We start from the raw sequence: 57,433 nt of genomic DNA on the forward strand, positions 1-57,433 counted from the left end.
GCGTCGCCATACGGCAATAAGATTTACAGACCGTTCATCCTCGGCGGGCAACGCTCCAGCAGTTCCACACTGCCGTCTTCATTCTGCTGCTCCAGCATCACGTCAAAACCCCAGAGCCGGTGCACATGTTTGAGCACCTCTTTGCGTCCTTTATCCAGCGGAGCGCGGTTATGCGGAATATAGCGCAAGGTGAGCGAGCGGTCGCCGCGCAGATCGACATTCCAGATTTGAATATTCGGCTCAAGGTTGCTCAGGTTATATTGCGACGACAGCCTGTTGCGGATCTCACGATATCCTTCCTCGTTGTGAATCGCGGAAATCTCCAGATAATTATGACGATCGTCATCCAGCACGGTGAACAGGCGAAAATCACGCATAACCTTCGGTGACAGAAACTGGCTGATGAAGCTCTCATCTTTGAAATCGCGCATCGCGAAATGCAGGGTTTCCAGCCAGTCAGAACCCGCTATATCCGGGAACCAGTATTTGTCCTCTTCGGTAGGCGACTGACAAATTCGTTTAATATCCTGGAACATGGCAAAACCCAGAGCATAGGGATTTATCCCGCTATACCACGGGCTGTTGTACGGCGGCTGGAATACCACGTTGGTATGGCTATGTAAAAACTCCAGCATAAACCGTTCGGTGACTTTACCTTCGTCATAAAGGTGATTAAGGATGGTGTAATGCCAGAAAGTGGCCCACCCTTCGTTCATCACCTGGGTCTGTTTCTGCGGATAAAAATACTGGCTGACCTTGCGCACAATGCGCAGCACTTCGCGTTGCCAGGATTCCAGCAGCGGGGCGTTCTTCTCCATGAAGTACAGCAGGTTCTCCTGCGGTTCAGAAGGATAACGTCGGGCTTCTGCAACGGTTTTCTCTTCCTCTTTCTTCGGCAGCGTACGCCACAACATATTTACCTGGCTTTGCAGATACTCTTCACGGCTTTTCTGTCGGGCTTTCTCTTCCTGTAGGGAGATTTTTTGCGGGCGTTTGTAACGATCCACGCCGTAGTTCATCAGCGCGTGACAGGAGTCGAGGAGCTTTTCGACTTCATCCACGCCGTAACGCTCTTCACACTGGGTAATATAGTTTCGCGCGAAGATCAGGTAATCGACGATGGAGCTGGCATCCGTCCAGCTACGGAACAAATAGTTGTTTTTAAAGAAGGAGTTATGTCCGTAGCAGGCATGCGCCATCACCAACGCCTGCATGGTGATGGTGTTTTCCTCCATCAGATACGCGATACACGGATTGGAGTTGATAACAATCTCATAGGCCAGCCCCTGCTGACCATGCTTATACAAACGCTCGGTTTCAATAAATTTTTTACCAAACGACCAGTGCGGATAGTTGATTGGCATCCCGACGCTGGAGTAAGCGTCCATCATTTGTTCGGAGGTGATCACCTCGATTTGGTGCGGGTAGGTATCCAGTCTGTAGAGTTTCGCCACGCGGTCTATTTCCGCCAGATAGACATCCAGCAGATCAAACGTCCAGTCGGGTCCATCGCTTAACCGTGTGCTGTCCTTGTTCATGGAATCAATCGTAGCCATTCGCGCACCCTCATTGTTGGCGGCACTCTCTGTCTGGAGTACCTCATTTCAAGCATAGATCATGGTGTTAAAAAACGTGCTGCGGCTGAATTTTTTTCTTTGCGATTTCTTGTTAGCGAGGCGTCGAAAAACGGTATGGCCGCAAAATTTTATGCTGGATAAAAATAACGCACAGCAGGAGATACCAAAGCAGGGAGTTCCCCGCCATCACCGCCATATGTGAGATAAGTCACCATAAAAAAGCCATATGTTGAATAATATTTTCAACTGAGTTATCAAGATGTAATTAGATGATTGTTCTTTTACTGTTAACGGAGTGGCTATGCGAGTTGTCATACTGGGAAGTGGTGTCGTTGGCGTGACCAGCGCCTGGTACTTAAGTCAGGCTGGACACGATGTCACCGTCATTGATCGTGAGCCCGGTCCGGCACTGGAAACCAGTGCGGCGAACGCGGGGCAAATCTCTCCAGGTTATGCAGCACCCTGGGCGGCGCCAGGCGTACCGCTTAAAGCAATTAAATGGATGTTTCAGCGCCATGCGCCGCTGGCCGTTCGCCTCGACGGGACGCAGTTCCAGTTGAAATGGATGTGGCAGATGCTACGCAACTGCGACACCAGCCATTACATGGAAAACAAGGGCCGGATGGTGCGACTGGCGGAATACAGCCGTGATTGCCTGAAAGCGCTACGCGCCTCTACCGGTATCGAGTACGAAGGACGCCAGGGCGGAACGTTGCAACTGTTCCGTACCGCTCAACAGTATGAGAACGCGACCCGCGACATTGCCGTCCTCGAAGACGCCGGCGTGCCGTATCAGCTCCTGGAAGCAAGCCGTCTGGCGGAAGTTGAACCGGCGCTGGCGGAAGTGGCACACAAGCTGACCGGCGGTCTGCGTTTACCGAATGACGAAACGGGTGACTGCCAGCTGTTTACCCAGCGTCTGGCGCTGATGGCGGAGCAGGCGGGTGTGAAATTTCGCTTTAATACTCCGGTCGATAAGCTGCTGAGCGATGGTGAGCAGATTTATGGCGTTCAGTGTGGCGAGGAGATAGTCAAAGCCGATGCCTATGTGATGGCGTTCGGCTCGTACTCTACGGCGATGCTAAAAGGGATCGTTGATATTCCGGTCTATCCGCTCAAAGGCTATTCATTGACCATTCCGGTGGCGCAAGATGACGGCGCGCCGGTTTCAACGATCCTTGATGAAACCTACAAAATCGCCATTACCCGCTTTGATAACCGTATTCGCGTTGGCGGCATGGCGGAGATTGTCGGCTTCAATACGGAATTGTTGCAACCCCGCCGTGAAACGCTGGAGATGGTCGTTCGCGATCTCTTCCCGCGCGGTGGGCATGTGGAGCAGGCAACCTTCTGGACCGGGCTGCGTCCGATGACGCCGGACGGTACGCCAGTGATCGGGCGAACGCGCTTTAAGAATCTACTGCTTAATACCGGCCACGGCACGCTGGGCTGGACCATGGCCTGCGGTTCGGGTCAGTTGCTGAGCGACATTCTGTCTGGCCGCACACCAGCCATTCCTTACGACGATCTGAGCGTGGCGCGTTACAGCCCGGGGTTTACCCCATCTCGTCCACGGCATTTACATGGCGCACATAACTGATAAGGACGTGAGATGACTCGCCCGATACTGGCCAGCATTGACCTGCAGGCGTTGAAACAAAACCTGACCATTACCCGCCAGGCCGCGCCGGACGCCCGCGTCTGGTCGGTGGTGAAAGCCAATGCATACGGACACGGCATTGAACGTGTCTGGAATGCGCTGGGTACAACCGACGGTTTTGCCATGCTCAATCTTGAAGAAGCGATAACCCTGCGTGAGCGCGGGTGGAAAGGCCCGATACTCATGCTGGAGGGATTTTTCCACGCTGAAGACCTGATGGTGTATGACAAATATCGTCTGACCACCTGTGTACACAGTAACTGGCAATTAAAAGCGCTGCAGAATGCGCGCCTCAACGCGCCGCTGGATGTTTACCTGAAGGTGAACAGCGGCATGAACCGACTGGGTTTCTTACCGGAAAGAGTATCAACGGTCTGGCAACAGCTGCGGGCAATGCCCAACGTCGGTGAAATGACGCTGATGTCCCACTTTGCAGATGCGGAGCACCCGGAAGGTATTCAGGACGCCATGGCGCGGATTGCACAGGCGACAGAAGGGCTGGAGTGCAGACGGTCGCTGTCCAATTCGGCCGCCACACTGTGGCACCCTGAAGCACATTATGACTGGGTGCGCCCGGGCATTATTTTGTATGGCGCATCACCTTCGGGACAGTGGCGGGACATCGCCAATACCGGCCTGAAACCGGTCATGACCCTGAGCAGCGAGATAATCGGCATACAGACGCTGAAAGCTGGAGATCGGGTGGGCTACGGGGGACGCTATACCGCCAGCGGCGAGCAGCGCATTGGCATTGTGGCGACCGGGTATGCAGACGGTTACCCGCGCCATGCGCCAAGCGGAACGCCGGTGCTGGTGGACGGCGTACGCACTACAACGGTAGGGACGGTCTCAATGGATATGCTGGCGGTAGATCTGACACCGTGTCCGCAGGCGGGGATCGGGACGCCGGTAGAGCTGTGGGGCAAAGAGATTAAAATTGACGATGTGGCCAGCGCAGCGGGTACGGTGGGCTACGAGTTGATGTGTTCTCTGGCGCTGCGCGTGCCGGTTGTGACGGTGTAACGTATCTGAAGCCGGATGTCGACGCTGATGTGTTTCATCCGGCTACACCGTTTATGCGACGCAGAGCGCAAACCGGGCAAAGCGCTGCCGCCGCCCGGCAAAAAGCATCAACGCGCCTCATCTTCATCTTCAGCAACGCGAACACCGACCTTCAGCACCGCATTATCTTCTTTCTCAGCAACCGTCCAGATCATGCCAGCAAATTCAACCTGGTCACCGACGACCGGCGCGGCGCCAAGCAGATGCTGGACAATTTCACCCAGCGTTTGCTGTTTATCACGATACTCTGTGCCATCTTCCAGGCCATAAATCAGTGCCACATCGGCGTATTTTGCGCTGGCCTCGAGAATAAAATCACCGAAGAAGCGCTGGTCTAAAGACACCGGCGGCGACTGGCTGAACAGCTTGCCGAGAGCAGGGAGATCGCGCTCGCGGCCAATGACGCACAAAACGTCGCCTTCACGCAGCCGCGTGCTACCGGATGGGTGAAACAGCACGTTGTCACGAAACAGGGCGGCAATTCGCGTCTCTTCCGGCATATGCAGGTCGCGCAGTGCGGCTCCTACACACCACTTATCCGCGCTGAGCTGATAAACAAACTGCTCCCAGGGGTTTTCCGGATGAATATCCAGACCAATGCGCGAAACGGGCCAGCCGACGGGAGGAACCACCACTTTGGCTTTTTTGGCGGCCCAGGAAAGCGACGTTCCCTGAAACAGCAGCGAGATCAGAACCACGAAGAACGCGACGTTAAAGAACAGGCGCGCATTCTCCAGACCCGCCATCATTGGGAACACGGCGAGGATGATGGGGACTGCACCGCGCAGGCCCACCCAACTGATGAAAATGCGCTCGCGCAGATTGAAGCCACGAAACGGCAACAGTCCGGCGAAGACCGAAAGCGGACGGGCAATGAATATCATCCATGCAGACAAAATCAGCGCAGGGATCGCGATAGGCAGCAGGTCGGACGGCGTAACCAGCAGTCCCAGCACCAGGAACATGGCGATTTGCGCCAGCCATGCCAGACCGTCGAAGTTTTGCAGAATGCCAAATCGGTTGCGGATGGGGCGATTACCCAGCAGGAAACCACACAGATAGACCGCCAGAATACCGCTGCCTTCCAGTGCAGTGGTCAGGGCAAAAATCAGGATCCCACCGCTTAAGGCCAGTAGCGGATAAAGCCCGGCAGGCAGTGAAATGCGGTTAATCATTTGCTGAAGCAGGTAGCCCCCACCGAGCCCCAGTATGATCCCTAAGCCGAACTGCTGGATAATATGCACCGCAAACATCCAGCTTAAACCGGTCTCGTGATTTTGAATCATGGCGATAAGCGTGATGGTTAAAAACACCGCCATCGGGTCATTACTCCCGGATTCAATTTCCAGCGTAGAGCCAACACGTTCGTTAAGCCCCTTGCCGCCGAGCAGGGAAAAAACCGCCGCGGCATCGGTTGAACCGACAATCGCGCCAATCAGGAGTCCTTCGATAAGATCCAGATGAAACAGCCACGCGGCCATCATGCCGGTGAGTCCGGAGGTAATCAGCACCCCGACGGTCGCCAGCGACAGCGCCGGGCCTAACGCGACACGAAATGAGCTGGCCTGGGTGCGCATCCCGCCGTCGAGCAGGATAACCGCCAGCGCCAGGTTACTCACCATATAGGCGAAAGGGTAGTTATCGAAAGGAATACCGCCCACGCCGTCGACTCCCGCTAACATACCGATAGCGAGAAATATCACCAGAATAGGGATACCAAGACGTGATGAGAATGAACTGAGTAAGATACTGCAGGTGACGAGTACGGAACCCAAAATAAAAAGGCTAATTATTGCTGCGGCATCCAACGTTCGGTTACTCCTGAATTACGCTGTTTCGTATTTATAAACCCTAACATAATAACGACAGAAACAGCGTTTTACTTAGCCCTGTTAACCGCTTTTTTTACGATTTAAGTACCGGATGCCCACTTAAGGTGAGCTGAGCGCCGTTTTTATCATTTTTCAGTACCGCTCTGGCCCCCAACGGCAAGGTGACGGTGCGTTGTTCATGACCAAAATCGAGGCCGTCGATCACCGGAACCGATAACCTGGCGCGTAGAAAATCATAAACTGAGTCAAGACTGTAACCCGCGTCGTAATCATTAGGTGCGCTGCCGCTAAAACTGCCGAGGATAATGGCGTTTTGTCGGGCCAGTATTCCTGCGTGATACAGTTGCAGCAGCATGCGTTCAATGCGAAAAGGATGCTCGTTAATGTCTTCCAGCACCAAAATGCCGTTTTCGATAGCGGGCATCCACGGCGTGCCCATCAGAGAAATGAGCATCGCCAGATTTCCGCCCCATAGCGTACCTTCGGTCGCACATGCCGGACCGTTACCTTGCCACTCGAGGGTAAATTGGGCATTGCGAACAGCCTGCCAGAAATGGTGCTCGGTAAATGCGTTCATCTCCTCGGCGCCAAAGTTAGCCGCCAGCATCGGGCCGCTGAAGCTAATCACATTCCCCTGCGCCAGCAGACCACACTGGATCGCGGTAAAATCGCTGTGTCCGCACAGCAGCAGTGGGTTGTGTTGCTGACGGTTCGCCAGCGCCTGCCAGTCAATATCTGCCAGTAAACGGCTCGCGCCATAGCCGCCGCGTACTGCCATCACAATGGTATCGGGCGTGTTCAGATTTACGAGCGCGTTCACATCAGCAAGCCGTTCTGCTTCTGTACCCGCAAAACGCTGGCAGCGGCGCGCAATGACCGCTGAATTGTCGACCTGATGACCGGCCTCAGTAAGACGCGCCAGCCCGCGTAAGGCAGCCTGCTGGTTGATACAGTAGCCCGACGGGGCAATTAAGTGAAACCGGGACATGGCATTTCCTTGCTACAACTAAAACCAAATGTATATCATGCCGCGTAGGTATGTCGTTGTCACCTCAGCGACAGGTTCCGGCTATAAGGATAGATGACGTGAAATTGAGATGGTTTGCTTTTTTGGTTGTATTACTTGCGGGCTGTAGTTCAAAACAGGATTACAAAAATCCGCCGTGGAATGCTGAAGTTCCGGTTAAACGCGCAATGCAATGGATGCCGATCAGCGAAAAAGCCGGTGCGGCCTGGGGTGTCAGTCCACAATTGATTACCGCGATCATCGCCATTGAATCAGGTGGAAACCCGAATGCGGTCAGTAAGTCTAATGCGATTGGCCTGATGCAGTTAAAAGCCTCTACGTCAGGGCGTGATGTTTATCGTCGCATGGGGTGGAGTGGCGAGCCGTCGACCAGCGAGCTGAAAAATCCTGAGCGCAATATCTCGATGGGGGCCGCATACCTGAGCATTCTTGAGACCGGGCCGCTGGCCGGGATCGAAGATCCGCAGGTGATGCAATATGCGCTGGTGGTATCGTACGCCAACGGTGCGGGCGCGCTGCTGCGAACGTTCTCCTCCGACAGGAAAAAAGCCATTAATAAGATAAACGATCTCAGCCCGGATGAATTTATTGAACATGTTGCGGATAATCATCCGGCGCCGCAGGCTCCGCGCTATATCTGGAAGCTTCAACAAGCGCTGGATGTGATGTAATTCAGGTGATGCTAATCGCGCACCTTATTCGACTTTTCCCGGGCCTCGCGCTCGAGGGAAAAAATAATCCGCTGTAGGTTACGCTCCACCGCCGGGCCGACGTTGAGAAAACGAAAGCTCAGGCGGGGAGTGGTAATTGTTTCGTTTTTCCCGTCGATAACTTTGCGTTCGCTAATGGAAATTAGCTGGGCGTCCACCTGATACACTCCCCATTGCTCCATGTTCAGTTCAACCTGTGAAAAGCGCATGCCTTCTACCAGTCCCTCTGGTTTTGCCGTTTCTAACAGCCCGCCCATACCGCCAAGAGACAAATCGAATAAGCGAAAACATAGCATGCTGTTATCCGGCATTTTTACCGTGCAGCGATAGGGGGGATGCAGTGGAGCACCGATACGGAAATATTCCCGACGCTGGACGAACCACAGAGATGGCGGCAATGATGAGATAAATGCGGGTAGCCGCTGGTATTCGCCTTTTTTCAGCTGTGGCAGGGTGAACTCCACTTTGGCTCCCTGCGTTTCGGCGATAATCGTTATTTGATTGGCTCGCTGCACGGCCTGGTTTTCATATTCCTGACTACCAAAATCCATGATCAGTTCGTCCGGGCTGACCGCCAGTATTTTGCTGATGAACTGGCCACCAGACCAGGAGATACGCAGCGGAACCTGCTGCGAATTTAAGTCCCGGAGTACGCCTAACACCGCTAACGGATTTTGCTTCAGGAACTGCTCATTGTAGTTACTCACACCTAATGACTCCTGGATGCCTGGTTTATCGTTGGATTATCGGCATCAATCAACGGAACTTAATACAAATGGATGAAATTTTTTACCAAACCCAATGAATTAAGTCTGAGGGAAAAAGCACGTAGCGATGGCTTGCCTATACTTAACGTGCTGGCGCAAGAATGTCTTGCGCGTGCGTTCACTGGAAAGAGGGCCTGGAAATGGGAATTATTACCTGGATTATTTTTGGTCTGATTGCGGGGGTTATCGCCAAACTGATTATGCCGGGGCGCGATGGCGGTGGATTTATCCTGACCTGCATTCTCGGTATTATCGGTGCTGTGGTCGGTGGATGGCTGGCTACGATGTTCGGTATCGGCGGCGATATCAGCGGGTTTAATCTCCACAGCTTCCTGGTGGCCGTGGTCGGCGCGATTGTTGTGCTGGGTGTCTTTCGGCTTGTACGACGAGATTAATCGAACGGCCCCTGACGGGGTAATGCTTGTCAGTTAATGATGAGTGGCCGTAGCGACAACGGAGAGTGGCACATTCGGAGGTAACGAATCTGTTGCCTCCGGCATATTGCTACGTTCACCTTATGTTTGTCACTTCTCTGAGGCAATACGACCTGTGAACGTGTTAAGGGTACTATCACCGTACCCTTGCGAATCAATTTCTCACGGATGAAAACCCGGAATACCCCATAAGGGCTAGATGGCGTAGAGACAACAGGAATGGCGAAATATAAGCCAGAAAAAATCCGCGACGCAGCGCGGATTCGGGGAGTAAAACGCTTCAGGTAACGGCGTTAAGACGTCGGCTGAGCCTGTTTTTTAGGCTCGACTGGCGTGGTACTTGCCGGGGCCGGGCGCGAAGCGGGCACGCTGTCACAGGGCTTTTCTTTGGCGCAGATCAGGTCGAGCATTTTTAGCGTTACGCCGTTGGTCCAGCCAAAACCATCCTGCAACGGATATTCGCCGCCGCCTCCGCCAGTGCCTGTGCTGCTCACGTCATACTTTTCAACCAGCTTTTTCTCACGATCGTAGGTGTGCTGCACGTTGGTGAGGAATCGCCAGGTCACGTCCATGGCGACGTTATCCTGACCGTAATTCTGTAATCCCGATGCGGCGACCCACTGGAGCGGGGCCCAGCCGTTGGGAGCATCCCACTGCTGGCCGCTTTTCACCGACGTGGTGGCTAGGCCGCCGGGTTGCAGCAAATGCGCCTGGGTTGCCGCGGCCACTTTACTGGCGCGATCTTTTGCCGCTGCATTGACATACAACGGGAACAAGGCGGCGGCCGTGAGTTGGTTACGTACTTTGTGGCTCTTCAGATCGTAATCGGCATACCAGCCTTCTTTGTCGTTCCACAGGTGCTTTTCGATCCCTTTTTGTCGGGCATTAGCGAAGCCTTCATATTGTGCAGCTTTGGCATTATCCCCGGCGGCCTTGCTGGCGAGGGCGATCATCTTTTCCATTTTGTACATCAACGCATTGAGATCGACCGGAACGATGCTGGTGGTGCGCAGGGTGCCTAGTTGATTGGGGTTATCCATCCAGCGGGAACTAAAGTCCCAACCCGACGCGGCGGCAGAACGCAGGTCGCGGTAGATTTCTGTGGCCGGTCGGTTCGGATTGCTTTTAGCTGTGGCGATATCCTCCACCCAGGACTCTGGCCGCGGCGTATCGCGGTCATCCCAGTAGCGATTCAAAATGGTGCCGTCATCCAGTTTAACCACGCGCTTATTCTGCTGGCCGGGCTGGAGCGTTTCGACGCCTTCCATCCAGTAGGTGTATTCTTTGAGCATCTGCGGGAGGTATTTTTTCAGCGCGTCATCCCCGTCATGCTGCGCCAGCAGTTCCACCATAAAGGCAAAGAATGGCGGTTGAGAACGGCTCAGATAGTAGGTGCGGTTGCCGTTAGGAATGTGTCCCCAGGAATCAATCTCGTAAGCGAAGTTTGCCACCATGTCGGAGACCTTATCCCAGTGATTGCTCTCGGCAAGCCCCAGCATGGTGAAATAGCTGTCCCAATAATATATTTCGCGAAAACGCCCGCCAGGCACGACATACGGTTCCGGGAGCGGCAGCAGAGAGTCCCATTTTTCAGCGTCGGTTGTCGAACGGGTGAGTACCGGCCACAGTCCGTCAATATGCTCGCGCAGCGATTGCCCGGCTGGGGGGACGTATTTCTCGCCAGCTTTCGGCAAGGTGAAATTCACTTCCACAAAATGACGTAAGTCGAATCCGGACTGATTTTTCTGCATCCGGTAATCGGCAAGGATCATTAATGGATCGCTGTTAGGAACGGCGTCAGCAAAGGTTTTCTGGTCAGGAAACAGTTTGGCCGTTTGTACATCATTAAACAGAGGGCCAAGCAAAATATCAGGCGGCTGAGGCGTAGCGGTTGGTGCGTCCTCGGCGTTGACGGCAAAAGAGGAAAGGGCAAAAAAGGTGCTTGCGAGCGTCAGTTTTATTGCAACAGAGAGCAGGCCTGGATGGCGAGTTGCAGGCGTTATCATCGGTTAATCTCCTTAGGGTGTGCCGAAGCAGCGGCATTTACCATGAGAAAACCTTAGTTCAGGATCGACCGTTGCGCGTGATCGACGCCCCATTTTGCGAATAAACAGACATTTCCCGACGCGAATCGAAAAGATGCACACCCTTTGTCGGGAAAGGGCGTGCAACCGACATCAGCCCGCGCGGGTTATCCGCTGGGCCACGCTGTCAAGGGTCAGGGTATCACCCATCGTGATACTCTCGATGGCCTCGCCTTGCTGACATAACCAACATAACCCCATTGCACGGGCGATAATCGCCGGGTGGGACGCTTCGCTCCCGTCCCGCAGGCAGATGCCTTTGATGGTCTTCGGATCGAGTTGCAGCACCGTAGAAGGATAGATGACCTCCGCGACCAAAATAGTGGGGCGGATGAACGCGGGAATTTGTGCAGTCTCTCCCGTTAAATACTGCAGTGAACGAGACAACAAATCTTCAATATCGATGTATCGCGCCTGCAGGTAAGGATCGTCGAGCTGTAAATACTGCTGGCTGAGATCGCTCAGCACCTGATGCCAGGCCCAGGCCGCGCTGCTCTGCGTTTCACGCATTAGATCACAGGCCATATCGAACAGATCCGGATCGTCCAACAGTGTGTGGTGACCGGAGAAAATAGCGGCGATATCTGCGGAATATCTCTCTTCTGCAAGCGCGGTTAGCTCGCTTAAGTCGTTCAGCGTGCTTTGGATAGCGACCCGTAACCGTTGCTGCTCAATCTGGAGTGAGGCTATAGGCTGTTGGCTTACCTGCGGTGAGAACGGTGTGTAACAGAATGCCGTCCCCGTGACCTGTGAGGGAACCTTCGTCACCACGGTATCAGCATGCGCGGGCTCGAGCGATTCACCAAAATTCTCAGCCGCCAGCTGTTTGAATGCGGCCAGCGCATCCTCTGCCTGTTCGCCCTTGGCAATCAGGCGCAGCGTGTCGTTACAGCGTACCTGCAGCAGGGCAATCTGATTCAGGCTATCAGGGACGACGCACTTGCCATTTTTCTCCAGCCACATATCGGCGTTAAAGCCAGACAGCGCGGAAACCAGCCGTGAAGCCGGACGCACATGAATGCCGTTTGGGTTTTTCACCACAATGGCCACTGAATGAGCATCTGCATCGGGCGCGAATTCGGCGGATGTCGGCTTTGCTGCAGATGGCGAAGGTAAACCCAGTTGCTCACATTTGGCGTCGAGGGCGTTCATGGCATCACAGATGACCCGCTCAATGTCAGCACCTGCGGCAGCGCTAACCGTTGCGGCGAGCGTACCTTCGACCAGCGGCGCGGCGCACAAATGTACTTTGGCGGCAATGGCCGGATCGAGCAGTTCCAGCGCGGTTTCCGCACTCAGTAGCGCACTACCGATATCCATCATCACCAGCACGTGATCCGTATCGGCCACGGACTCAATGGCTTCCATCACCTTGATAGGATCGGTGCCAATCGGATTCTCAGGATCGTCAATGCCTGCGGCAATAGCGATTTTGCATCCATCACCCATTAACATCTGCCGGGCTAGCGCGCCGACGCCTTCGCCCAACTGGGCGCTGTGAGAAACAATAACCAGGTTTACCATCGCTTTATCCTTACTCTCTGGATGCCTGAGCCAGCATTTGCATCATAAACATTACGGACGTTGCGCCGGGATCCTGATGCCCAATGCTGCGCTCACCGAGATAGCTGGCGCGGCCTTTGCGGGCCTGCATGGTGATGGTGCTTTGCGCTGCTGCTTCCGCTTGTTGGCTTGCCGCTTCCAGCGCCGCCTGTACGCTCAGCTTTTGCTCGCAGGATTGGCGTAAAGATTCCACTACCGGCAGCCAGACATCGCACATGGTTTTGTCGCCAGGTTCAGCTTTACCGCGGCTAATCACACCTTCTGCGCCATCACGAATCATTTGATACAACTCCTCAAGCGTCAGGCTTTGATGAGCCTGGGTCACCTGGGCGGCACGGATAAAAAAGGTACCAAACAGTGGACCGCTGGCCCCCCCGACGCTTGAGAGCAGCACCATGCCGGTGTTTTTCAAAATAAAACCAATGTCTTTATCGGCGATGGACGGCAGCTTTTCGACGACTTTGCTAAAGCCGCGGTGCATGTTCAGACCGTGGTCGGCATCACCAATTTCCCGATCAAGACCGGTGAGAAAATCACTTTCGGTGGTGAAGATCTCACCGCAGCGATAGAGCCAGTTAACAATTTGTGTTCTGTTGAGGGACATCATGTATCTCCTTATTTACCCCAGTTGAGAGCAGGGGTGTGAACCGGTGCATCCCATAAGCTCAGCGTGTCGTCATCCACCTGTAACAGGGTGATTGAGAAGCCGGTCATATCCAGAGAGGTACAGTAAGAACCGATCAGGTTGCGCTCAATGACGATGCCGGCGTCCTGGCAACGGCTTTCGAGGCGGTTATACACGCCGAAGAGTTCTGACAGCGGCGTCGCACCGAGATTATTGACCAGCGCAATGACGCGATCGCCGCTTTGCAACGCGCGCTTGCTTTCTTTGCCTTCCTGCCACGCGCCCTGAACGTTGTCCCAGTGGCGGAGCGTACGGCTGTAGTTGCCGTTTTCCAGCAGGGTATCGAACATTTCATCAACGGTCTGATCGAGGGAAGTGAAGGTGCGGCGGTCAATGCCCGGTTCCCCGTGGATACCCACGCCAAACTCCATTTCGTTATCCTGCAACGTGAACGACGGTTGTCCGGCGGCCGGAACGGTACAGGCGCCAATGGCTATCCCAATGGAGTGGCCCTGGTTATTCAGTTTACGACCCAGCGCCGCACAAACTTCCAGTGAGTCACCGCGTTCGGCGGCAGCGCCGACCAGTTTTTCGATCAATACGGTATTCGCCACACCACGACGACCGGCGGTATACAGACTGTCTTTCACCGCCACGTCGTCATCCACTACCATGGTGGTGACTTTGACGCCGCTTTCATGCAACAGCTCGGTGGCGGTTTCGAAATTAAGAATATCGCCGGTGTAATTTTTGATGATCAGCAGTACGCCTTCGCCGCCATCAATTTGCATGGCGCATTCGAACATTTTATCCGGCGTGGGTGAGGTAAAAATTTCACCCGGGCAGGCACCAGAGAGCATGCCCTGACCAATGTAGCCGCAGTGCATAGGCTCGTGTCCGCTGCCACCGCCGGAAAGCAGCGCCACTTTGCCCATTACCGGCGCATCTGCGCGGGTGACATATACCGGATCCTGATGCAGTGCCAGGGAAGGATACGCTTTCGCCAGTCCGGCGAGTTGTTCAGTCAGTACGTCTTCAACACGGTTAATCAATTTTTTCATTATTTATGCTCCGCAGACAGTCCTGGATGGCTGCCAGATTCGGGCAGGCATCTGATGTAGGGTATCGGGTTATACAACGCCACGGCGACTGCTCGCTGCCGATAAGGTAATTTTGCACACGGGTTGGCAAAAGAAAATTGCTGTAATGGGCGTTTCAATACGAAACGTAGCAACATAATAATGTTCCGTATTGGAACGTCATGGTGCATAAAACAGCGAAAATGAGAGGTTGGGCCGTATTTGGCCGGGAAGCTGATTCACGGGTGTTTAGGGAAAACAAACCACCTGCAGAGCAGGTGGTTTGTCGGCATGGTCGATTTCGGCGTTAGCCCGGATAAATTCCGCGATCTTTACGTGCCAGCAGAATGCGTTCGCAGGCAACAATGTAGGCTGCCGTACGCAGTGAGCAGGATTTCTCTGCCGCTTTTTCCCACACGTGTACCATCGCATCGGTCATGATTTTGTCCATGCGATTGTTAATCTCTTCTTCGCTCCAGAAGAAGCTAGCCATGTCCTGAACCCATTCGAAGTAGCTGACGGTTACGCCGCCGGCGTTACAAACAACGTCTGGGACAACCACGATACCGCGGCTTGCCAGAACGTCGTCGGCGTCCGGATAGGTTGGGCCGTTAGCGCCTTCGAGTACCAGTTTACAGGTCAGCGTTTCCGCGCGGTGACGGGTGATCTGGCCTTCGAGCGCGGCCGGGATCAGAATATCCATCTCCAGGCTCCAGAAGGCTTCGCTGGCAATGGTTTCAGCGCCCGGGAAACCGGCAATCTGTTTGTGCTCCAGCTGCCAGGCAGACAACGCGGCCATGTCGATACCCGTTGAGTTAAACAGCGTTGCGGTGTGATCCTGAATCGCGACCAAGCGTGCTCCTGCTGCCGCGAACAGGCGGGCGGCTTCGCTGCCGACGTTACCAAAACCTTGCACCGCTACGCGAGCGCCTTCAACGTCGATGTTGGCACGACGCGCCACTTCCAGACCGCTGACGAAAACACCACGACCGGTGGCTTTATCACGGCCTAACGAGCCGCCGAGGTGAATAGGTTTACCGGTGACCACGCTGGTCACGGTGGTGCCGTGGTTCATGGAGTAGGTATCCATCATCCAGGCCATTACTTTTCCGTTAGTCCCCACATCCGGCGCAGGAATGTCTTTCTGCGGCCCGATGATAATGCCGATTTCGCTGGTATAACGGCGGGTTAAACGCTCCAGTTCACCTTCGGAAAGCGAGAACGGATCGACGCGCACGCCACCTTTCGCACCGCCGTACGGCAGGTTCAACGCTGCGCATTTGATGGTCATCCATGCGGACAGGGCCATCACTTCATTAAGATCAACATCAGGATGATAACGCACACCGCCTTTGCCCGGCCCGCGGGAGAGGTTATGTTGCACGCGATACCCTTCAAAATGACGGATAGTACCGTCATCCATCTGCACCGGGATATCGACAATCAGCGCGCGTTTTGGGTGGCGCAGGGTATCCACCCAATGGGAAAGTTCGCCCAGGTAAGGGGCCACACGCTCGATTTGTTGCAGGTAGGTATTCCAGGCAGATGTGCTGCTATCTGAAGCGTAAGATAACTTATCCATGATAAACCTTAGTTATAAAAGTAATATGTTCTTAATTTGGCCGTGGTATACAGTGAATCACACCATATGAACCTAAATTTAACATTTATTTCATAGAATGGCCTGTCCGGCTAACACGGTTTATCGGCATGAAGCGTGTGGGCTTTAGCTGAGAAGTGAATAATTATTCTTTGATTGTGCGGATATTTCGGTTATTTTGCTGGCTGGGTAATTTAATATGCATGATTTATAAAAATCGCAATTTATCAGATTTATGACGCACCTCTAAAAGTAAATAATATGATAATAAAATGTATTTGCTTTATTGCGATTAAGCTGGGGTCAGTAGGTCACGGCGATGGTAACGGTATCAGCATAGTTGTCAGGCGTGTAGTTCGCGCTGGGAACGGTGGCATAAACCGGGTAGGTGGTGGTGGTTCCCGTACCGTTGCCCGCGACAGTATTGAGCGATGAATTGCCCCAAACCGTACCGGACGGCCCCGGCGTCGAGCTAAGCTGGTAGGGGACCTTGTCCGTATTTGACCCCGTGCCGGCCATCACGCCGCTGCCTGCCGTATTGCCGTTAGAGGGCTGAAGTCCGATGGTGTAAGGCGTGTTATTGGAACATGCTACGCCCACGGTATTTGAAGCCGTTAGGTTACGCCCGGTCGCCCCGGCGGGCGCAAAGCTAATATTGGTTGCAGAGGTGATATTGCACTGTTTGCTGACCGTCGCCGATACGGTGAAGGGAAGCCTGGCGGCAACGGTATCGCCACAGGTGGTCGGCGGGAAAAGCAATCCAGGATTGAGGGTGACAAGGGCTGTCGCCGCCGTATAGCTATCCTGATAGCTTCCGGGGACCGCTGAGGTTTGTGGCGTGACAATCTGTGCTGATACCGTGAGTGAGCCCGTCACTGGCGTCAGGTTCAGCAGGTTAAGCTGTACCATTGGAAAAGTTGTTCCCGACTGATACTGACTCCCCCAGACTTTGGTGTGTCCGGCATCCTGGTAAAGCTGGTATGCCAGCGTTCTGGCAGGTGTTCCGTTTAATGACATATTTCGAGGTGTCACCTGGCCACTGACGGCTGAGGCGCCAATATTAAAACAGAGGTTGATCCCTGCCAGCACGTCGCCAAGCTCTTTGGTGCAGGTGTAGTTGAACGTCATTGATGACGTTGCGCCTGTCGCAGACAGCGGATTGACTGAGCCCAAATTTATGGGTTGCACATTGCTCACCGAACAGGTTACGGCATGGCTAATCGCCGGACAAAAGAGTACGGCTGCGATGAGTAACAGATGCCTTAACCTCATGAGCGCACTCCTGTTAGTGTGGCCGGCAAACCAGTGGACCTATTTGCACAATCCCCTTTGCAGAAGTGGGATAGTCAAATTGCACGCGACAACTGCCGGTGTCTGTCTCAACGCGCAGCGCGTTGTGCTGTTCCAGCATGTCGAACCAGGTCATCCCATCAAAACCAACGACAGACGATTGTCCTGTTTCGTTGATAGCGTATGCCATGCTGCCTTCGGGAATGGGTTTACCCTGATTGTCGACGAGGATGACCTGCGCAGCGCGTACGGGGGTGATGCCAAAGCTAACCAATGTACCGGAACGATCGGCAGGCGTTGCATTCGCCTCAACGCGCGCGATCCGCATATTGGCGGGGAGATCCATTGGGTCAATACTGATCAGGTTTTTTTGATAACTGTTCAGTGGCGTGACCAGCAATAGCCCCTGGTCGTCGCTGCGACCAATCAGGTTATTTTGTAACTTAATCGGGACGTCAGGAAAGCCGTCAGTTGATACGACGGCAAAGCCATTGTTGATTTCACGTGCTGCAAACAGGCCGCCTCCCATGGTAACAAGCGATCCGGTGGCGCCTGCGTAGCCGTAGTGGTTATCCGGTAAACGGCTGAATCCCGCGTACGCTTTACCATAACGCCCCAGATATCCCACTTCTCCCTGACCGCTTTGCCGGGAAGCCTGCTGACTGGCGGCCAGATTCCAGCCCCAGCCGCCGTCGGCAGGAGGCGTCAGGCTGGCGTTGAGCTGGTAGCCGGTTTCATCATTGGTGCGTTGTAGGGTGCTGCTGGCACTGAGATTGTTATCAGTGGTCATTGTCACCATCAGATAGAGACTGCGATCGCGGTTATCGTCGATGTTTTGGTTGAATCCGGCATTCAGTGAAATGTTGTCGGTGATCGATTTGAACCAGCTGGCGTTGGCGTAGCGCACCGCATTTTCGTGCGGATAACGAAACTGCAGGTAACTCAGGCTGACATTACCGGCAGCTTCCAGCGAATAGCCAATGACCGTATTGCTGTTAAGCGTCGGTGGCGGCTCGCCATAATGGGTGGCGACATCGCGATAATCGCCGGAAGTGGCTGTCGTACTGGTACTGAAATTAAACCGTTCGCCGGACCAACGATAACCAAAACTGTACAGAAAACCGTTCTTTCCTGCGTCGGTACTTGCGGCAACTGAGGTCGAAAACGTGCCGCTGCGGGTGCCTGGGATCCAGTCGTTACTGAAGCCTGCGTTAATCAGTCCATCGCTGGTTTCAGCGTGAGTCCCGGCGGTGAACGTATTGCTAAACCCACGACGCCATGTACCGCTCAGTACCGGTGCGCTGGCATAATCAAAAGAGGAGTAACCATAGTTTTCGCGTACCGTGCCCAATTCCGCAGACCAGGCAGTTAATCCTTCCCGCAGGAGTTGCTGATCGTTGTAGAACGAAAAATTTTGTACGCTCGTTCTGCCCAGCGCATCCGTCATCATTACCTGACCCGTTCCCGCGCCGCTGATGTTCGGCATTGTGTTGATCTGAAAGCTACCCGCGGGGACTTCTCCGTTGTAGTACCTGACGCCGTCGACGTACAGCTCAACGTTTGACGGCAACGTCGCGGAGCCAAGATATGCAGGGAGCGGGGTGGTTGGCATATAGGGCCGCAAACCAAAATCGGTTCCTATCTGAATGCCGCCGATACGCGTCGGCCGGGACCAGATAAGTGAACTGGTCAGGGTATCGCCAACGGTTACCGCCAGCATCGTTTCGGGAAATGACGTACGCCAGCTGGTATCGAGTCGCTCAACGCTGTTATCCGCATTTTCCTCGGTGGAATACTGCGTCAACTGGGTGGTGCTGAGCACGCCTGCAGCATTGAAAGCGCGGAGTTCGCTGAAGGTATTTATTGCACTTTCATCCCCCTGTTGGGTATAGATATCGTAATTGAGCAGCGCTCCGCGTGATGTTGTCGCCGTCGGCGCGGTCTCTACGGGGGAGTTAAGCTGCGTGGTCGCAAGATCGAGTGAACTGAGTGGCGCAGTAAGCGAAAGCGTTTGCAACTGAACGTTATAGTCAATGGTTAGCTCGGGGATATCGTTCAGGCAGACGGCGTGAGTGGCGTCAGGCGCAAAGTGAAAGCCCATTTTTCGCAGGGTATCTGCCCCTGCATAGAGCTTTCCATTATCGTAACCCAAATGCACCAGCCCAACGGGATTCCCATTTAAGGTGACGTCGAGATACAAATTGATCCCCACGAGCTGCGCTGCGCCATTAATAACACCATCTTCGTTCTGGTTATTATTCTGCGTTTGTGCGCAAACCATTCCCGATATTAATACTCCATTGAGAAAGCAATATTTCACCAGAAGCCAGGATCTGTTACAGATCTTGTACTGTTTTTTGGCCATTGATTGTGACTTCAACTTTCCCGCCATCATGAGTATTACTGGCCGACGGGGAGACTATCCAGCGCATCGTTGAGCCGGGTAAAACGTAGCCTAACAGTCCGGGCGTAATAACTTTTTTAGCACCGTCAGGGCTTATAAATGTTGCAGCAGATAATTGTGCATGCCCATTTCCCTGGTTACTCACTTCAATAAATTTTTTGCCATCAAGCTGTTGTAATTTCCATTGCAATTTTGCCTGCGTTTGCGCCGCTGATGTTGGTTGAATGAAAACGGGGACGGAATAATGCAGCACAAACTGAAGCTTATTTTTTTCTACTTTTGCAGGCGGTAACTCATCTATCGATAACCGATAAGCGTCTTCAGCATGTGCCGAAGGTGGGCCGGTCCGAATAACGCGAATCAACTGACGTTCTCCGGGGGCTAATGCCAGCATCGGCGGGCTAATGACCAGCCCCTGAGAGGGGGAAAGTTTGTCGCCGTAAGCGCTCTGGCTCCAGCGAAAAACCCGAACCTGGGCATTGAGCACATTTTCACCCGCATTACTAAGCCAGATACCATCGGCATTTTGCGTCGCGAGCAAAGTTAATGTGACCGGGGCGATTTGCAGCCCGCTGGCGGCGGCAGGGTTGAGGCTCGCAACCATCCCTAACAGGCATGCGCAGGCACACTGCTGAACAGACAGTTTTACTCTCATGTGGCTTCCTGAAGTTAGTAGTTAACGTTAACCGTTACCGTGTCGGCATAGTCGTCAGGAGTGAAGTTGGCGCTCGGTGCGGTGGCATAAACAGTAAACGTTTGCACCAGCCCGGTCCCCGTCGCCGCTACGCCGTTTCCAGGCGCGGTGTCGGTGGCGGTGTTCCCCCACACCGGACCTGTTGCTGATGTTCGATTTAGCTGGTAGGGCACTTTATCGGTATTGGTGGCTGCGTTAGCCACGGAGGACATGGCGCCTGAGCCCGTCGTCGTCCCCCCATTGGCGGCCGACGGCGCCAGACCGATAAAATAGGGCGTAGTTTTTGAGCAATTAATCGAAATCGTGTTGCTTGCATTGGTATTTGTTGCCGTGGTATTCACCGGCCCAAGCGTGATATTTGAAGCCGAACCGGCAGTTACGGTACAGGCCTTTTGAATCGTCATCAGTACCTGAAATGTTCCGTTAACGGTTGCTGCATTTGCCACGGGAATAATGGAAAAGGCGCAGCAACAAAGAATTAAGCGTTTGTCTAAGACCAGAGCCATATCCTTTACCTTTTTCAAATAACCACATTTATTACTTTAGAAAAACAATAATGTGGTACAAGAAGACATGGTTTAACCCTAGAATAAGTATTAGGCGTGCGCCAGTTGATCTAATAAATTTTACTTAGGAAAAAGGTGATGTCGTTTGCAAAAAAATAATACCCACGGGTGAGTATATTGTTTTGTTTTTATGCTACTGCGGGTATTAAGTCAGGCGGGTAGGGAACACAGATTCATTGGATGGCATTCAAAATAACCACCCAAAAAATGAGAATTAGTAAGATTTATCTTACTCAGCTCATTACTGCGATACATGTTGGTTACGGGCTGTGAAAAATGACTTTATAACCTTGTTCGTTCCAGTGTTGTAGAAGTTCATTTTGTCTGCGGGTTGGCGTAATACCAGTCCAGACAAAAAGCGTTTGCCCGGGGAAGAGTTCAGGTCTTGGCGATTCAATGGGTTCAGCAAGCACGGCAATATGCCAGCCCGATTGCGATAAACGCCAGGCTTCGAGCCATAAACGGGTTCGGTCTTCAACATCCCAGGCCATCAGGATGGCATCTTTCCCTGATTTGCGGCGCGTTTCAGACAGCAGGGTGGCTACATATTCAATCAATGCGCCATCAAGCATACTGTTCATGATGCGGGATGTATTATGGTCAAGTATCAACCGCTGACGCACGGGAAGATAAACGCGATCAATCAACGCATCTACGGGGTAGGCGCGACCGAGTGCGATAATTTTGGCTCGCAGCTTCGGGGGATACGCCATACGAAGAATGCCCATCATCTCTTCTTGCAATTGATTCCAGTCGTCGTCAGTTTCACGGGTACTGGTTTCCAGCAATGCTTTAACTTTGCCAACGGGTGTGCCACTGCTAATCCAACGTTTTATTTCTTCAATACGTTGAATATCCTCTTCATCAAAGAGTCGGTGGCCACCTTCGCTGCGTTGAGGTTTGAGTAAACCGTAACGTCGTTGCCATGCCCGAAGGGTGACAGGATTTATCCCGCAACGTTCTGCGACATCCCCAATGCTGTAATAAGCCATAATTCCCCCAGACACTCATGATTCTCCGTCACCGATATGCGGTTCCTGCTACTTTGTACAACATGCATCAAATTGTACAAAACATACATAGGATTCTAGCAAAATTAAGATTTACTTTACTATCACGTAGGGAGTAAATGCTGAATTTTTATGTTCAGCATAAAAGAGGTGGCGGGATTATTGTGTAATAACAATACGTTAATTATTATAACGCTGAGAAATCATTTTTTCTCTGGCCACGCGACAGACGGAGTACCATTCAGGCAGGCTCTTGCAAACAGGTTACCCTGGAAGATCTCAATACCCGCGGATTCAAGCCACATCCACTCTTCAGGTTTTTCGACGCCGACCGCAGAAATCATAATCTCCAGTGAAGCGCAGCATTTGATTATGGCCTGAATGATGGCCTGCCGTGGTCCACTTTTATGCACATCAGTGATGAGCTCGCGGCTTATCTTAATTCGGTCCGGTTGAAAGCGAGACAAAAGCTGAAGCCCGGCAAAACCTGCCCCGAAATGATCTATCGCCACACATATACCCGCTGCCTTGAGTGACTTCACGGCCTGCGCGAACGTATCAAAACGCGAAATAACTTCACTTTCGGTAAACTCTACAATGATTTGTTCAGGCACCAGTCCATGCGCCGCGATTTCGTTTATAAGAAAGCTGACTGCATCGGGTCTGTTTACCAGGGTCATGGGTAACAGATTAACCGACAGCATTTTGTGATTAAGTCCCAGTGCGCTTGCCATTGCAAATGCAGTCTTTTTGCTCTGCAGATCAGCGGTATACACATCTTCAGGTTTGAATTTGTCAAAATACGTAGCGGGCGTTTCACCGTCTTTACCGCGAATAAGGGCTTCCAGCGCAATGACGCGCTGTGACATAGGATCGATAATTGGTTGAAAAGCAAAGCTGAAATCTGTATCTGACGGAAGTGTGCTTTCATCCAGGATGGTACAGGTATTGTCGGTTATAAAACTCCAGTAATCAGGCGCAGGTATTTCAAAATAGCTCGATTTTTCCGTGGCGAGGACAAATGTGCGGAAAAACTGTAATGCTCTGTCATCATACGTGAGCTGAAATTTGGACGTACCCTTATTGAGTACAGCTTGCAGGACGTCATTCCGTTCATGTTTTTGTAAATCAAATAACTCCATCCCTACATTTCCGAATCTTCTCGCAGGCGCGTAATCACACATCAGTTCAACGATATTGTGGTGCCGGGGGTCGTTACAAATACAACGATAGATCTCTTTTACCTGCTCCTCTGGGCCTTCAAGCAGTTGGAAAAAGTGATGGCCGTTAAAGAGTAAGATCCCCGTAACATCTGATCGCCTGTTTTTGATATTTGCGGCTGTCACCATATCCTCAAGCGCTTTGAGAGGGGCGTCTTCACGTAGATGGCTACGGTAAATAATGGTCGTGAGCATGGACAGTCCGGGATCAAGGAAGGAGAAGAGGTCTGGTCAGTATCAGACAAACCAGGTTACGCCCTGATTTTAATACATAATTCTAACTTTGTCTTTACAAGTAATCGGGCTAATACAGATCAATTATCATTGATAATACAAAGTGATTTGTACAAAGAAATTGAATTTCATGGAGAACTTAACCATCGTAACCGCATGATTTAATTAGTTTAGCATTTTTTGCTAAAAATTAGCGTGCTATGTTGTACACATTTTCGGTACAGCTTTGCTACTGTTATAAAACTTAATATTCACCAGCATTTTGTTACAGGAGCACTCCATGCAGCAGCATACTGTTCGCACTGATTCTGCAAGCGCGATTTCTCGTTACTTTGCTAAAGCGCATCTGCCAACCCAACAGGAAACGTTGGGCGAAATCGTGACTGAGATACTAAAAGATGGGCGCAATCTCAGTCGCAAATCACTGTGTACCAAACTTCTGCACCGTCTTGAAAATGCATCAGGTGAGAATGAACAGAAACATTACAATGCGTTAATCGGCCTGCTTTTCGAATAAAATAAAGCCCTACTATGATAATGGGTAAGTAGTGAAGGAGTTATGAAGAAACCTGACAGTGAACGCTTGAAACATGAAATTACAGGTTTGGCTGTGCTAGAAATTTTGCGAATGCATACAGACGTTTCGTTAGCTGCACTGATTAAGCAATTGCGGCTTATGCATGCCAGTGAAATGGATGGTACACGTAAACAATTAATTGACAGCGTTATCAATGATTTTACAAATGTTAATCCGGGGAAGATAAGCAGAAAACCGGAAAAAACGAGAGATGAGAGTGCTTTCAGTGCCAGCAAAAACCCTAAATTACATTAAAGATAATTCTCCAGACTATACAAGCGAGGTTACCATGCTTCATGAAATTAATGTCCACAGTGTAATGACGGATAAAGCTTTATCAAGTTACTTCCATAATGCAGGTGAACTATTAGCAGATGAGTCAGTGGTATTGGGGCAGGCGGTAACAAATGTAATTCTGGCAGGTGATAATGTTAATAATAAAAACATCATTTTAAGCCTGATTAGTTCTCTGGAGTCAACAACTGACGTTGTCAAGGCAGACATTATCAGAAAAACCCTGGAAATAGTGTTACGTTATACGGCTGATGACGTCTAATGAGATAACACATTAATATAAATACACAGCACAATTATTGTATGATGTAAGTTCTGTCGCTTCGCTTTTTGGATTAAGACTATACATAGCATCCTCTTATTTTTATGACTGCATATTATGGAGTTGATATGGTTAATTCAATTCCGGAAGATTTTATTTTCCGCTGCGCTTTGTATAAGGATATAGAGCGTAATGTCATGTTAAAACAGGGTTGTATCAGTAATGATGTTCTTATTCAGGCATTCAGCACGCAGTTGAAGAATGAGAAGAATGTGATACTGACCGATCTCTATTCACAGATTCTGGCACATCTTCAACTCGATAAAACTTCGCAGCCCGGTGAGGTCAATGGTGATTTTTCGTTGAGGTCATAATGATGAACATCGTGCAGGAACATGCTGGAAACGCAGTTTTATGGATTGATGATATCTTTATCAGGCAAGGGTTAAAGAATATCCTTGAAGATATCGTTTTTGAAGATGACAAGGCGCGACTTGTTTTCTTCACCGCTAATCACTTTGACGCGGTAAAAAAGCAAAATTACGATCTGAATACGTATCGTCTGGTGCTGCTGATTGATGGTCATCTGTATCAGTATCTCAATGATATCTCACTTTACAGACTGCCAGTAGATAGCGATGTTGCCTCAATCAAGCAATTTATTATTGATATTACTCGTGCTGGTGGTAAGCACGAGCATCAATCGGAACTCAATATCTCCTTGACTGCGCGAGATAAATATATTTTAACGCAGCTAGGGGAGGGGCGAACTGTTTTTGAGATATCTGCCATGTTAAATCTACACTTAAAAACCATTTACCAGGCCAGGCAGAATCTGATCAAGAAACTTGGTTGCTCAGGGCTGATTGATTTTCAGGGAATACTGCAAGCGCAAATATTCCGGAACTGGCTGAAGCATGCCTGATCATCGATACGCTAAACTTACCTTCAGCGATTTGTGTACGTTTAAATCAATCGCTCGGGTTATCTCATCGATGATGTCTTCTGTTCTGAAAATAAATTAACGCGCATTATAAGAGGGCGATGATACAGCCTTGTCGGGATGCTTATGATTTATTTATAGATTTCAGCAACCCCGTGCGGTTCAGCTCGTTAATAATGCACTCAGGTTCTTCACACAGAGGCATATTGTCTATATCTAAAACGCCATCATTTTTTTGTGGATCATCAGCCTGCAGGTCTGCAAACAGTGGAGTAAGATCCGGCTGTGCTTCGCCTCGTTCGGCCACCAGCTCAAACGTTTTATTTTTTGCCGCCTCGTTAGTCAGGGCACTGACCAGAACCTGGGCGATTTGCTGCCTTGATATCACACCATCTTCTGGTGTTCCTGCATGGCGACGATCCCCCTGAAGCAAAACGATTCTGTGTTCATCATCATTGTTGTAATCAAACCAGCCGGGTCTGACGATGGTATACGGGTGACCACTCGCTCTGACTAGACGTTCGGCACGTCTTTTCCAGTCATGAACCTCAGTGCGTTGATTCCAGGTGCTGAGTCGTTCAGTCACGCCAATCGTGGTCATTAAACCGATGCGTACAGGTGTATCCCTGAAGAGTCGTAAAATGTTACGCACACCGCCGTAATCTATCGCTCTGGCGCCAATACGCCCCTGGCCATCGGAACCGAGCGTGAAGATGATGGCATCAATATCTTTCGGCAAATCGGTAAGTGTTTCAGGCATTGAAACATCGCCGTAAAAAACATCCGTTCCACGCGGAAGTAATTTTACTTTCCGTTTATTTCTGACCAGCGCCACGGGCTGATGACCCATTTCGATAGCGGTATTCACGACATGAAGACCAATACTTCCGGTCGCGCCTGCAATGAGTATTTTCATGATAAACCTTCTGATAATTCAGACTTATTTTCTCTACAGCCAGAATATCAATTATCATTATTGTCAGTAATAGGGCTAAAATGATTGTGTCTATGAACACCCTTCATGAGTGCGCGATGAAGGGAATGCCACCATAAGGAAATCGCCGATGCTCAAAGAAAACTTCAACGAACTGCAAATCTTTCTGGTGGTGGCAAGGGAGCGAAGTTTTACCAAAGCAGCGGGCAAACTGGGTGTTTCTCAGTCTGCACTCAGCCATGCGATGAAGGCGCTGGAGGAAAGGCTCAATATCCGCCTTCTGACCCGTACGACCCGAAGCGTTGCCCCTACGGAAGCCGGTGAGAGAATTATTGCCTGCCTTGAACCGCGTATTGCCGATCTTGAACAGGAGCTGGAATCGCTGGTTCAATTGAACGGCACTGCCTCCGGCAATATCCGCTTATCTGCTGGGGAGCATGCCGCGCGAAGTCTGGTATGGCCAAAGTTAAAACCTTTCCTCAAAGAATATCCGGAAATTAATCTCGAACTGGTGGTTGATAACGGCTTTGTCGATATTGTTGAGGGCCGTTTTGATGCCGGGATCCGCCTGGGCGAAAGCGTGGATAAGGATATGGTTGCTGTAAGAATTGGCCCGGACATGCGCATGGCCGTGGTGGGAGCACCGTCTTACTTCGCGGCAAACCCTGCACCTGAAACGCCGCACGAGCTACAAAATCATCGGTGCATCAATATGCGCCTGCCGACTGCCGGTGGGCTTTATCACTGGGAGTTTGAGAAGGAAGGGAAACCGTTACGGGTCAGAGTGGAAGGGCAGGTAACGTTTAATCAGCAGGCAGAAAGGATTGATGCTGCTTTATCCGGTTTTGGCATTGCCTGTATGCCTGAAGACAGGGTGCAGGATTATATAAAGTCAGGGGAGCTTATTCAGGTTCTGCAGGACTGGTGTCCATCTTTTCCCGGCTATTATCTCTACTACCCGAGCCGTAAGCAGCACCCGCCCGCATTTGCGCTGATGATCGATGCACTCCGCTACGCCCAATAACGGGTCCGTAGACCCGTTCGGATATTAACGGCCTACGCGGGCCTGGTGCTCAGGAGAGTAACGTTCACCGACGATGTTAATCGTTTCCAGCGCCTGGGTTATCTGCTGCGTATCCTTCTGTGAAAGAATGATGTCGGCAGCCCCCAGGTTTTCCTCCAGCCGGTGCAGTTTGGTGGTACCAGGGATAGGAACAATCCACGGCTTTTGTGCCAGCAGCCATGCCAGCGCGATTTGCGCAGACGTCACGCCTTTCTCTGCCGCCAGTTCACCCAGCAAGGTGACCAGCTTTTCATTGGCTTCAATCGCCTGCTCGGCGAAACGCGGCACGGTGCTGCGATAATCATCCTTGCCAAAAGTGGTTCCTGGCTTAATCGATCCCGTCAGGAAGCCTTTGCCTAATGGGCTGAAGGGAACGAAACCAATACCCAGTTCCTCCAGTAACGGCAGGATTTCCTGCTCAGGTTCGCGCCACCACAGAGAGTATTCGCTTTGCAGCGCAGTAACCGGTTGAACAGCATGTGCACGACGAATGGTTTGTGCGCCCGCTTCGGACAGACCGAAATGTTTGACTTTGCCTTCCGCTATCAGGTCTTTCACCGTTCCCGCAACATCTTCAATAGGGACATCCGGGTCGACACGGTGTTGGTACAGCAGATCAATGACATCAGTCTTAAGGCGGCGTAATGATCCTTCCACAGCTTCACGGATATGTTCAGGACGGCTGTTTAAAATCTGCTGCTTGTTGTCCGCACCGAAGGTAAAACCAAACTTGGTGGCAATAACCACACGGTCACGAAACGGTTTTAAGGCTTCGCCTACAACCTCTTCATTAAGAAAGGGGCCATACACTTCAGCGGTATCGAAGAAGGTGACGCCACGTTCAACCGCAGCGCGAATGAGCTCGATAGCCTGACGGGTATCGGTCGCCGGACCGTAGCCATGGCTTAAGCCCATGCAGCCGAGCCCAAGCGCGGATACTTCGAGTCGGGATTTACCCAGATAACGTTTTTGCATTGAATGAATACCTCTTTTATCGCGACTTAAACATCAAGTTTGCGGCCGGTCAGCCATTCCACCATCGCCGGATCGCGGTGAGAGAAGAAGGCGCTGGTTGCAGTGTCGAGGGCAGCAATCTGCAGCATATCTTCAGAACTGAGTTCAAAATCGAGAATGTTAATGTTCTCTGCCATGCGTTCTTTGCGCACCGATTTCGCCAGTGAAATGATGCCTCGCTGGAAGATCCAACGCAGCACAACCTGGCCTACGCTTTTGCCGTACTTCTGACCAATTGCCGTTAATACGGGATGCTGGAACAGACCATTTTTCCCTTCAGCAAACGGAGCCCAGGCTTCCGGCTGAATGCCACGGCTTTGATTCCAAGGAACGGCATGCAGCTGCTGGTTGAAGGGGTTAACTTCAATCTGGTTTACCGCAGGGGCAACGTTGTTGAAGGCGATAAGGTCAGCCAGTCTGTCAGGATGGAAGTTGCTGACGCCAATGGCGCGAATTTTTCCTTCCTGTTGTAATTCTTCCATGGCACGCCATGCCCCATGAACATCACCGTAAGGCTGGTGAATCAGATACAGGTCAACATAATCAAGTTGCAGACGATTCAGGGAGCGTTCGAACTGGGCTTTAGCGCCTTCGTAATTAGTATCCTGCAGCCACAGCTTGGTCGTTACAAAGAGTTCGTTACGGTCGATACCGCTTTGTTTCAGAGCGTTCCCGACCTGGGTTTCATTCTGGTAAGACGCGGCGGTATCGATCAGGCGGTATCCCGTATCGATCGCATCAATAACGGCTCTTTCGCATTCAGCGGCATCAGACATTTGAAACACACCAAAGCCCAGCAGGGGCATTTCAATACCGTTGTTCAGTTTTACAGTTTGCATGACGTTATCCTTTGGCTGTTGTCGAGGAAAAGCATAACGCAAAGTTATTTATTCGATTAGATGGGGTAATTAGCTAGGGTTTATTAGATGTGTTCATTAATTTTGAGGAGGGCTGACGGTCAACTTTTTGTCAGAAGCGGCTGTTGCTAACTCCCCACGATAATAATCGTTGGGGTTCTTCTCAAGCACAGAGCGTTGAACTTTTTTGTTAATGCCTGAGCGATAGTGCTTTTCCCACTTCCTGGCATGAAACTGAGGATGATTAGCATAGTTTGGCTGTGAAATGATGAAATCCAAAAGTATTAAAACACACTACACCCTGACTTGGGGGAATTTGCGGCTCTATTACTACAAGTGATATGACAAGTGTCGAAAAGTGTTACTGCCAGCGTTACTCGTGGCGACCTCTGGGTCTGCCCGCTTAGCCGTTCCATGCCAAAATCGGATGTAGTTTGTATTGTTAATAAGTTAACAAGTTATTAATTCATCAAAAAATATACATTACCGTAACAAGGAATATATTTTTAACTGCTCAACACTCCCCTATAAATATTAAACAAATGCTTGTTTGCATCTACCTTTGGTTGAAAGTCATGTTGTCGTATGTTTATTTAACTCGTTACCGCTGGAGTTAGGAATATTGATTAGAAGAAAATACTGGAGGTGATAGCAAAACGGTTAATAATTATTCTCTGAAAAGTATAAATCAGTGATAAAAATCACAAAACAATCTTAAATTCGGCTAATTGTCCTGTAATCTATATTATCTCCACTAAATGAATCGCACAAAACCTGAGCGTTTTAAAAAAATATGACAAAGAATTGTAAACTGCCTCTATCCGAGACTATAGCTCTTGGGGGGATGACGCTGGCTCTTTTTCTTGGTGCTGGCAATATTATATTCCCGCCGCTGGTCGGCATGCAGGCGGGCGCAAACGCCTTTAATGCAGGCTTTGGCTTTATCATCACAGCGGTTCTGTTCCCGGCACTGGCGATTATTTCCCTTGCCATTAATGGCGGTGATATCGCGGAATTAACGAAACCTTTAGGCAAATGGCCGAGCCTGATTTTTATTGGCATTTGCTTTTTAACGCTGGGGGTTTTATTTGGTACGCCACGCACCGCGACGATTAGCTATGAAGTCATCACCGATGGCGCAGCTAGTTCCCTGATGCAGAAGATTATATTTTCCGCCGCGTTCTTTGGCCTTGCTGGCGCGACGCTGGCTAAACCCGGAAAACTGCTGGAAATCGTCGGTTTCTTCCTTTCGCCCATTAAAATTAGTGCCCTGATTTTTATCGGCATATGTGCCTGGTTACATCCGATTGGTGAGCTCACGACCGCCACAACCGCATATCAAACTCGCGCGTTCGATACAGGGTTCGTCAACGGTTATCAGACCCTGGATGTGATCAGTGCGTTGTGCTTCGGCGCCATTATCACCCACACGCTTAAACAGCGCGGGATCCACCATCCGCGGGGTATCTTCACCCATTCCATCGCCGCAGCCCTTATCGCCGCTGCAGGTCTGGCCGTGATTTATATCTGCTATCTGTCGATGGGGTCCCACAGCCCGGTGCGGGGCGCAACGAACGGTATGCAGGTGATGAGCGCCTATGTCGAGACTGTTTTTGGCGTTTATGGCCGGGTGTTGTTGGCGGCGATCATTACCCTCGCCTGTCTGGTCACGGCTATTGGTCTGACGACCGGAACGGCGCGCTATTTCAACCAGACGACCGGTGCGTCTTATGGGCTGCTGGTGACGCTCTCCCTGATGGTGTCAGCAGCACTTGCCGTGCTGGGACTGAATTCCCTCACCGCAATGGCGGTTCCCGTGCTGTGCGCCATTTACCCGGCTGCGCTGGTCGTGGTCGCGCTGGGCATCGTTAGAAAATGGACAGACGTGCCGACGAATCTGTATCAGTTGCTTTTCTATAGCGCCCTGGCAGTGGGAATAATGAGCTTGTTTGTAAAATCCTGAATGAACACTGCGAGTTCGGAAGTTGTCTTTTCATTTTTGCGCAAAACAGACCGTCACGCCCCCATTTTATTTTTTTGATATAACTGATGATTGTATTGAGCCCTCAATAATGAAGGCTCAATATTATCTCTTTCTATTGCAGGTCTTTCTCCTTCAGGAATTTACTCACCATATCAGCAATCTGCACGTTATTCAGATCCGAGAACGGGAAGTGGGTATTCCCTTTGATTCCTTCCTCAGGCAGATGCGTCACAGTGACATCCCCGCCATGCTTGTTCACCACGTCACGCCACTCGCGAGCCATTGCCAGACGCACGCGCCAGCTGTCCTGCGCGGGCATGGCGACAGGTTTATCCGGGATGTTATCGCCGTAAATAATCAGAATCGGAATTTTAGTCAGTGCCATAAACTGCTCCATCGGCACCGGTTCACCCTTCAGCGTGTCGAACGCGCTTGGCATTGGGGCAGGGAGCTCTTTCTCCGGGAAGACAAAGCTGCTACCAGGCTCGAAGGCGACAATCGCTTTGACCTTGTCGTTTTTCATCGCCGTGTACCAGCCTGGTCCGCCACCCTGAGAGTGGGTGAAAAGGATAGCCGGGCCGGATTTATCCACGACGGCGGACATCGCATCAGAGATAACATTGATATCAAACGGCCCGGTATTCGGGGTCATCTGACGGAAATACTGATTCAGGGCTTCTTTGTCGTGAGAAAACTGAACGCCCTGAAAATACTCCGGCCACACGCCAACGCGGAACTGGTTAAACCACATCTGTTCATCCGGTTTAGGCGTAACCGTACCTTCTACCGTCGTGCGCCCGGCGCTGCCCCGGCGGGGCTGATCGACAAGATAAGTTGAGAATCCACGACGCAGGAATATGTTCTGGAACCCTTCGCGACCATCCGGCGTGGTTTCCCAGGTGCGGGAGAACTGACCTGCGCCGTGCAGCATGACGATAGGGTATTTATGCGGATTTTCCGGAATTTGGTAGAACACAGACGCATGATCGCCATGCCAGGTTTGACCCGCAGAGTCCAGCGGTGTTTTCGCGTCAAATTTCCCTGGTGCGGTGATGATAGTGCCACCAGCAGAAAAGCTTCCTTGTTCCTGAATGACCAGCGGCTCGGCGTATACCGACTGAGCCACCATGCCACCCGCCATCGCGCAGATGGCCAGCGTTTTTAAGACAGTTTTCAAGATTACATCCTCTGTTATGTTTGCCGTTCAATCATATCTGAGTTGTCAGCGTGAATTATTTAGCACCTTTGATTGCCCTTATTTGGCAGACTCATGAATGCGGAGGATTAGCACCGTATCGTCTCAAACCAACGCCTAACTGTTTGCTAACGCCTGTTGCAGCGCCTGTTCCGCCCGCGTAGCCGCATCTTCTTCGCCATGTTCACGCAGAACTTGTGCCAGTTGGCGCAGTTGCGCTGCCGTCAGGCCGACTCGCATGCTGGCTCGCGTATGCGATAACAGCTGAGCTTCAACGCCCGGCGTGGCGGCTAATGCGCCAACCGTTGCCAACTCGCGGCTTTGCCAGTCGAGGTTATCGCGGGCGAAAATGTCGCCGAACAGATGCGTTTGTAGGAATTGATTAATAACCGGGGCAAAATCGAACAGAGGTCCCTGGACGGGAGCGCCGGAGATTTTAGTCTGGTTTGCGGTACCGACACGGCGAAGCTCATCTCCGACAGGGATGGCGGCGACCGGCTCTTTACCTTCAACGTCTTCAACGCCACGTTGTTTACGTGCTTCGACGACTTTCATCAGTTCATTCAGCGCGTTCAGGCTACGGGGAAATCCCGTATAGGCATAGAGCTGAACGAGAATCTCTTTGGTCTCGTTTATCGTGAGTCCTGCATCAAGCCCCTGATTCAGTGCGGCATTCAGCTTATCCATCTGACTGCTGGCCATTGATGCCGCAATCAATGGGATGGCTTGCTGGCGAGCTGACAGCGTATCTGAAACCGTTTGTTCGTGATTCATTTCTGAGGCTCCTTTATTGACGGGCGCAGCATGTGCCGTGAGACCCAAACCAAAGGTCAGCAGTACCGCTGCCGTTAATGCCTTAATGGGCGTGGTATTGTTCATCTGTCACTTTCTCCATCCAGTTAACGCTTTTGCCATCCACAATCCCGGTTATCGCCAGGTGCGTCATTGCGCTGCCGGGTGCCGCCCCGTGCCAGTGTTTGACGCCCGCCGGGCAAGAGACAACGTCGCCAGCGCGGATGACCTGCACCGGCTGGCCTTCTTGTTGGGTAAGCCCAACTCCCGAGGTCACAATCAGCCGCTGGCCTGCCGGATGCGTATGCCAGGCGGAACGAGCACCTGGCTCAAAGGTGACATAAGCCCCGGAAACGCTAATTTCGTTATCTGGTTTGAAGAGAGGATCAACCCGGACGCGACCGGTAAAGTTCTCTGCTGGCCCGTACACCGCATTCTGGCTTCCGGCGGTGGCGATATGGACAGCGGGATTTTGCTCCGCCGCCCAGGATGAAAACGTAAAGAGGGGCAGTAACAGCCCGAGGTAACGTAAATGTCTGATCATGCAAAGCGTCCTTATCTACAATGATGGAGAGGGTCTGCAATGATTCTAATCAGGGGGAGATGTCGTCAGACTGACGCCAGCCTGACAATTCTGTCAGTTAACCCTTATTATGGTGACGCTGCTTTGTCTTTTCTAAAAATAAGGCCCCAAAGCGAAAACCGTGTCATTAATGAAAATAAAACAATAATGGCCAGGTAGCGTAGATAAAAAAGTAGGGCAGATTCATCGTAATCGAAAAAGGAAAAATCGACCTTTATCAACAAATAATCGAGATAGTTCTGGTTCAGTAATTCGTACAATCCCAGTAGTGCGATTAGCGAAAAAACTCCTGGCATCATGACATTTGCAAAGAATGAATTTCTGGAGATGTTCAGGACCCGGCAGAAAAAGGTCGCCAGCATTTTCCAGTGCAACCCGATATGCAGCGCCAGAATGAGCATTCCCCAGTGGACCGACGTCATGTGTACTTTCCTGACCCAGCTCGCCGGGTTGTGGAACGCCTGGTCCAGAAGGATATGTCGGGACAGCATCATGCCCGAGACAATCGCGGTCAGAATGACAACGAATGTCACTGCATTAATGATTCTGTTAACTACCAGCATGGTTAACGGAATATTGGGCGACAGTGACCACAAGCGATGCCGGTTAAGATATAAATGCAGCATGATGAGCAGCGTAAAAATAATACCCGCCCATTCATGCACGATTTCACCGTGAAGGTGAAATCCCATCAATACCAACAGAAGTAACGTCATCAGCGCATCCTGCATGACCTGGAAAATATAAATTTTCTTCATGTCGAGGGATTAACGTTGTGGCTGGACTTGTTTTACCCATTGCTCAACCTGCGCGGGTACGTCAGGAGCTGAAATATCGTTGCGCGAGATCGCGAGCGCACGAGTGATTAATTTGGCCTGTGGCTGCATGCGAGCAATTTCTCGCAGGGAGTCGGCTAACCTGCTGCCACCATGGGTGGTAAAGGGAACGACCGTTTTGCCTGCAAAGTCATTTTGCTCAAAGAGGCTGTATATCACCATTGGCATGGTATACCACCAGATGGGGTAGCCGACGTAAATGGTGTCGTAATCGCTCAGGTCAGGGAGCGGCGTTTTTAGCGAGGGTCTGGCTTTCGTTTGCTGTTCCTTTTCGGCAACGCGCAAAAGTGCATCATGCTGGCGAGGGTAGGGAGTGGCGGTTTCAATGCGAAACAGATCGCCGTGAGTCTGCTTCTGAATCAGTTGCGCAATAAACTGCGTGCTGCCGGTCTCCGGCGTATTTTTTTGTAATACGCTGGCCCCGGAAAAACCATCCACGGCACCAGGTTTCATCTCCTCTGGTTGTGAAAAGTAGATAATCAGCGTGCGGGCGTGTGCGGATGAATCCTCTGATGCGAACGCGGGCTGCCCCAGAAGCCCCATGACCATCATCGCCAGAAACCCGCTAAATACCTTTTTCATTCTCACTGTTTCATTCCTTCAATCAGCCGTGGTGAGTATCAGCAGTGATTCTGGCGCAGATAGCCTGACATCAGACTGACGACTCTCTGACAATTTTGTCAGAAGTCTTTGCGCGCGGAGATCCCGATTTTGTCTCTGAAATCAGTCTCCCGGTTCGGATAGCGTCAGGCTGTTTAGCAAACGTCAGGCCAAAGGTATTGATACCGTTCTCGCTACGGGCAAAGACATCTCCCCGGTGCATAATGGCGACGGCACGGACAATCGACAGGCCCAGCCCATGATGGGTATCACTCCTGGCTCGGGAGGTGTCAACACGATAGAACCGTTCGAAAAGCCGGTGCAAGTGCTCTGGCGCTATCGGATCGCCAGGGTTAGAAACGTCTACACAAGCTTGATTGCCTTTTTCGCTTAAGCGCACCGTAACCGTGCTATTGGAGGGGGAATGCCTGGCGCTATTTTCCAGCAAATTAGCCAGTGAACGGTGAAACAGCCGCCTGTCGATATGCGCCGTGACGTCGCCCTCAACCTCCAGCGAAAGCTGTTTTTCAGCAAAAGAGGGTTCAACATATTCCGCTGTTTTCAGGGTTTCTTCGCGCAGGGACACCTGCGTAAGCTGGGAAGCATGTTCACCTGCGTGCGCATGAGACAGGAACAGCATGTCGTTAACTATCGACGTCATGCGTTCAAGTTCCTCAAGGTTTGAACCCAATAACTCTTCCAGTTCATCTTGTGAACGTCGGCGTGATAGCCCGAGTTGCGTCTGGCCGATCAGGTTAGTCAGCGGGGTACGAAGTTCATGCGCAACATCGGCATTAAAGCTCTCGAGCTGTCGCCAGGCGATTTCCTGACGCTCTAACACACCGTTAAATGATGATGCCAGTTGCTGCAGTTCTTCGGGCAACGCGCAGGTATTCAGGCGCTGGCCATGGTCACCTGGTGCAAGGTGTTGTGCCTGCTGACTGAGCATGCCCACCGGACGCAGGCCAATCCGTGAAACAACGTATCCCAGTAAGGCGACAATCAGTACGCCCAGCGCGGCAATAATCAGCAGCGTTCGTGTGAACGCATCGAGTGTGCCCATATACGGCGTAGAGTCGATGGCAACCACATAGCGCAGCTCAGGCCTTTCACCGTTGGCGGGGATGGTTTTCACTAACAGGAACAGTGAGCATGCACCTTCCGATGCGCCGGGCACTTTATTAAATCCCTCCTGCAAAGAAGACCACTGAACGCCCACCGGTGGTATTCCCCCCATGCTAAAGCGCGGGTTATCGCTCACTATCCAGTAGCGAACGCGCTCACCTTCAGAATTGGTTAGCACAGTAAATTTATTAGCCAACGTCGACCAGCCGTCAGCCGAGGTTCGTGCGGCGATCCACGGACTCATTAATGATTCCCGGAACAACAGTTCGTTGTGCATCTGCTTTTGCAAAGAGTCATGTAAGGAGCTTCTGAGCAGGATACCGATAATAGACACAATCAGCAGCGCGGATAAGGCAAACATCAGCGCCAGGTGAACAGAGATGGAACGTTTAGGCATGCTGAGCCTCTTCATTTATTCCGACCGGACTTCGAGGACATACCCCATGCCACGAACGGTATGTAACAGTTTGACGTCGAATGGGGCATCCACTTTGGCTCGCAGACGTTTAATGGCGACTTCAACCACATTGGCATCGCTGTCAAAATTCATGTCCCATATCTGCTCAGCAATCATCATTTTTGACAGAATCTCCCCCTGATGCCGGGCGAGAAGACTTAACAGGGAAAACTCTTTTGCGGTCAACTCCAGTCGCGTTCCGGCGCGAAATACGCGGCGGGCCAGCAGGTCGAGATGCAGATCGTGAATTTGCAGCTGGGTGATGTCTGCGCCATCCGTAGCGCGGCGACGCACCAGTGCCTGAATACGCGCCACCAGTTCAATCAGTGAAAAGGGCTTAGGGAGATAATCATCCGCGCCAAGCCGAAGCCCTTTGACGCGCTCGTCGACCGAACCGCGGGCCGAGAGCATTAGTACCGGCGTCTGTTTGACGGCTCGCACCCCCTCAAGTACCCGGTAGCCATCCATCCCCGGCAGCATCACATCAAGGATTATCGCGTCGTAGTCAAGCTCCAGCGCGTAATGAAGACCTTCAGCGCCATCTGCAGAGACATCTACCGTAAATCCGGATTCACTCAACGCACGGTTGAGATAGGTTGACGTTTTTTCTTCATCTTCGACTAGCAACAGGCGCATAACGGGATTTCCTCTTAACTGTTCAATCGGACTTATTCTGCCTCTTGATTGCCAACATAAAGCTGACGCTTACCTGACAGCATTGTCAGAAACATGAAGCCATCTCAGCCTGCTTGCTGACAAAAATGTTATTTACCTGTCACGATGCTGACAGGCCTCTCTCTCTAACCTGAGTCTGCACATTTAAATCCGCAAGCCTGAAACTCATCGGGAGAGACCATGAAATTCAATCTGTTAACTGCAATACTGCTCACGGCAATAACCGGGGCCACCTCAGTCAATGCGGCTGATTACAAAAAAAATCCATTCACCCTGGCCTATGACGGTGCCATCACTGAGAACGTCAAAGGCAAGGTCAACATTCATCCGGTGAAGTACGATCTGCATGGCATTCAGATAGCTGCGAATGTCTATACCCCTGCTAACTACGATCCCGCCAAAAAATACCCTGCCGTGGTGGTTGCACATCCGAATGGCGGCGTAAAAGAGCAGGTCGCAGGATTGTATGCCCAGCGTCTCGCCGAACAGGGCTACATCACGATTACTGCCGACGCGGCTTATCAGGGCGCGAGCGGTGGGATGCCTCGCAGCGTGGATAAACCCGCTAATCGCATCGAGGATATCCACGGCATGGCTGACTACATCAGCCAGTATCCGGGAGTGGATACTTCCCGCCTCGGTCTGCTGGGTATTTGCGGAGGTGGCGGTTATTCACTTGTTGCGGCCGAAACGGATCAACGGTTTAAATCGATCGCAACCATCAGCATGTTTAATTCAGGCCTGGTGCGGCGCAACGGTTTTCAGGACTCACAGCTGGATACTATTCAGCAGCGTCTTCAGCAGGCTTCTGACGCACGTGCTCAGGAAGCTTCCGGAGGTGAAGTCCTGTACTCCGGTGATGCCAATCTGACTGATGAACAGATCGCTAAGTTACCTTTTGCCTTATATCGACAGGGCTATGAGTACTACTGGAAAACTCACGCGCACCCGAACTCTACGTTTAAATACACGACAAGTAGCCTGTTAGATTTGATGAGTTTTGACGTTACGGACCATATCAATCTCATCAATAAACCGCTGCTGATGATTGCTGGTACAAAAGCCGACACGCTCTATATGACGGATGATGCGTTTGCGAAAGCCACCGGTACAAAAGACAAAGAACTCTTCCTGATCGATGGCGCTACCCATATCGAGACGTATTGGGTTCCTGAGTACGTCGACAAGGCTTTGCAAAAGCTGGACGTCTTCTTCGATAAGAGTATTTAACCCCCTATCAGACGATACCTTTGGCCAGCCACTCAGGCTGGTCATATCAGGACATAATGAGTGTGTCCGCATGTGACCAAGACTAACGAAGTCGGGAGGAAAGATAATTACGCACATTAAATAGCCGCTATGAATGAAATTCATAAAACGGCAGGGACATCTGAGGATTATTATTTGCCTGTAAGGTTTTACTTCGTGGTACAGGCCAACTTTAGGTTTAGCATTACGGCATTGAGTGCCTCCTTATCCAGCATGGCTTCGGCATGCAGCTTCTTGAGGCGGGCGTTCCCTCTTCAGGCGACTTGTTCGTCGGAAAAAACTTTAAAATAATACTTAAGGCATTAAGTGCTAATACCCGACGCCTTTCAGGTTACTTGCAGGACGGTCACAGCGGGAAAATGCAAACACGGTTGTGCTATTAGTCAGATACACACCTTTTAACTTGCTAAGAAAAGCTATAATCTGATGTCGTCAACGCAAACTATAAGCTCAATGAGAGAATATACAGGAACAGAACTGGAATAATCGCACTTTCAGGAATACAAAGGAGCACCAGGATGATATATCTGAATTTTGACAGGGCTTATCTCTGATAAGCCAAATTAATAGTCACGCTCAGATGCTCAAACTTGCATTTTGTGGTTTATGTAATATATAAGGGAAAATATATGAAATTCAACAATGTAAGACTGTTAGTCAAAGATTACCGCAAATGTTTCAATTTCTACACCCAGAAGCTTGGTTTAGAAGCTGTCTGGGATATTGAAGATTGCTATGCCAGCTTCAAAGTCGCCGAAGGTATAGAGGGCCTTGCTATCTTTACTTCTGATCTGATGGCCCCAATTATTGGAAATGCTGACAGAGAAAAAACGATAATATATCGCGAAAAATCAATGGTTTGTTTCGAGGTTGATAATGTAGATGAAAGCTTTGAGGCCTATTCGTTAAAAGGGATTAAATTCATTAACGAGCCAATGGATATGCCAGAATGGGGTGTGAGAGTGGTTCATCTGTACGATCCGGAGGAAAACTTGATTGAGTTATTTACGCCGCTTGGAGGCTAACAGGGGGGTCATTACTTGAGGCATAACACCCGACTGTTGATACACGGTTATCCGGACCAACACTAAACTCGTTGGGGACTGCAGACGTTTTGGCTATCGCCATATATGACACCTCTGTATGGCTGAGGTCAGTATGCCTGCAACTGCTCCGTCATGTGCCCCCTAACTTCTCGTTCGTGCTTCCTATTTCAAGCAGATTCCCCTCTGGATCGGAAATATAAAAATTTCGGATGCCAAAAGAAAGCATCATTGGTCTACCTGCAGAAAGTTGCAATTTCGACTTTAACTCTTTACTTGCAAATAATGGTTATTATCACCTGATAATATGACTGAGCTAATTCACTTATTACTTAACCACCTTTAGCTAAATTCGCAAAATCCCTTTTATTTCTACTGTAGTGGTTTATTGAATTTGGCCACCTGAGCAGAGGTGATATGCTCATCTCAGAACAATACAGGTGTCCCAATGAAAAAAAGGTATTTCAGCGCAGAGTTTAAACGCGAATCCGCTCAAACTGGTCCTTGGCCAGAACTACACCGTTGCAGCTGCGGGATGAACGACAGTGTAAAATGCCAAAAGCCTCCCCTATAACCCCGGAACAGGTACGTATAACAATGGTAACGCCCTGTTTGCGTGGATGCGCTTCGGCTTTTAGAGACAGCGAGGCATTATCACCTTTACTCATGCGGTTTCCGGAATACGTCATCCAGTAAAACGAACGGATGCTCCCCTGCTTTTTCTGTGCTAATTCGGTATATTCATATTCAGAATCGTTAAACGCACCTCTAACCGCTGGTACCTAAATATGGATATTGACCATTTTAAGACGTTCAACCAGGTTGTTATCAGCGGCAGTTTTACTAAGGCCGCACAGGCACTCTTTTTATCTCAGCCCGCCATCAGCATGCAGATCCAGGCACTGGAAAGCTATCTGAAGGTGTCATTATTCGATCGTTCCCGTCGGCAAATTAGTTTAACCAAAGAAGGCGAAGTCCTGTTTGAATACACACAGCGTATTTTTCATCTTTTTGATGAAGTACAGAGCGTGTTTCAGGACATCAGTAAACTACAGGTAGGCCGTCTGACCATCGGGGCGACGGGCGTGATGGGCACTTACTATCTCACGCGTTTTATTCAGCGTTTCCACGAACGCTTTCCGGGAATTGAACTGGAAATTCTGACCGGTAACTCGCACCACATTGCGGAACTGGTCGCCAGCGGCGAGGTTGAGATCGGTTTTGCCGGACGTTCCGTAATTCGCTCTCCGTTACAACAGGTATTTCTGCATCGGGAAAACTACAAAGTAGTGGTGGGCAAGAACTCCCCCCTGGCGGCATGCGCCAAGGGGGATATGAGTCCGGATGAATTGCTACAATCACCTTTCATTATGCGTGAGAAAGGAACGCGGATAAGAGCCAAAATAAATTCGTGGTTTAAACGTCACTCAGCGAACACCGCTCCGCAAAACTGTGTGACGCTCTCTAATCTGGAGGCGACTAAACGGCTTATCGGCAGCGGTTATGGCGTAACCGTGATTCCTCATCTGGCGATATCCGATGAGCTGAACAGCGGTGAGCTGGTTGAACTTCATGTCAAAGGTTTTAATCTCGCGGTAGATTACTACCTTGTTTACCAGGGGGAGCACTCACTGTCCCGCGCCGCCCTCGGCTTTATTTCACTGCTTTATGATGATACTCCAGATAATGAGTGGGGGAGTTTTCCTGAGCTGCTGGAAAATATATTCCATAATCATCGCTAAGTGGCATTGTTCATTATCCTTGATACAACAAGGACTCATACGCTTATGTCTGAAAAAACAGCCTATAAGCCGAACACATTCCTTACGCCCCTATCAAATTTAACTCTCTAAAATTAATGAGAAAATAATAAATGTGATCGACATCAATCTATAAACTGAGCTTATAGGTCTGATACTGATTTACAATTTTTAATCCTTCCAGAAGCCTGCCTAATATGGAGTCAATTAAGAGAGATAGTGAATAACTATCGACAGATGTTCCGACAATGAGAGGCTTAAGATGGCTAAAGAAATTGAAAGGAAATTCCTGGTGTGCTCAGAGCAGTGGCGCGCACTTGCAGAGGGAACCGTTTATCGTCAGGGATATCTCAGCAGTATAAAAGAGAGAACTGTTCGTATCCGGACGATAAACGATAAGGCGTTCCTGACCATCAAGGGAGTTACCGTTTCTGCAACGCGAACTGAATATGAATACGAAATTCCGTATGCCGATTGCTGTGCCATGCTGGATGAGCTGGCAGAGCGTCCCATTATCGAAAAGAAACGCTACAAAATCCCGGTGGGTGATGTGGTGTGGGAAATCGACGAATTTATGGGGGTTAACGCCGGACTGATCGTCGCAGAAGTGGAATTGAAAAGTGAAGAGCAGCAGTTCGATAAACCCGAGTGGATTGGTGAAGAGGTGAGCGGCGATCCGCGCTACTTCAACTCCAATCTGGTCGCCCATCCTTTTACCGAATGGGATAAATAGCGGCATTCACCATTCTTAATGGAACAGGAGAATTACAATGGCTACGCATATGGATAAGAATACCGCCACGTCGTCGAGCGACGCTGAAAAAATCATCCCCCGCGCGGAGTTCCGCGTATTCGGCCACGGCATTATCGAACGGGTAAAAGAAAAAATGTGGGATGCCAAAGCCACATTATTTAAGGCTCGTAAGATGCCGGAAGAGACCTACTTTCTGTCGCTACATACCGATACGGTTAACGTTAAAGTCCGCGACGGTCTGCTGGATATCAAAACGAAAACCGGCGAAACCCCGGAAGGCTATGAGATCTTCCAGCCGCGCGGCAAGTTTCAATTCCCGGTGCAGCGTGAGGAGTTAGCCACCATTTTGCAGCACCTCCATGTCAACATGGCGCTGGATAAAGAGAGCTATACCCTGGAAGAATTTACCAATATGGCGCGGGCCAGTAGCGATTTAGTACCGGTTAAGGTAGAGAAAATGCGCTACGGTTTTTCCGTTAACGGCATCATCAGCGAATACGCGCAGGTATGGTTTAACGGTGCGATGGTCGAAACCGCCTGTTGCGAAAGTGAAGATTATGCCGGAATTAAGGCAGTGGTTGCGGCGCTGGGGCTCGACGAACTGCCTAACACGAATTATCTGAAAGCCGCCAGACAGGTTGTTGGCATGTGAAATTCACGCCTCCATGGGTAGCTTGCTGCCCATGGAGGCGCATAAGGAGACATGGCCATGTCAGACAAAGGCGCTAAGAAAGTTTTCGATCCGCTGGATATGAGCAATTATTCTCTGGAGAAATTCAAGGAGATTAAAGCCGGTATCTGGATGGAGCGGATCAAATTCATCGGTATGCCGCTGGCTATCCTGCTGTTCCTGTTCTTTCATTTACAGTGGGTCGGGCCTATCGAAATGTTCGATACCCAAACCAAAGTTCCTCCGGCCAACTGTTACAGCGCAACGGGAATTTTTCTTGCCTCGCTGGTGCTGTGGTTGACGGAGGCGATTCCGAACTATCTCACCTCGCTTATCGTGGTCGTCACGGTGATCCTGACCGGCACAATGAAGATGCGTCCTGCGTTTGCCATGCTGGGTGAGCCAGTAATGATCCTGAACATTGCCAGCTTCATCATGGCCAGCGCTCTGGTGGTGACAGGGTTGGCGAAGCGTATGTCGCTCTGGCTGTTGGTACGCATGGGGAATAATATCTCGTTGCTGTTCTGGTGCTTTATATTACTCAACCTGATTCTCGGGGCGTTCATCAGTGCGACCTCAGCGAAAACGGCGCTGTTGTTACCGCTGTTTATGGTTATCGCCGCCATCTACGGTGCGACCGGCGGGGAAAAACGCAATAACGTCGGGCGCAACATGGTGCTGCTGAACCTGCTGGCGAATAACGTGTCGGCCAGCGCCTTTATCACCGGTTCCGCAGCTAACCTGCTGGCGGTCGCGATGATGGAGCAGGCGGGATTCAAAGTCTATTACGGCGACTGGTTCATTGCCCTGTGTCCACTGGCGCTGATTCAGTGTGCCATTGCCTGGTACACCGGAACTCGCTGGATTTTCCCCATTAAGAAAGAAGATGCTAAGCCGAAAATTGAAGGCGGCATGGATCGCCTGAAAGGGGAATTGGCGCAGCTCGGTAAGATTAGCGCGGGTGAAGTTCGCGCGGCGCTGACCTTTATTATCGTCCTGTTGCTGTGGGCAACCGACCGGGTGCACGGTATGCGTGCCGAAGTTATCGCCGTGGCGGGTGCCTGCGTTGTTCTGATGCCTTCGGTGTGCAAACTTCCGGCGCTGGGCGTGATGAAGTGGAACGACGCGGACATTCCCTGGCATATGCTGATGTTCAGCTTTGGTGCTTACGTCCTTGGCGGAATGGTCGATCAGACAGATATCGTCGGCCTCTATATTCACAGCCTGTTTGATAAATGGCAGATCGACCCTTCAGGTGGCGGCAAACTGTTGGTCTTTGCCGTACTGAGCGGCGTGTTCGCCATCACCACGCTGGTGAGCGAAAGTAAAACGGCACGTACCATCATTATGTTCCCGATCATTATCAGTATCGCTAAAAAGTTCGGCTGGGACGTGGTGGGATTCTGTCTGCCGATGGCATTCCTGATTAACCAGGTTTACGTGCTCTACTTTAACTCTAAACCCGCAAACATCAGTTACCTGCTCGATCACTACTCGACCGGTGAGTCTTTCAAATATGGTATTATCCAGATGGCTATTATTTGGGTGTTACTGATTTTATGGACTCAATATGTCATGCCGCTGATGGGGTTCAATAGCGCCCTCTGGTAGCATTGATGTGAAGGCGGTAATTCAAATTACCGCCTGATTTGCAGGAGGCAAAGATGCCAGGCGATACGATAAAAGCATCAGGAAAACGCTGTATCGAAATTAAGCAGCGGATTTTTTTCCCGCAGAAAGTCGGCACCAAACCTCTACGAAGCGAAAACTACCATATTGAAACCTGGCTATTCTTTCCTTCCAGTTTGCAGATCAATCGTTGGACATTTCCGCCGCAGGCCTTTCAGCAAAACCTGAAGAACTATATTCGCCTGCGTCCTCCCACCCTGTCGCTGCGTAAATTGTCCGTCAGCGTGCCGAAGACGCTAGGGACAATTGAACGGTTAATTACCGAACAGAGCAAAGATACCTCTGCGCAGGGTTTTGAATACCGACTCAAAATGTTTTGCCTGACCTTCAAACGGGCGCTTCACGTAGAGGTACGTTATATCGGCAAGTTGAGTGAAGACAAACAGGAGCAGGCGCTGCTGAGCTTCGCCGCCACCGCAGAGGATATTCTCAATAACTATCGTCGGATGCGGATAAAAATGTCAAAGGTGGCTGAGGTCAATGCGTTACGCATCATTGACTATGGTGACGAATTCCTCTCACTGATGCTGACGCACTATGGGCGTAAATTGCTCAATGATCTTTCGCCTTCACCGGGATACGATACTCTGCGTATTTTCTGGCGCGAGCAGATGCTGTATCGCAAAGCCAATCATCCGGGGACTTTCCCGTCACCTAATTCGGATAACGAACTGGTGATTTATCACGTTAATACCCTGAAAAAATATATCAGCAGTCCAATGTATCTGGATATCCGGCGTAAAAAAGGCGAGACCTTTCTGGCGCATACCATTGCCGGAATCGCCGCGGCAATTGCGATGATTTTCGCGACGGCGGTGGCGTTTATTTGGCAGGGGAAATACGGAGCGCTGAGCTTTCAACTATTTCTCGCAATGGTGATTGGCTATATCTTTAAAGACAGAATGAAAGAGGGATTTCGGGCGCGATTGTTTTCGACATTTCGCCGTTGGTTACCTGACCGACAGCAGATAATTTATAAAAACCTGCGCTCTCCGGTCGGTAAGTGCAACGAATCTTTCGTCTTTGTGGGGGAGCGTCAGCTACCCGATGACGTCAGGACGATGCGCCGTAAGGTGCACATTCTGGATATTCAAAACTATTATCTGAGCGAAGACATTTTGCACTACTCCAAACACGTTCATCTGCGCGGCGGGGACCAGATGTTTTCCGCCGTGAATCGTTCTGTGATGGATATTACGCGCCTGGATATCACCCCTTTTTTGAAATACACCGATGAGTTGCTGAATGAATTACCGACTCTGGATGATGAGCAGGTGCTGTACGGGGAAAAGGTCTATCACATCAACCTTATTCATCGGGTGACGGATGGCAAAGAGAGTTTTCTGGAGCGGGCACGCATCATTATTAACAGCGCGGGTATTAAGCGCATTGAACCAGTTTTTACTGCCGGGGAATCAGAAAGCGAAGAGGGCTGACGACAGAGATAAAATGCCTGATGGCGCAGCGCTATCAGGCCTGCGGGTTCCACATCTGTAGGCCTGATAAGGTGTTTACGCCGACATCCGGCAATAAAAGCTGAGCAACCGTTCAGCCTGTTTTACGCACAGGGCGATAGTGGGTGGATTCGTCAAGAAAACGGCGGATGTGGATTTCTTTTTCCAGCCGCTGTTGAAGCTGACGTTCGAGCGCTTCAGGAGAGTGCAGATCGGCCAGCCGCTCGTTGATTCTGCTCACGGCTTCGCTGCGCAGCTGTATATGTTCCTGGATATTCTTCTGTGCCCGTGCTGTCCGGGTATCGCCGAAGAGCATAAAGGTCATTAATTCACGCTGCTGCTCAGAGTTAAGGGCGTTCAGATATTTGGTGCACAATGTTTGGTAGGTGATGATGCGACGATCGAGTTCGTCAACCCAGGCGGTCAGCTCGTCACGCTGCGCGGGTGAAAGCTCAGCCATTTCCTGCTGACCGAAAAGTGTTGTTCTCAGCGCCTGAAGCCCGGCGAGATACTGCTGCTCCAGAGGAATCACCCGCTGAGCAAAGCATTCATCCAGGGAGGTTTTAGTTTCCTGCGCGATATTCTGATAAACAGGTTGACTCATTTTTTCCTCCCGCACGCGTGGTGCTATTAGATAAGACCAGAATTGCAGCCAGGATGAGTACGATCCCGCGTCTTAATTTAAGCTAACATAATAAATTATAAACAAAAAATCTATTCTGCTTATCTGAATGATAACCTGCTCTGATAGTTCACCTTAGTTTCTTTGCGTCAAAAATAGATTGACCGCCAGGCCTTGTAGGCTGCTACACACACCGTTTTCCACGTTGCCGCTGTGTCTGGTCCTTCTTTTTCGATTAGTTTTCCACGTCCGACGATAAAGCATTTGCTTGTTCATAATCGATTCTGTCGATCGTGCCGATCGGTATTATTCATTATTCCTGTCCGCTATTGGCGTTTACCCCGATGTTTCTCTGGCTGAAGCCAGAAGTCAGTGTCAGGAGGCTAAAAGGACATTCGCGGCTGGCAACGATCCTTCACTTGCACGAAAAAGAGTGTGTTTTCGAACCTGCATGTTGGAGAACCCGGCAGTGGGGCACTCTACTCGCGGGACAGCAACAGACGACATAGCTGCAATCGATATGTCGCCCGTTAACATTCAAGGATGTTGACATTAAGCGGTGGGATTACGGGGTAAAAGAAGGGGCGCGCCAGCCCAGTTCCAGCGATATTTTTTTAGCGCACTCTTTGACGTGAGGGACGAGTTCTTGCATGCGTGCGTCCGGCATATAGATGACCGTGCTGGCGACGGAGATGGCCGCGACCACATGGTTTCCGGCATCGTAAACCGGAGCCGCCACGCAGCGAATCGTCGGCTCATTTTCTTCAAGATCGAACGCGAAGCCTGCGTCGGCGTAGCCGCGCATCCGGGCGAGGAAGTCCGGGAGATGACATAATTCGCCATGGGCTAAAAAAAGCTGACGCCATTCGGATTCATCCGCGTCGAGTAACAGCGCTTTGCCAATGCCGGTCAGCACCAGCGGCATGCGATGCCCAATACGCGAGCGCATTTCCAGTCCCTGCTGGCCTGGAATTTTATCGATATACAGGACTTCCGCGCCTTCCCGTTGCCCCAGATGAACCGTGTCGCGGGTAAAATCCGCCAGCTGTTGCAGGAAGGGGCGCGCCAGAGGATAAAGCGGCGTATTTTCCAGTGAACGGGTGCCGAGCTCAATTAAGCGTGGGCCGAGCGCATAGCCATCGTGGTGAGTGAAGCGAAGAAAACGCTGTTGTACCAGCGCGCTGAGCAGCCGATGGGTCGTGCTTTTACTGGTTCCGGTAAACTCGCCGACGCTGCGTAAATCCCGACATCCTGACGCGACGGCATCAATAACAGCAAGACCGCGCAGTAGGGTTTGTACTCCCGTAATTTCGGTAGGTTGAGCATCCATAATTCACCCTGATACAGTGGTCATATTCATGTTTAAGATCAGTACGATAACAATAACCGATTCTGTGCGATAAAAATGTAACCGCGCCGTGATTTCGCCACCGCGGGCAGAAATTCCGTGTAACAGTGACGGATTTTCTGCCCGTTTCTGCTCACTCAGGAGAGCAATTGATTTTTACGTGCGCGTCTTGCGGCTATGGCCTTGCGTACCATTGGGCCAAACAGAGTCAGCATCGCCAATAGCAGGAGCGTGGCGGTGATGGGACGGGTATAAATGAAATCAAAACTCCCGTTGGACAGCGACATCGCGCGACGGAAGTTACTTTCCGCCATCGGCCCCATGATGAGTGCCAGCACGACAGGAGATGCCGGGAAACCGCCTTTTTGCATGAAATAGCCGATCACGCCCGCGACCAGCATAATGCCGACGTCAAACATGCTGTTGTTCAGAGCATAGGTGCCGACGATACACAGTGCGAGGATCAGCGGAGTCAGGACGCTCTTGGGAATGTTGATCATTTTGGCGATGAAACGAACGGAAACCAGGCCAAGAATAAGCAGCATCAGATAGCAAAACAGCATTCCGACAAACAGCATATACACCGTGTCGCTGTGTTCGGTAAATAGTCGAGGCCCAGGCTGCATTCCCTGTAGCGTCAGCGCGCCCAGCATTACCGCCGTCGTGGCGTCACCAGGAATTCCCAGCGTCAGCATAGGTAACAGCGCGCCGCCCGTGCAGCCATTAGCGCCTGCTTCACAGGCCGAAACCGCTTTGAGTTCACCCTTGCCAAACTGATCTTCCGGCCTGGCAAAGCGCTTCGCTTCATTGTAAGAAACGAAAGCGGCAATATCCGCCCCCGCGCCGGGAATCATGCCAATAAACACCCCCAGACCGGAGGAACGCAGCAGTGTGACAATAAGACGTTTGAACGTAGACCACGGCGGAATGATTCGACCAATAGCGTACTGCACCGTCTTGCTCACTACCTCGTCTTTTTCCAGCGACTTAAGCACTTCTGCAGTGGCGAACAGGCCAATCATCACCGGGATAAAAGGCACGTTCATCAGCTCGACAAAACCGCCGGTGAAACGCGGAAATCCGCCCATCGGATCGAGGCCAATGGTCGCGACCAGCAAACCACCAACGCCAGCGATCAGTCCCTTAATCAGCGATTCACCGGAAATACTGGCAATAATACTTAAGCCGAAAACGGCCAGCGCAAACGTCTCTGCGGCGCTGAATTTTAGCGCCACCTCGGCCAGAATCGGCGAGAGGAACATCAGCACGATTATGCTGAGGGTGCCGCCGAAAAAAGAGGAGAAAGTCGCCGTGCCCAGCGCCACACCGGCCTGACCTTTTTTCGTCAGTTCATAGCCATCAATCGCCGTTGCCGCGGCGGCTGGCGTGCCGGGGATCCGGAGCAGAATGGCAATAATCGAACCACCATAAACGCCACCAAAAAAGACGCCGGAGATAATCAGTAAGCCAGAAATCGGATCCATGCCGTAGGTAAAAGGCAGCATTACGGCAACGCTCATGGTGACAGTCAGGCCCGGTAACGCGCCCACCAGGATGCCAAGCCAGACGCCAATCATTGAAAATAAAATGGCTTCCGGGTGGGCCAGCAAGCTATTTACGCCGCCGAGAATAAGATCAAATTGGGACATAATTACTCCAGAGTCAGCGATTCCAGGAGGCTGCTTTCCGGCAGCGGAACGTTAAGCGCCAGCGAAAAGAGGATATACAGCGTAATGGAGAGCACGATGGCCAGCAGCCCATTAACCCACCAGCGTTGGATACCGGAGATTTTCATAATCAGTATCATAAAAAGCACCGTTGCGACCAGGTAGCCAAAAAGCTGCATGGCGTAGAGGTATGCCACGCAGGTGACGACGGTACAAAACGGCCCCGTCCAGCGTCCAAACCCCTGAGTGGGGCGAGTGGGTAGAACCATCAGCCGGCGTAACGTGGTACCAGAAAACTGACCAGCAATTAAGATCAACGAGAGAATAATCAGCAACCAGCTATAAACCGAAGGAAATGCGCCCGCCCCGATATCCGTAGAAATGGACGTTGCAGGAAAGCTTTTGGCAATCGCCAGCACCACTACGGCGATCAGACACAGCAGCAGAGCGACCAAAATGTAGCATTGTCGTTCTGCCGTAGACGCTGGCGGCGGCGTTGTCGGAGTTAACGGATTTTCAACCATAAACGACTCCCATAAGGACTATCCGGCCAGAGGGGGCTGGCCGGACGTCACCGTTATTTTTGACCGAGGCCCAGTTTTTCGATGGTGACGGAGAAATCGCGCTGCTGCTCTTCAAGCAATGCCTGGAATTCAGCACGATCGAGCCAGACATAGTTGAGGCGCATTTTGGCTAACGCTTCCTTGAAAGAGGGTTCATCGGCAGTGGCGGCGATAGCTGTGGTCAGAAAATCGATCACGTTTTGCGGGGTTTTGCTGGAGATAACCAGCCCACGCCATGCGCCGATCGACAGATCGATGTTTTTTTCCTGAAGCGTGGGGACGTCAGGCATGTTGGCGTCACGTTGAGTGCTCATTACGGCCAGTGTTTTCAGCTTGCCATCCTCAACCTGGTTGAGGACTTCCGCAGTGCTCACCGTAACGGCTTCAATGTGCCCGCCTAAAAGCGCGGTGACGGCGGGCGTCGCGCCATCGAAAGGAACGTGGTTGAAGGTCACGCCGGTTTTATCTTCCAGCGACGCGGCTGCCAGATGCCAGATTGCGCCCGTTCCTGAGTTGCCTACCCTGACCTGGCCCGGATTCTCTTTCGCCCAGGCGAGGAACTCTTCCAGCGTATTCCATGGTGCGTCGATTTTAACGGTCACGGCGCTGGGTTCCATATTGAACAGACCCAATGGAGTAAAGTCCTTCGTTTTGAACTTCACCATTCCCAGAGAGGGCAGGATAGTCAGTTCGGCGGTGCCCATCGCCAGCTTGTAGCCGTTAGGGCGCGATGCGGCAAGCTCGCTAAAACCAATTGCGCCGCCTCCGCCAGGCTTATTAATGACGCCAACGCCTACCGGAAAGTGCGGTTTAGAGGCTTCAGCAAATGCGCGCGCCACCAGATCGGTGCCGCCGCCAGCGGCGAAGGGGACGATCAGCTCTATCTGGCGCGTAGGATAATCCGCCGCCTGAGTCGGGCTTGCCAGCAGTAATGAACTGGCGGCTAACAGCGAGGTTAATAATCCAGAGGTAAATTTTTGAATTTTCATAGTCAACTCCGTTTGGTTCTTTTTATGTATTAAGGGGCGAGGACGTTCTCCAGGCGGTCACGAAGTCAGCGGCGCGACTGGCCACTTGCTCTGCTGTCATACCTGGTTGGTAAAGCGCGCCGCCAAGGCCGAATCCACTGGCTCCGGCGGCGCGATAGTCGAATATTGTCTGCGGCGTGATTCCACCAACGGGCAGCAGCGGGATCGCCGCGGGGATCACGGCGCGCCACGCTTTCACCACGACGGGAGGGATCGCCTCAGCGGGAAACTGTTTCACCGCATCCGCTCCCTTCGCCAGCGCGCTGAAAGCCTCGCCTGGCGTCGCCGCCCCGGGGAGGCTTATCAATCCCGCGCGCTTTGTCTCTTCAATTAATTCCGGATCGGTATGGGGAGAGATAATCAGCTGGCCGCCGCTTTGCGCCACGTCATGCAGCTGAGTCACGGTCATCACCGTTCCAGCGCCCACCCAACAGTCCGAAGGTAAAATACGACGCAGATGTGAAATACTCAGCAAGGGTTCAGGCGAATTAAGCGGGACTTCGATGATGCGGAATCCCTGTTCATACAGGGCGGCTCCGACGGCTTCAGCCTGTTCGGGCGGTATACCGCGCAGAATGGCAATCAGACCGGTTTGACGTAGCGTGGTGATAAAATCCATAGTCAGTTCCTGGTGTTGGTCGAGAAAAAGGTCAACGGGAAATCAGGCCACAAGACTGGCGTAACGCGCTACCTGCCACATTCCCTGTTCCGCCGCTCCGGGAGCGATATACACCGGATTGCGGCATTCAAAAATCGCCATGGCGCGCTGGTAGCGCTGACACAACGGCTGCGAACCAATTAAGGTGATGTCGGTATCGGCGGAGATCCCATCCAGCGCGATGGCAAGCTCATTGCCCAGCAGGAGACCCGAGAGATAGTCCGGCTGTTGTTGCGGCGATAGCTGCTGACAAAGGAGCCGGGTGCGTACCGAAAAGAGAGAGCCGAGCAAATTGCCTGGCTGCTGACGGGCGACGCGGATGCCTTCAGCAAAAGCCTGCCAGTCAGGAGCTTCAGGGGGCTGCATCGTCAGCCCCAGTATCGAATGGTGGCGCAGCACATCGTAAAGTTCCCCCGACATAAACGTACGCAGGCGGTCAATTTTCTCCTGCGTGACGCTCACCCATTTTGAATGTGTACCGGGCAGGGCAATCAGCGATTCTCTGCCGCTGGCCTGAACATCACGCAGGCGTTCATCACCCGCGATTGCGCCGAACACCTGGGTTTCTTCTCCACGCATCACTTCCGGCAAAAGGTTCGTTTGCTGAACGCCTGGAATGATATAGAAGCAGCGCTGGTCATCGACATCGACGCGGGTTAACTGCTCCGCCAACTGACGAGCATCGCAGGGCGCAGGCAAATAGGGCGCGGGCTGCCAGCCCTGGGCGCTGCCAATCATGCCGCTGGCAATAACCGGACAGGCGGGATCGGCTGCCAGCCAGTCTGCGCAGGCCAGGTCGAAGGCCAGACGAAAGCTCATCAGCCGATTGGGCGCGTCGGGTAATTTCATGATGCCGTGGGGAAGTTCCCGCCGTGCAGTCACGGTACCGTTTGCGGCTAAGCGGTAGGCGCGTAGCGCGCTGGTTCCCCAATCCAGGGCGATCAATGCAGTCATATCAGGATCCTTTTGCATGCGTAGAGACGAAGGGATAAATCAGAGAGGTTCGATGTGCCACCCAGCCCAGCTCTGCGGAAATGTCCTCAGCGTAACGTTTTACGATGCCGCTGAGCTCCTGCATGCGTTCATCCGGCATGTAGGGGGCGATGCTGGCGACGGAAATAGCGGCGACAACATGATTTCCGGCATCCCGAATCGGTGCCGCCACGCAGCGGATGGCGAGCTCGTTCTCTTCCAGATCCAGGGTGTAACCGCGCTCAGCGTAATGGTGCATGCTGCGAATAAAGGAACCAGCGTCCGCGCCGGGATTATGCAGTCGATAAAAGTGCTGCCATTCCGCCATCGTCGCGCCGAGCATCAGCGCTTTGCCAATGCCAGTCGAAAACAGCGGCATACGGTGCCCAACGCGCGAGCGCATCTCCAGCCCGCGGGTACCGGGAATTTTATCGATATACAACACGTCGCCTTGCTCGCGAATGCCGAGATGGACGGTGTCCTGAGTGAGCTGAGCCAGCGCTTCGAGCAGCGGGCGGGCAGCGATGCGTAGCGGATAACCAGCAAGCGATGCGCCGCCCAGCTCAATCAGTCTTGGCCCGAGAAAATAGCCCCGGCTGGAAATTTGTCGCAAATATCGTTGAGCGACCAGGGCGCTGATCAGACGATGCGTTGTACTGCGCGGTGCGGAAATGTGCTGACTGATTGCACGTAAATCATGATGTCCTGCGGCAACCGCTTCGATGGCAGCCAGTCCGCGCAGTAACGTTTGTACACCGTTCACAGTCGAAGGAGAGGAGATCATGATAATTTCCGCCTGGTCGCTTATTTGATGGCGGTATATTTCCATAGTCAATTAACTGGAAATATGAATTCGCTCACATAATACCACATTATAAACTCGTGTTTCATATATAGGGATTATTAGGCTGAATAAAGCGATAGTAATCACAATTGAGGTTCAGGGTGAAATATATATTTTGGACTGTCGGTGATGCGTATTGAGTAGCTTCTCGTTCAGGCGAATGGCTGATTATTAATGGGCATCGCGCGCCGCATTAACTTCATCGTGAATTCACACCATAAGGGAAAAATTATGTCAGGATTTAATTTCGTTAATCCGGTTAATTTCTATTTTGGCCAGGGGAAACTGGCACAGGCGGGAACAATTACCGCGCAATACGGCAAAAAGGCGCTGATCATTGCTTCAGATAGTGCGAAGCCTACGGGGCAGCTGGCGGCGTTGGTTGATGTATTGACGCAGGCGGGCGTGACGTCCGTCTGTTTTGACCGTTTCATGCAGAACCCGCTTTCAACCCTTGTCGATGAAGGGGCTGCGTTCGCCCGTGAACAGCAATGCGATGTGATTGTCGGCATTGGCGGGGGAAGCGCGATGGATATGGCAAAAGGCATTGCCTTTATGGCCTGTAATAGCGGAGGAATTTGGGACTATGTATTTGGACAAACTCCGGCTGATTCGGCGCTACCGGTAGTGTTAATTCCGACTACCGCAGGCACGGGCAGCGAAGCGAATAAAACGGCGGTATTTACGAATCCACAAACCAATGACAAAAAAGGGCTGGTGAATCCGCTGATTTATCCGAAGGCGGCAATTATTGATCCTTTATTAATGCTGACGTTACCCCGGCGCGTTATTGCCGGTCCGGGAGCAGATGTCCTGTTTCATTCGTTGGAGTCATTTATTTCGAAAAATGCCCATCCGATGAGTGAAATGCTTTCATTACAGGCGCTTGAGCTGATTGGCAAATATTTACCGCAGGTTTATGACGATGCCACCAATATTGAGGCGTGGGAAAAAGTCACTTTTGCCAGTTCGCTGGCGGGTATGGCGATTGATTGTGCCGGGACGACATTGCCCCATGCGTTGCAGCACCCGATGGGCGGGTTGCTTGATGTCGTACATGCTGAAGGCATTGCCGCCATTTACATGGCCTTTATGGAATTCACCTGGCAAAGCGCGCCGCAAAAATTCGCCGCTATCGCCAAAGCGCTTGGCGTGAATACCCTCAATATGACCGAAGAAGAAGCGGCGAGAAGCAGTATTGATGCGGTGCGTTCGCTGCTGGGCTACGTCAATATGCTGCCGTCGCTCAGCTCTCTGGGCGTTAAAGAGGAACATTTCGACTGGTTTATTGGCAATGCCACTACCACGATGCGTGTCGTGCTTGCGAATAATCCCCGCGTGCCTGACGCCGATGAGATTCGCGCCATTTATCAGCAAAGCCTCTAAACCCACGTCACCGCCTCAGGAGCAAGCTTATGATTATTATCATCGACAGCGGATCAACCCAGACCCGGCTCTATTTGTTACGCGAAGAGGAGATCGTTGCTGAACATCTCCTCGCTGTTGGCGTTAACTCCGGGAAGGCCCGTTCTCAGGGGGATTTCAGAGACGCCATTGCCGCAGGGATAAATGAACTGCTGCGCGCTAACCAATTGACGACTGGTGATGTGCGTTTTGCGATTGCCTCGGGAATGATCACCTCTAACCTCGGGCTGCTGGAGATACCGCATATCACCGCTCCGGTGAGCCTTGAGCAGCTTGTCTCCCGGGTGGTGAAGGTTAAAGATCCCGCAATACTGCCTCTGGATTTGGAGATCCGTTTTGTCCCTGGTATCAAAAATGCGCAGGCGGATCGTAGCTGGTCCAGCCTGCGGGATATCGACCTGATGCGCGGGGAAGAGACTCAGGCCGTGGGGCTGATGACGTCGATTTACAGGAACCTGCCGCTGACGATGATCGAACTGGGTTCAACAACCAAGCTTATCCACATTGACGCGCAGGGAAGAATCGCCGGCAGTATTACCAGTCTGAGCGGGCAGGTTTATGCGGCGGTGAAAAAAGAGACGTTTATTGGCGCCAGTATGCTGGAAGAAGAGGATGACGATTTTTTCTCGGCGGACATCCTGCAATATGCCTGTGATAGCGTGCATCATGCGGGCCTTCTGCGTACGCTGCTGTTTACGCGTTTTATCGAGTTCTCGTTGCCGTGCACCGCAGTCGAAAGAACATTTTTTTGTCAGGCGGCGCTGGCGGCGGATGACATGAAACTTTTTGATGAGGCCGAGCGTTTAGGCTTTTCTCTGCAAGGCGACATTGTGCTGACAGGCAAGCGGCAGCGCTGCGAAATGTATCGTTCTTTGTGGCGCAGCCGATATGGACTTGAGAACCCGGTCCATTTTATCTGTGATAAAGACGAGATCGCCCAACTGGCGATCAAAGGGGCAGGGTATATTGCCCGTCAGATGACGTAACGCACCAGATAACAAAGCCTCGCAGGCTACGCGGGGCTTTGTGGTTTTTCACTGTTTCGCATACAGCACATAAGGACCGGATGTGTAAGAGATAACAATGATTTTATTGGGCAATTTCCTCAGGCCTGCAGGCACATCCAGGTCATCCTCAGGCCATTCAGGCGCTTCGCGAAGTATGTCGCGGCCTTCTGGAGGATGGTCAGTTCATCAGCCTGCTCAGCGAGTTGAAGTCATTGAGACGATAGAGTTTTTCTTTCGGCTTGGCAGTGCGTATCAGTGAACCTAACGGGGCCTTGTTTGTTTATTATACCGTTATCGTACCCACTAAAAATGAAGATGGCAGAATGTTGTGCTCATCCACGTACTCATTTTGGAGTTGGCTTGCTTTCGTAATGTGAAGGTCGTATGTTCGACTCCATTATCGGTACCATTTCAAACTCTTGCCAAGTCTGAACGGCGGGGTAATGTCTGGGATTCACACGGCCAGCATTGATCAAATCACGCCCGTATCAGGCATGAAGAATACCCGGCAACCCTCATGTGCCGGGAAATGGATTGCAAGAATTCATTCTGGCAATAAAAGTTATCGCTATATCCTGAAATGAAATATAAGGTTATTGGCCGTGATTTCTCATGGTAGTAATTGCAGTAAAATAATCATTGTATACATTGTAAAAGCAGGATGGAATTTTAAAAAACCACTGTTGATGACAACTTCATTTTTTATTCGGTAGACACTTTTTTTACACATGTTAATTTCATCAGCAATGCCTTGAATGCTGTGCCCTTGGTTAAAAAGTTCCAGATTTCTCATATTTCGACTGTTGATGACAGGATGGCTTATTTCGGTTGCATTTTGCAGGCTCTTGATAATGTAACCGGATGGGTCTTTTTTAGATAAAAAACTGCGGTTCATCTTAAGAAAACGGAGCGGTAAATCAAATATATAGATAAAGTGACATTTTTTATTGATGTCACGATGCAGAAATGTAGTATCTGAAAAACTGTCAACATCGATAATAATAACATCACCTTTATTAATAAAAACAGTC

At 51.3% G+C, this 57,433-nt stretch carries 53 protein-coding genes and 4 pseudogenes (1 of these 57 only partly in view); 23 read left to right on the plus strand and 34 right to left on the minus strand.

The annotated features are described in order from the left end of the window. Positions 1-23: 23 nt before the first annotated feature. The gene (locus GFC06_RS14235; protein WP_003833557.1) at positions 24-1,556 is read right to left on the minus strand and encodes a SpoVR family protein; all 1,533 of its coding nucleotides are present in this window, start codon (positions 1,554-1,556) and stop codon (positions 24-26) included. 322 nt (positions 1,557-1,878) lie between these two features. On the opposite strand from GFC06_RS14235, the gene GFC06_RS14240 reads away from it, so the two are divergent. The 3 genes and pseudogenes from GFC06_RS14240 to GFC06_RS23610 form a co-directional block, all read left to right on the plus strand. Further along, entirely contained in the window at positions 1,879-3,177 is a 1,299-nt protein-coding gene (locus tag GFC06_RS14240; RefSeq protein WP_046275019.1) for a D-amino acid dehydrogenase, read from the plus strand. A 12-nt stretch (positions 3,178-3,189) separates the two neighbouring features. Then, a complete protein-coding gene (gene dadX / locus GFC06_RS14245; RefSeq protein ID WP_046275018.1) occupies positions 3,190-4,260 on the plus strand; it encodes a catabolic alanine racemase DadX in 1,071 nt (356 codons plus the stop codon). Between the two features lie 53 nt (positions 4,261-4,313). Continuing rightward, a pseudogene (locus tag GFC06_RS23610) lies at positions 4,314-4,430 on the plus strand (hypothetical protein); the annotation flags it as partial. Here the strand turns inward: GFC06_RS23610 and GFC06_RS14250 are convergent. Together GFC06_RS14250 and ldcA are read right to left on the minus strand one after the other, a co-directional pair. Next, positions 4,377-6,107: pseudogene (locus tag GFC06_RS14250) on the minus strand (potassium/proton antiporter); the annotation flags it as partial. The pseudogenes GFC06_RS23610 and GFC06_RS14250 overlap by 54 nt on opposite strands. Before the next feature lie 97 nt (positions 6,108-6,204). Continuing rightward, positions 6,205-7,119 carry a muramoyltetrapeptide carboxypeptidase gene (ldcA, locus tag GFC06_RS14255; protein WP_141875274.1) on the minus strand — a complete coding sequence of 305 codons (915 nt, stop codon included), beginning with the start codon at positions 7,117-7,119 and terminating at the stop codon, positions 6,205-6,207. Between the two features lie 98 nt (positions 7,120-7,217). Here ldcA and emtA point away from each other — a divergent pair, with 98 nt between their 5' ends. After that, positions 7,218-7,829, plus strand: coding sequence for a membrane-bound lytic murein transglycosylase EmtA (gene emtA, locus GFC06_RS14260; protein WP_016153365.1), 612 nt, complete (start codon positions 7,218-7,220; stop codon positions 7,827-7,829). An 11-nt stretch (positions 7,830-7,840) separates the two neighbouring features. Here emtA and ycgR read toward each other — a convergent pair whose 3' ends face one another. After that, positions 7,841-8,575 (minus strand): flagellar brake protein YcgR, encoded by a 735-nt coding sequence (gene ycgR / locus GFC06_RS14265; RefSeq protein ID WP_049043144.1) that lies wholly within the window; start codon positions 8,573-8,575, stop codon positions 7,841-7,843. Positions 8,576-8,775: 200 nt separating this feature from the next. On the opposite strand from ycgR, the gene GFC06_RS14270 reads away from it, so the two are divergent. Further along, positions 8,776-9,030, plus strand: coding sequence for a GlsB/YeaQ/YmgE family stress response membrane protein (locus GFC06_RS14270; RefSeq protein ID WP_016153363.1), 255 nt, complete (start codon positions 8,776-8,778; stop codon positions 9,028-9,030). A 332-nt stretch (positions 9,031-9,362) separates the two neighbouring features. Here GFC06_RS14270 and GFC06_RS14275 read toward each other — a convergent pair whose 3' ends face one another. From GFC06_RS14275 to GFC06_RS14325, 11 genes are all read right to left on the minus strand, one after another. Next, positions 9,363-11,075, minus strand: a complete 1,713-nt coding sequence (locus tag GFC06_RS14275; protein ID WP_016153356.1) for an alpha,alpha-trehalase — start codon at positions 11,073-11,075, stop codon at positions 9,363-9,365. A 171-nt stretch (positions 11,076-11,246) separates the two neighbouring features. Then, positions 11,247-12,677, minus strand: a complete 1,431-nt coding sequence (dhaM, locus tag GFC06_RS14280; protein WP_153690283.1) for a dihydroxyacetone kinase phosphoryl donor subunit DhaM — start codon at positions 12,675-12,677, stop codon at positions 11,247-11,249. Positions 12,678-12,687: 10 nt separating this feature from the next. Next, positions 12,688-13,320, minus strand: a complete 633-nt coding sequence (gene dhaL / locus GFC06_RS14285; RefSeq protein WP_016153354.1) for a dihydroxyacetone kinase subunit DhaL — start codon at positions 13,318-13,320, stop codon at positions 12,688-12,690. An 11-nt stretch (positions 13,321-13,331) separates the two neighbouring features. Beyond that, positions 13,332-14,402: a dihydroxyacetone kinase subunit DhaK gene (gene dhaK, locus GFC06_RS14290; RefSeq protein ID WP_016153353.1), complete on the minus strand. Its 1,071-nt coding sequence runs from the start codon at positions 14,400-14,402 to the stop codon at positions 13,332-13,334. Between the two features lie 325 nt (positions 14,403-14,727). Continuing rightward, positions 14,728-16,002, minus strand: a complete 1,275-nt coding sequence (locus GFC06_RS14295; RefSeq protein ID WP_153690284.1) for a Glu/Leu/Phe/Val family dehydrogenase — start codon at positions 16,000-16,002, stop codon at positions 14,728-14,730. A gap of 321 nt (positions 16,003-16,323) precedes the next feature. Beyond that, positions 16,324-17,292, minus strand: coding sequence for a Csu type fimbrial protein (locus GFC06_RS14300; protein ID WP_049269127.1), 969 nt, complete (start codon positions 17,290-17,292; stop codon positions 16,324-16,326). Between the two features lie 13 nt (positions 17,293-17,305). Further along, a complete protein-coding gene (locus GFC06_RS14305) occupies positions 17,306-19,591 on the minus strand; it encodes a fimbria/pilus outer membrane usher protein (RefSeq protein ID WP_153690285.1) in 2,286 nt (761 codons plus the stop codon). 55 nt (positions 19,592-19,646) lie between these two features. Then, the gene (locus GFC06_RS14310) at positions 19,647-20,369 is read right to left on the minus strand and encodes a fimbrial biogenesis chaperone (protein ID WP_153690286.1); all 723 of its coding nucleotides are present in this window, start codon (positions 20,367-20,369) and stop codon (positions 19,647-19,649) included. Between the two features lie 14 nt (positions 20,370-20,383). Next, positions 20,384-20,914 carry a Csu type fimbrial protein gene (locus GFC06_RS14315; protein WP_016153348.1) on the minus strand — a complete coding sequence of 177 codons (531 nt, stop codon included), beginning with the start codon at positions 20,912-20,914 and terminating at the stop codon, positions 20,384-20,386. A 320-nt stretch (positions 20,915-21,234) separates the two neighbouring features. Continuing rightward, complete coding sequence (locus GFC06_RS14320) at positions 21,235-21,966, minus strand: MerR family transcriptional regulator (protein ID WP_032931597.1); 732 nt, start codon at positions 21,964-21,966, stop codon at positions 21,235-21,237. A gap of 221 nt (positions 21,967-22,187) precedes the next feature. Then, positions 22,188-23,399 (minus strand): diguanylate phosphodiesterase, encoded by a 1,212-nt coding sequence (locus GFC06_RS14325; protein ID WP_016156768.1) that lies wholly within the window; start codon positions 23,397-23,399, stop codon positions 22,188-22,190. Between the two features lie 319 nt (positions 23,400-23,718). Between GFC06_RS14325 and ycgZ the strand changes: the two genes are divergently transcribed. From ycgZ to GFC06_RS14350, 5 genes are all read left to right on the plus strand, one after another. After that, positions 23,719-23,955, plus strand: coding sequence for a regulatory protein YcgZ (gene ycgZ, locus GFC06_RS14330; protein WP_016153345.1), 237 nt, complete (start codon positions 23,719-23,721; stop codon positions 23,953-23,955). A gap of 42 nt (positions 23,956-23,997) precedes the next feature. Further along, positions 23,998-24,270, plus strand: a complete 273-nt coding sequence (locus GFC06_RS14335) for a hypothetical protein (RefSeq protein ID WP_047502190.1) — start codon at positions 23,998-24,000, stop codon at positions 24,268-24,270. Positions 24,271-24,304: 34 nt separating this feature from the next. Beyond that, positions 24,305-24,571, plus strand: coding sequence for a biofilm development regulator YmgB/AriR family protein (locus GFC06_RS14340; RefSeq protein ID WP_016153343.1), 267 nt, complete (start codon positions 24,305-24,307; stop codon positions 24,569-24,571). Positions 24,572-24,699: 128 nt separating this feature from the next. After that, the gene (locus tag GFC06_RS14345; RefSeq protein ID WP_153690287.1) at positions 24,700-24,945 is read left to right on the plus strand and encodes a hypothetical protein; all 246 of its coding nucleotides are present in this window, start codon (positions 24,700-24,702) and stop codon (positions 24,943-24,945) included. Continuing rightward, complete coding sequence (locus GFC06_RS14350; RefSeq protein ID WP_153690288.1) at positions 24,945-25,496, plus strand: LuxR C-terminal-related transcriptional regulator; 552 nt, start codon at positions 24,945-24,947, stop codon at positions 25,494-25,496. The genes GFC06_RS14345 and GFC06_RS14350 overlap by 1 nt, the downstream gene beginning before the upstream one ends. 142 nt (positions 25,497-25,638) lie before the next feature. Here the strand turns inward: GFC06_RS14350 and GFC06_RS14355 are convergent, their stop codons facing one another. Continuing rightward, positions 25,639-26,430: an SDR family oxidoreductase gene (locus GFC06_RS14355; RefSeq protein WP_049282649.1), complete on the minus strand. Its 792-nt coding sequence runs from the start codon at positions 26,428-26,430 to the stop codon at positions 25,639-25,641. A gap of 148 nt (positions 26,431-26,578) precedes the next feature. Here GFC06_RS14355 and GFC06_RS14360 point away from each other — a divergent pair, with 148 nt between their 5' ends. Continuing rightward, positions 26,579-27,472, plus strand: coding sequence for a LysR family transcriptional regulator (locus GFC06_RS14360; protein WP_047502196.1), 894 nt, complete (start codon positions 26,579-26,581; stop codon positions 27,470-27,472). A 24-nt stretch (positions 27,473-27,496) separates the two neighbouring features. Here GFC06_RS14360 and GFC06_RS14365 read toward each other — a convergent pair whose 3' ends face one another. Beyond that, positions 27,497-28,486 (minus strand): aldo/keto reductase, encoded by a 990-nt coding sequence (locus GFC06_RS14365; protein ID WP_153690289.1) that lies wholly within the window; start codon positions 28,484-28,486, stop codon positions 27,497-27,499. A 26-nt stretch (positions 28,487-28,512) separates the two neighbouring features. Then, on the minus strand, positions 28,513-29,364 hold the full coding sequence (locus tag GFC06_RS14370) for an aldo/keto reductase (RefSeq protein WP_142417387.1): 852 nt from the start codon (positions 29,362-29,364) through the stop codon (positions 28,513-28,515). An 862-nt stretch (positions 29,365-30,226) separates the two neighbouring features. Here GFC06_RS14370 and brnQ point away from each other — a divergent pair. Continuing rightward, a complete protein-coding gene (gene brnQ / locus GFC06_RS14375) occupies positions 30,227-31,345 on the plus strand; it encodes a branched-chain amino acid transport system II carrier protein (RefSeq protein ID WP_267237668.1) in 1,119 nt (372 codons plus the stop codon). 133 nt (positions 31,346-31,478) lie between these two features. Here the strand turns inward: brnQ and GFC06_RS14380 are convergent, their stop codons facing one another. From GFC06_RS14380 to GFC06_RS14410, 7 genes are all read right to left on the minus strand, one after another. Continuing rightward, positions 31,479-32,543 carry an alpha/beta hydrolase gene (locus GFC06_RS14380; RefSeq protein WP_047416683.1) on the minus strand — a complete coding sequence of 355 codons (1,065 nt, stop codon included), beginning with the start codon at positions 32,541-32,543 and terminating at the stop codon, positions 31,479-31,481. A gap of 135 nt (positions 32,544-32,678) precedes the next feature. After that, entirely contained in the window at positions 32,679-33,440 is a 762-nt protein-coding gene (locus GFC06_RS14385; RefSeq protein ID WP_101700528.1) for a carboxymuconolactone decarboxylase family protein, read from the minus strand. After that, entirely contained in the window at positions 33,418-33,897 is a 480-nt protein-coding gene (locus GFC06_RS14390; protein WP_047497910.1) for a (R)-mandelonitrile lyase, read from the minus strand. The genes GFC06_RS14385 and GFC06_RS14390 overlap by 23 nt, the downstream gene beginning before the upstream one ends. Positions 33,898-34,004: 107 nt before the next feature. Next, complete coding sequence (locus GFC06_RS14395; RefSeq protein ID WP_049282248.1) at positions 34,005-34,652, minus strand: DUF4405 domain-containing protein; 648 nt, start codon at positions 34,650-34,652, stop codon at positions 34,005-34,007. Positions 34,653-34,703: 51 nt separating this feature from the next. Further along, positions 34,704-35,354 (minus strand): flavodoxin, encoded by a 651-nt coding sequence (locus GFC06_RS14400; RefSeq protein ID WP_404990127.1) that lies wholly within the window; start codon positions 35,352-35,354, stop codon positions 34,704-34,706. A gap of 70 nt (positions 35,355-35,424) precedes the next feature. After that, positions 35,425-36,894 (minus strand): heavy metal sensor histidine kinase, encoded by a 1,470-nt coding sequence (locus GFC06_RS14405; protein ID WP_153690291.1) that lies wholly within the window; start codon positions 36,892-36,894, stop codon positions 35,425-35,427. Positions 36,895-36,909: 15 nt separating this feature from the next. Next, the gene (locus tag GFC06_RS14410) at positions 36,910-37,590 is read right to left on the minus strand and encodes a heavy metal response regulator transcription factor (protein WP_049282242.1); all 681 of its coding nucleotides are present in this window, start codon (positions 37,588-37,590) and stop codon (positions 36,910-36,912) included. 219 nt (positions 37,591-37,809) lie between these two features. Between GFC06_RS14410 and GFC06_RS14415 the strand changes: the two genes are divergently transcribed. From GFC06_RS14415 to GFC06_RS14450, 8 genes and pseudogenes are all read left to right on the plus strand, one after another. Beyond that, a complete protein-coding gene (locus GFC06_RS14415; RefSeq protein WP_047497922.1) occupies positions 37,810-38,859 on the plus strand; it encodes an alpha/beta hydrolase in 1,050 nt (349 codons plus the stop codon). Positions 38,860-39,527: 668 nt separating this feature from the next. After that, a complete protein-coding gene (locus tag GFC06_RS14420; RefSeq protein ID WP_153690292.1) occupies positions 39,528-39,923 on the plus strand; it encodes a VOC family protein in 396 nt (131 codons plus the stop codon). A gap of 466 nt (positions 39,924-40,389) precedes the next feature. Then, a pseudogene (locus GFC06_RS14425) lies at positions 40,390-40,535 on the plus strand (IS3 family transposase); the annotation flags it as partial. 194 nt (positions 40,536-40,729) lie between these two features. Continuing rightward, complete coding sequence (locus GFC06_RS14430; protein ID WP_047497928.1) at positions 40,730-41,683, plus strand: LysR family transcriptional regulator; 954 nt, start codon at positions 40,730-40,732, stop codon at positions 41,681-41,683. Between the two features lie 280 nt (positions 41,684-41,963). Continuing rightward, positions 41,964-42,434, plus strand: a complete 471-nt coding sequence (locus tag GFC06_RS14435; RefSeq protein ID WP_047497931.1) for a CYTH domain-containing protein — start codon at positions 41,964-41,966, stop codon at positions 42,432-42,434. Between the two features lie 37 nt (positions 42,435-42,471). Continuing rightward, positions 42,472-43,107 carry a hypothetical protein gene (locus GFC06_RS14440; protein ID WP_047497933.1) on the plus strand — a complete coding sequence of 212 codons (636 nt, stop codon included), beginning with the start codon at positions 42,472-42,474 and terminating at the stop codon, positions 43,105-43,107. Between the two features lie 57 nt (positions 43,108-43,164). After that, entirely contained in the window at positions 43,165-44,736 is a 1,572-nt protein-coding gene (locus GFC06_RS14445) for an SLC13 family permease (protein ID WP_016153315.1), read from the plus strand. 53 nt (positions 44,737-44,789) lie between these two features. After that, complete coding sequence (locus GFC06_RS14450; RefSeq protein ID WP_016153314.1) at positions 44,790-46,250, plus strand: hypothetical protein; 1,461 nt, start codon at positions 44,790-44,792, stop codon at positions 46,248-46,250. A gap of 112 nt (positions 46,251-46,362) precedes the next feature. On the opposite strand, the gene GFC06_RS14455 is transcribed toward GFC06_RS14450, so the two are convergent. After that, the gene (locus tag GFC06_RS14455) at positions 46,363-46,872 is read right to left on the minus strand and encodes a hypothetical protein (RefSeq protein ID WP_016153313.1); all 510 of its coding nucleotides are present in this window, start codon (positions 46,870-46,872) and stop codon (positions 46,363-46,365) included. A 337-nt stretch (positions 46,873-47,209) separates the two neighbouring features. Between GFC06_RS14455 and GFC06_RS23395 the strand changes: the two are divergent. Next, positions 47,210-47,320, plus strand: a pseudogene (locus GFC06_RS23395) (Arm DNA-binding domain-containing protein); the annotation flags it as partial. Positions 47,321-47,455: 135 nt separating this feature from the next. Here GFC06_RS23395 and GFC06_RS14465 read toward each other — a convergent pair. The 7 genes from GFC06_RS14465 to GFC06_RS14495 all read right to left on the minus strand — a co-directional run bounded on the left by GFC06_RS14465 (position 47,456) and on the right by GFC06_RS14495 (position 53,910). Beyond that, entirely contained in the window at positions 47,456-48,220 is a 765-nt protein-coding gene (locus GFC06_RS14465; RefSeq protein WP_047389881.1) for an IclR family transcriptional regulator, read from the minus strand. Between the two features lie 155 nt (positions 48,221-48,375). Further along, positions 48,376-49,887 carry a tripartite tricarboxylate transporter permease gene (locus tag GFC06_RS14470; protein ID WP_016153311.1) on the minus strand — a complete coding sequence of 504 codons (1,512 nt, stop codon included), beginning with the start codon at positions 49,885-49,887 and terminating at the stop codon, positions 48,376-48,378. Between the two features lie 2 nt (positions 49,888-49,889). Next, positions 49,890-50,429, minus strand: a complete 540-nt coding sequence (locus GFC06_RS14475; RefSeq protein WP_153690293.1) for a tripartite tricarboxylate transporter TctB family protein — start codon at positions 50,427-50,429, stop codon at positions 49,890-49,892. 53 nt (positions 50,430-50,482) lie between these two features. After that, a complete protein-coding gene (locus tag GFC06_RS14480; protein ID WP_153690294.1) occupies positions 50,483-51,457 on the minus strand; it encodes a Bug family tripartite tricarboxylate transporter substrate binding protein in 975 nt (324 codons plus the stop codon). A gap of 22 nt (positions 51,458-51,479) precedes the next feature. Next, positions 51,480-52,115 carry a 2-dehydro-3-deoxy-6-phosphogalactonate aldolase gene (locus tag GFC06_RS14485; RefSeq protein WP_153690295.1) on the minus strand — a complete coding sequence of 212 codons (636 nt, stop codon included), beginning with the start codon at positions 52,113-52,115 and terminating at the stop codon, positions 51,480-51,482. Between the two features lie 42 nt (positions 52,116-52,157). Beyond that, positions 52,158-53,108, minus strand: coding sequence for a 2-dehydro-3-deoxygalactonokinase (locus tag GFC06_RS14490; protein ID WP_131346136.1), 951 nt, complete (start codon positions 53,106-53,108; stop codon positions 52,158-52,160). A gap of 1 nt (position 53,109) precedes the next feature. Beyond that, positions 53,110-53,910: an IclR family transcriptional regulator gene (locus tag GFC06_RS14495; protein WP_153690296.1), complete on the minus strand. Its 801-nt coding sequence runs from the start codon at positions 53,908-53,910 to the stop codon at positions 53,110-53,112. 291 nt (positions 53,911-54,201) lie between these two features. On the opposite strand from GFC06_RS14495, the gene GFC06_RS14500 reads away from it, so the two are divergent. Together GFC06_RS14500 and GFC06_RS14505 are read left to right on the plus strand one after the other, a co-directional pair. Continuing rightward, on the plus strand, positions 54,202-55,356 hold the full coding sequence (locus tag GFC06_RS14500; RefSeq protein WP_047499097.1) for an iron-containing alcohol dehydrogenase: 1,155 nt from the start codon (positions 54,202-54,204) through the stop codon (positions 55,354-55,356). A gap of 29 nt (positions 55,357-55,385) precedes the next feature. After that, positions 55,386-56,381: a 2-dehydro-3-deoxygalactonokinase gene (locus GFC06_RS14505; RefSeq protein WP_153690297.1), complete on the plus strand. Its 996-nt coding sequence runs from the start codon at positions 55,386-55,388 to the stop codon at positions 56,379-56,381. A 631-nt stretch (positions 56,382-57,012) separates the two neighbouring features. On the opposite strand, the gene GFC06_RS14510 is transcribed toward GFC06_RS14505, so the two are convergent. Next, positions 57,013-57,433, minus strand: the 3' portion of a protein-coding gene (locus GFC06_RS14510) for a hypothetical protein (protein ID WP_103766386.1). 119 nt of this gene lie beyond the right edge of the window; only the last 421 of its 540 coding nucleotides appear in the window; the start codon falls outside the window, past its right edge — the gene reads right to left on this strand; it ends in the stop codon at positions 57,013-57,015.

It is taken from the genome of Citrobacter braakii (assembly GCF_009648935.1).
Taxonomy (GTDB): Bacteria; Pseudomonadota; Gammaproteobacteria; order Enterobacterales; family Enterobacteriaceae; genus Citrobacter; species Citrobacter braakii.

Excerpts from the sequence above, each read along its gene's own strand:
- GFC06_RS14235 (WP_003833557.1), bottom strand. The coding sequence starts at position 1,556 with ATGGCTACGATTGATTCCATGAACAAGGACAGCACACGGTTAAGCGAT.
- GFC06_RS14240 (WP_046275019.1), top strand. The coding sequence starts at position 1,879 with ATGCGAGTTGTCATACTGGGAAGTGGTGTCGTTGGCGTGACCAGCGCC.
- dadX (WP_046275018.1), top strand. The coding sequence starts at position 3,190 with ATGACTCGCCCGATACTGGCCAGCATTGACCTGCAGGCGTTGAAACAA.
- ldcA (WP_141875274.1), bottom strand. The coding sequence starts at position 7,119 with ATGTCCCGGTTTCACTTAATTGCCCCGTCGGGCTACTGTATCAACCAG.
- GFC06_RS14270 (WP_016153363.1), top strand. The coding sequence starts at position 8,776 with ATGGGAATTATTACCTGGATTATTTTTGGTCTGATTGCGGGGGTTATC.
- GFC06_RS14275 (WP_016153356.1), bottom strand. The coding sequence starts at position 11,075 with ATGATAACGCCTGCAACTCGCCATCCAGGCCTGCTCTCTGTTGCAATA.
- dhaM (WP_153690283.1), bottom strand. The coding sequence starts at position 12,677 with ATGGTAAACCTGGTTATTGTTTCTCACAGCGCCCAGTTGGGCGAAGGC.
- dhaL (WP_016153354.1), bottom strand. The coding sequence starts at position 13,320 with ATGTCCCTCAACAGAACACAAATTGTTAACTGGCTCTATCGCTGCGGT.
- dhaK (WP_016153353.1), bottom strand. The coding sequence starts at position 14,402 with ATGAAAAAATTGATTAACCGTGTTGAAGACGTACTGACTGAACAACTC.
- GFC06_RS14295 (WP_153690284.1), bottom strand. The coding sequence starts at position 16,002 with ATGGATAAGTTATCTTACGCTTCAGATAGCAGCACATCTGCCTGGAAT.
- GFC06_RS14300 (WP_049269127.1), bottom strand. The coding sequence starts at position 17,292 with ATGAGGTTAAGGCATCTGTTACTCATCGCAGCCGTACTCTTTTGTCCG.
- GFC06_RS14305 (WP_153690285.1), bottom strand. The coding sequence starts at position 19,591 with ATGGTTTGCGCACAAACGCAGAATAATAACCAGAACGAAGATGGTGTT.
- GFC06_RS14310 (WP_153690286.1), bottom strand. The coding sequence starts at position 20,369 with ATGAGAGTAAAACTGTCTGTTCAGCAGTGTGCCTGCGCATGCCTGTTA.
- GFC06_RS14315 (WP_016153348.1), bottom strand. The coding sequence starts at position 20,914 with ATGGCTCTGGTCTTAGACAAACGCTTAATTCTTTGTTGCTGCGCCTTT.
- GFC06_RS14320 (WP_032931597.1), bottom strand. The coding sequence starts at position 21,966 with ATGGCTTATTACAGCATTGGGGATGTCGCAGAACGTTGCGGGATAAAT.
- GFC06_RS14325 (WP_016156768.1), bottom strand. The coding sequence starts at position 23,399 with ATGCTCACGACCATTATTTACCGTAGCCATCTACGTGAAGACGCCCCT.
- ycgZ (WP_016153345.1), top strand. The coding sequence starts at position 23,719 with ATGCAGCAGCATACTGTTCGCACTGATTCTGCAAGCGCGATTTCTCGT.
- GFC06_RS14335 (WP_047502190.1), top strand. The coding sequence starts at position 23,998 with ATGAAGAAACCTGACAGTGAACGCTTGAAACATGAAATTACAGGTTTG.
- GFC06_RS14340 (WP_016153343.1), top strand. The coding sequence starts at position 24,305 with ATGCTTCATGAAATTAATGTCCACAGTGTAATGACGGATAAAGCTTTA.
- GFC06_RS14345 (WP_153690287.1), top strand. The coding sequence starts at position 24,700 with ATGGTTAATTCAATTCCGGAAGATTTTATTTTCCGCTGCGCTTTGTAT.
- GFC06_RS14350 (WP_153690288.1), top strand. The coding sequence starts at position 24,945 with ATGATGAACATCGTGCAGGAACATGCTGGAAACGCAGTTTTATGGATT.
- GFC06_RS14355 (WP_049282649.1), bottom strand. The coding sequence starts at position 26,430 with ATGAAAATACTCATTGCAGGCGCGACCGGAAGTATTGGTCTTCATGTC.
- GFC06_RS14360 (WP_047502196.1), top strand. The coding sequence starts at position 26,579 with ATGCTCAAAGAAAACTTCAACGAACTGCAAATCTTTCTGGTGGTGGCA.
- GFC06_RS14365 (WP_153690289.1), bottom strand. The coding sequence starts at position 28,486 with ATGCAAAAACGTTATCTGGGTAAATCCCGACTCGAAGTATCCGCGCTT.
- GFC06_RS14370 (WP_142417387.1), bottom strand. The coding sequence starts at position 29,364 with ATGCAAACTGTAAAACTGAACAACGGTATTGAAATGCCCCTGCTGGGC.
- brnQ (WP_267237668.1), top strand. The coding sequence starts at position 30,227 with ATGACGCTGGCTCTTTTTCTTGGTGCTGGCAATATTATATTCCCGCCG.
- GFC06_RS14385 (WP_101700528.1), bottom strand. The coding sequence starts at position 33,440 with ATGAACAATACCACGCCCATTAAGGCATTAACGGCAGCGGTACTGCTG.
- GFC06_RS14390 (WP_047497910.1), bottom strand. The coding sequence starts at position 33,897 with ATGATCAGACATTTACGTTACCTCGGGCTGTTACTGCCCCTCTTTACG.
- GFC06_RS14395 (WP_049282248.1), bottom strand. The coding sequence starts at position 34,652 with ATGACGTTACTTCTGTTGGTATTGATGGGATTTCACCTTCACGGTGAA.
- GFC06_RS14400 (WP_404990127.1), bottom strand. The coding sequence starts at position 35,354 with ATGAAAAAGGTATTTAGCGGGTTTCTGGCGATGATGGTCATGGGGCTT.
- GFC06_RS14405 (WP_153690291.1), bottom strand. The coding sequence starts at position 36,894 with ATGCCTAAACGTTCCATCTCTGTTCACCTGGCGCTGATGTTTGCCTTA.
- GFC06_RS14410 (WP_049282242.1), bottom strand. The coding sequence starts at position 37,590 with ATGCGCCTGTTGCTAGTCGAAGATGAAGAAAAAACGTCAACCTATCTC.
- GFC06_RS14415 (WP_047497922.1), top strand. The coding sequence starts at position 37,810 with ATGAAATTCAATCTGTTAACTGCAATACTGCTCACGGCAATAACCGGG.
- GFC06_RS14420 (WP_153690292.1), top strand. The coding sequence starts at position 39,528 with ATGAAATTCAACAATGTAAGACTGTTAGTCAAAGATTACCGCAAATGT.
- GFC06_RS14430 (WP_047497928.1), top strand. The coding sequence starts at position 40,730 with ATGGATATTGACCATTTTAAGACGTTCAACCAGGTTGTTATCAGCGGC.
- GFC06_RS14435 (WP_047497931.1), top strand. The coding sequence starts at position 41,964 with ATGGCTAAAGAAATTGAAAGGAAATTCCTGGTGTGCTCAGAGCAGTGG.
- GFC06_RS14440 (WP_047497933.1), top strand. The coding sequence starts at position 42,472 with ATGGCTACGCATATGGATAAGAATACCGCCACGTCGTCGAGCGACGCT.
- GFC06_RS14445 (WP_016153315.1), top strand. The coding sequence starts at position 43,165 with ATGTCAGACAAAGGCGCTAAGAAAGTTTTCGATCCGCTGGATATGAGC.
- GFC06_RS14450 (WP_016153314.1), top strand. The coding sequence starts at position 44,790 with ATGCCAGGCGATACGATAAAAGCATCAGGAAAACGCTGTATCGAAATT.
- GFC06_RS14455 (WP_016153313.1), bottom strand. The coding sequence starts at position 46,872 with ATGAGTCAACCTGTTTATCAGAATATCGCGCAGGAAACTAAAACCTCC.
- GFC06_RS14465 (WP_047389881.1), bottom strand. The coding sequence starts at position 48,220 with ATGGATGCTCAACCTACCGAAATTACGGGAGTACAAACCCTACTGCGC.
- GFC06_RS14470 (WP_016153311.1), bottom strand. The coding sequence starts at position 49,887 with ATGTCCCAATTTGATCTTATTCTCGGCGGCGTAAATAGCTTGCTGGCC.
- GFC06_RS14475 (WP_153690293.1), bottom strand. The coding sequence starts at position 50,429 with ATGGTTGAAAATCCGTTAACTCCGACAACGCCGCCGCCAGCGTCTACG.
- GFC06_RS14480 (WP_153690294.1), bottom strand. The coding sequence starts at position 51,457 with ATGAAAATTCAAAAATTTACCTCTGGATTATTAACCTCGCTGTTAGCC.
- GFC06_RS14485 (WP_153690295.1), bottom strand. The coding sequence starts at position 52,115 with ATGGATTTTATCACCACGCTACGTCAAACCGGTCTGATTGCCATTCTG.
- GFC06_RS14490 (WP_131346136.1), bottom strand. The coding sequence starts at position 53,108 with ATGACTGCATTGATCGCCCTGGATTGGGGAACCAGCGCGCTACGCGCC.
- GFC06_RS14495 (WP_153690296.1), bottom strand. The coding sequence starts at position 53,910 with ATGATCTCCTCTCCTTCGACTGTGAACGGTGTACAAACGTTACTGCGC.
- GFC06_RS14500 (WP_047499097.1), top strand. The coding sequence starts at position 54,202 with ATGTCAGGATTTAATTTCGTTAATCCGGTTAATTTCTATTTTGGCCAG.
- GFC06_RS14505 (WP_153690297.1), top strand. The coding sequence starts at position 55,386 with ATGATTATTATCATCGACAGCGGATCAACCCAGACCCGGCTCTATTTG.